Source organism: Streptococcus halitosis, assembly GCF_003143695.2.
In the GTDB taxonomy this organism is placed as follows: Bacteria; Bacillota; Bacilli; order Lactobacillales; family Streptococcaceae; genus Streptococcus; species Streptococcus halitosis.
In genome coordinates this window covers 57,672-115,342 of the sequence record NZ_QEMY02000004.1, presented here as the reverse complement: position 1 = coordinate 115,342, position 57,671 = coordinate 57,672, and the positions used below count along the sequence as shown (strand labels likewise).

Annotated in this window: 54 protein-coding genes and 2 pseudogenes (2 of these 56 cut by a window edge); 16 read left to right on the top strand and 40 right to left on the bottom strand. The window is 41.1% G+C overall.

Features of this window, described 5'->3' with window-relative positions; genetic code table 11:
• The 4 genes from DB729_RS08605 to DB729_RS08590 all read right to left on the bottom strand — a co-directional run.
• On the bottom strand, nucleotides 1–1,004 hold the 5' portion of the coding sequence (locus tag DB729_RS08605) for a glucose-6-phosphate isomerase (RefSeq protein ID WP_109290277.1). Its footprint begins 346 nt before the window's first position; 1,004 of the gene's 1,350 nt are visible here — the first part of the coding sequence; the start codon lies at nucleotides 1,002–1,004; its stop codon lies off the left edge, out of view.
• A gap of 168 nt (nucleotides 1,005–1,172) precedes the next feature.
• Nucleotides 1,173–1,862, bottom strand: a complete 690-nt coding sequence (locus tag DB729_RS08600; RefSeq protein ID WP_109290276.1) for a gamma-glutamyl-gamma-aminobutyrate hydrolase family protein — start codon at nucleotides 1,860–1,862, stop codon at nucleotides 1,173–1,175.
• 138 nt (nucleotides 1,863–2,000) lie between these two features.
• Entirely contained in the window at nucleotides 2,001–3,767 is a 1,767-nt protein-coding gene (locus tag DB729_RS08595) for an ABC transporter ATP-binding protein (RefSeq protein ID WP_109290275.1), read from the bottom strand.
• Between the two features lies 1 nt (nucleotide 3,768).
• Nucleotides 3,769–5,475 carry an ABC transporter ATP-binding protein gene (locus DB729_RS08590; RefSeq protein WP_109290274.1) on the bottom strand — a complete coding sequence of 569 codons (1,707 nt, stop codon included), beginning with the start codon at nucleotides 5,473–5,475 and terminating at the stop codon, nucleotides 3,769–3,771.
• A gap of 206 nt (nucleotides 5,476–5,681) precedes the next feature.
• On the opposite strand from DB729_RS08590, the gene DB729_RS08585 reads away from it, so the two are divergent.
• The 3 genes from DB729_RS08585 (at nucleotide 5,682) to DB729_RS08575 (ending at nucleotide 8,126) form a co-directional block, all read left to right on the top strand.
• Nucleotides 5,682–6,698: an NAD(P)H-dependent glycerol-3-phosphate dehydrogenase gene (locus DB729_RS08585; RefSeq protein WP_109290273.1), complete on the top strand. Its 1,017-nt coding sequence runs from the start codon at nucleotides 5,682–5,684 to the stop codon at nucleotides 6,696–6,698.
• A 22-nt stretch (nucleotides 6,699–6,720) separates the two neighbouring features.
• Complete coding sequence (gene galU / locus DB729_RS08580) at nucleotides 6,721–7,620, top strand: UTP--glucose-1-phosphate uridylyltransferase GalU (RefSeq protein WP_109290272.1); 900 nt, start codon at nucleotides 6,721–6,723, stop codon at nucleotides 7,618–7,620.
• Between the two features lie 218 nt (nucleotides 7,621–7,838).
• Nucleotides 7,839–8,126: a hypothetical protein gene (locus DB729_RS08575; RefSeq protein WP_244201078.1), complete on the top strand. Its 288-nt coding sequence runs from the start codon at nucleotides 7,839–7,841 to the stop codon at nucleotides 8,124–8,126.
• A 159-nt stretch (nucleotides 8,127–8,285) separates the two neighbouring features.
• On the opposite strand, the gene DB729_RS08570 is transcribed toward DB729_RS08575, so the two are convergent.
• The 6 genes from DB729_RS08570 to pbp1b form a co-directional block, all read right to left on the bottom strand.
• Nucleotides 8,286–8,966, bottom strand: coding sequence for a rhomboid family intramembrane serine protease (locus DB729_RS08570; RefSeq protein WP_109290270.1), 681 nt, complete (start codon nucleotides 8,964–8,966; stop codon nucleotides 8,286–8,288).
• Nucleotides 8,950–9,489 (bottom strand): 5-formyltetrahydrofolate cyclo-ligase, encoded by a 540-nt coding sequence (locus tag DB729_RS08565; protein ID WP_109290269.1) that lies wholly within the window; start codon nucleotides 9,487–9,489, stop codon nucleotides 8,950–8,952. Before DB729_RS08565 ends, DB729_RS08570 begins: the two co-directional genes overlap by 17 nt.
• Nucleotides 9,490–9,500: 11 nt before the next feature.
• Complete coding sequence (locus DB729_RS08560; RefSeq protein WP_109290268.1) at nucleotides 9,501–10,631, bottom strand: N-acetyldiaminopimelate deacetylase; 1,131 nt, start codon at nucleotides 10,629–10,631, stop codon at nucleotides 9,501–9,503.
• A gap of 61 nt (nucleotides 10,632–10,692) precedes the next feature.
• Nucleotides 10,693–11,391 (bottom strand): 2,3,4,5-tetrahydropyridine-2,6-dicarboxylate N-acetyltransferase, encoded by a 699-nt coding sequence (gene dapD / locus DB729_RS08555; protein ID WP_109290267.1) that lies wholly within the window; start codon nucleotides 11,389–11,391, stop codon nucleotides 10,693–10,695.
• Nucleotides 11,392–11,475: 84 nt separating this feature from the next.
• A complete protein-coding gene (locus DB729_RS08550; protein ID WP_109290266.1) occupies nucleotides 11,476–12,387 on the bottom strand; it encodes a DMT family transporter in 912 nt (303 codons plus the stop codon).
• A gap of 77 nt (nucleotides 12,388–12,464) precedes the next feature.
• Nucleotides 12,465–14,945, bottom strand: coding sequence for a penicillin-binding protein PBP1B (gene pbp1b / locus DB729_RS08545; RefSeq protein ID WP_109290265.1), 2,481 nt, complete (start codon nucleotides 14,943–14,945; stop codon nucleotides 12,465–12,467).
• A 140-nt stretch (nucleotides 14,946–15,085) separates the two neighbouring features.
• On the opposite strand from pbp1b, the gene tyrS reads away from it, so the two are divergent.
• Both tyrS and DB729_RS08535 read left to right on the top strand, forming a co-directional pair.
• Entirely contained in the window at nucleotides 15,086–16,342 is a 1,257-nt protein-coding gene (tyrS, locus tag DB729_RS08540; protein WP_000546907.1) for a tyrosine--tRNA ligase, read from the top strand.
• 55 nt (nucleotides 16,343–16,397) lie between these two features.
• Nucleotides 16,398–17,246, top strand: coding sequence for a putative RNA methyltransferase (locus DB729_RS08535; RefSeq protein WP_109290264.1), 849 nt, complete (start codon nucleotides 16,398–16,400; stop codon nucleotides 17,244–17,246).
• A gap of 114 nt (nucleotides 17,247–17,360) precedes the next feature.
• On the opposite strand, the gene DB729_RS09500 is transcribed toward DB729_RS08535, so the two are convergent.
• The 3 genes from DB729_RS09500 to malQ all read right to left on the bottom strand — a co-directional run bounded on the left by DB729_RS09500 (nucleotide 17,361) and on the right by malQ (nucleotide 21,608).
• Nucleotides 17,361–17,561 (bottom strand): hypothetical protein, encoded by a 201-nt coding sequence (locus tag DB729_RS09500; RefSeq protein ID WP_045618041.1) that lies wholly within the window; start codon nucleotides 17,559–17,561, stop codon nucleotides 17,361–17,363.
• Nucleotides 17,562–17,807: 246 nt separating this feature from the next.
• On the bottom strand, nucleotides 17,808–20,066 hold the full coding sequence (gene glgP / locus DB729_RS08525) for a glycogen/starch/alpha-glucan family phosphorylase (RefSeq protein ID WP_109290263.1): 2,259 nt from the start codon (nucleotides 20,064–20,066) through the stop codon (nucleotides 17,808–17,810).
• A 24-nt stretch (nucleotides 20,067–20,090) separates the two neighbouring features.
• Nucleotides 20,091–21,608: a 4-alpha-glucanotransferase gene (gene malQ / locus DB729_RS08520; protein ID WP_109290262.1), complete on the bottom strand. Its 1,518-nt coding sequence runs from the start codon at nucleotides 21,606–21,608 to the stop codon at nucleotides 20,091–20,093.
• Nucleotides 21,609–22,083: 475 nt separating this feature from the next.
• On the opposite strand from malQ, the gene DB729_RS08515 reads away from it, so the two are divergent.
• The 5 genes from DB729_RS08515 (at nucleotide 22,084) to DB729_RS08495 (ending at nucleotide 27,595) form a co-directional block, all read left to right on the top strand.
• Nucleotides 22,084–23,355 (top strand): extracellular solute-binding protein, encoded by a 1,272-nt coding sequence (locus tag DB729_RS08515; protein ID WP_109290261.1) that lies wholly within the window; start codon nucleotides 22,084–22,086, stop codon nucleotides 23,353–23,355.
• A 126-nt stretch (nucleotides 23,356–23,481) separates the two neighbouring features.
• Nucleotides 23,482–24,774: a carbohydrate ABC transporter permease gene (locus tag DB729_RS08510; RefSeq protein WP_162279193.1), complete on the top strand. Its 1,293-nt coding sequence runs from the start codon at nucleotides 23,482–23,484 to the stop codon at nucleotides 24,772–24,774.
• Between the two features lies 1 nt (nucleotide 24,775).
• A complete protein-coding gene (locus tag DB729_RS08505) occupies nucleotides 24,776–25,618 on the top strand; it encodes a sugar ABC transporter permease (protein WP_109290260.1) in 843 nt (280 codons plus the stop codon).
• 180 nt (nucleotides 25,619–25,798) lie between these two features.
• The gene (locus DB729_RS08500) at nucleotides 25,799–26,599 is read left to right on the top strand and encodes a DUF1189 domain-containing protein (protein WP_109290259.1); all 801 of its coding nucleotides are present in this window, start codon (nucleotides 25,799–25,801) and stop codon (nucleotides 26,597–26,599) included.
• A 9-nt stretch (nucleotides 26,600–26,608) separates the two neighbouring features.
• A complete protein-coding gene (locus DB729_RS08495; RefSeq protein WP_109290258.1) occupies nucleotides 26,609–27,595 on the top strand; it encodes a LacI family DNA-binding transcriptional regulator in 987 nt (328 codons plus the stop codon).
• 33 nt (nucleotides 27,596–27,628) lie between these two features.
• Here DB729_RS08495 and DB729_RS08490 read toward each other — a convergent pair whose 3' ends face one another.
• From DB729_RS08490 to hisS, 9 genes are all read right to left on the bottom strand, one after another.
• Complete coding sequence (locus DB729_RS08490) at nucleotides 27,629–28,570, bottom strand: YitT family protein (protein WP_109290257.1); 942 nt, start codon at nucleotides 28,568–28,570, stop codon at nucleotides 27,629–27,631.
• A complete protein-coding gene (aspS, locus tag DB729_RS08485) occupies nucleotides 28,548–30,311 on the bottom strand; it encodes an aspartate--tRNA ligase (protein WP_109290256.1) in 1,764 nt (587 codons plus the stop codon). Before aspS ends, DB729_RS08490 begins: the two co-directional genes overlap by 23 nt.
• 151 nt (nucleotides 30,312–30,462) lie before the next feature.
• Entirely contained in the window at nucleotides 30,463–30,681 is a 219-nt protein-coding gene (locus DB729_RS08480; protein WP_000832176.1) for a hypothetical protein, read from the bottom strand.
• A gap of 17 nt (nucleotides 30,682–30,698) precedes the next feature.
• Nucleotides 30,699–31,340: a CPBP family intramembrane glutamic endopeptidase gene (locus DB729_RS08475; protein WP_109290255.1), complete on the bottom strand. Its 642-nt coding sequence runs from the start codon at nucleotides 31,338–31,340 to the stop codon at nucleotides 30,699–30,701.
• A gap of 9 nt (nucleotides 31,341–31,349) precedes the next feature.
• On the bottom strand, nucleotides 31,350–32,048 hold the full coding sequence (locus tag DB729_RS08470; RefSeq protein WP_109290254.1) for an ABC transporter permease: 699 nt from the start codon (nucleotides 32,046–32,048) through the stop codon (nucleotides 31,350–31,352).
• Complete coding sequence (locus tag DB729_RS08465) at nucleotides 32,041–32,865, bottom strand: ABC transporter ATP-binding protein (protein WP_109290253.1); 825 nt, start codon at nucleotides 32,863–32,865, stop codon at nucleotides 32,041–32,043. The genes DB729_RS08470 and DB729_RS08465 overlap by 8 nt, the downstream gene beginning before the upstream one ends.
• 11 nt (nucleotides 32,866–32,876) lie before the next feature.
• On the bottom strand, nucleotides 32,877–33,590 hold the full coding sequence (locus DB729_RS08460; protein ID WP_084868539.1) for a DUF3169 family protein: 714 nt from the start codon (nucleotides 33,588–33,590) through the stop codon (nucleotides 32,877–32,879).
• Nucleotides 33,587–33,793 (bottom strand): helix-turn-helix transcriptional regulator, encoded by a 207-nt coding sequence (locus DB729_RS08455; protein WP_000916948.1) that lies wholly within the window; start codon nucleotides 33,791–33,793, stop codon nucleotides 33,587–33,589. Before DB729_RS08455 ends, DB729_RS08460 begins: the two co-directional genes overlap by 4 nt.
• Before the next feature lie 143 nt (nucleotides 33,794–33,936).
• On the bottom strand, nucleotides 33,937–35,217 hold the full coding sequence (hisS, locus tag DB729_RS08450; RefSeq protein ID WP_109290252.1) for a histidine--tRNA ligase: 1,281 nt from the start codon (nucleotides 35,215–35,217) through the stop codon (nucleotides 33,937–33,939).
• Between the two features lie 167 nt (nucleotides 35,218–35,384).
• Here hisS and DB729_RS08445 point away from each other — a divergent pair, with 167 nt between their 5' ends.
• Complete coding sequence (locus tag DB729_RS08445; RefSeq protein ID WP_001204052.1) at nucleotides 35,385–35,726, top strand: metal-sulfur cluster assembly factor; 342 nt, start codon at nucleotides 35,385–35,387, stop codon at nucleotides 35,724–35,726.
• A gap of 174 nt (nucleotides 35,727–35,900) precedes the next feature.
• Here DB729_RS08445 and ilvD read toward each other — a convergent pair whose 3' ends face one another.
• Nucleotides 35,901–37,604, bottom strand: a complete 1,704-nt coding sequence (ilvD, locus tag DB729_RS08440) for a dihydroxy-acid dehydratase (protein ID WP_109290251.1) — start codon at nucleotides 37,602–37,604, stop codon at nucleotides 35,901–35,903.
• Between the two features lie 217 nt (nucleotides 37,605–37,821).
• On the opposite strand from ilvD, the gene rpmF reads away from it, so the two are divergent.
• Both rpmF and rpmG read left to right on the top strand, forming a co-directional pair.
• On the top strand, nucleotides 37,822–38,004 hold the full coding sequence (gene rpmF / locus DB729_RS08435; protein ID WP_000290417.1) for a 50S ribosomal protein L32: 183 nt from the start codon (nucleotides 37,822–37,824) through the stop codon (nucleotides 38,002–38,004).
• Between the two features lie 15 nt (nucleotides 38,005–38,019).
• Nucleotides 38,020–38,169: a 50S ribosomal protein L33 gene (rpmG, locus tag DB729_RS08430; protein ID WP_001265622.1), complete on the top strand. Its 150-nt coding sequence runs from the start codon at nucleotides 38,020–38,022 to the stop codon at nucleotides 38,167–38,169.
• Nucleotides 38,170–38,857: 688 nt separating this feature from the next.
• On the opposite strand, the gene DB729_RS08425 is transcribed toward rpmG, so the two are convergent.
• The 16 genes from DB729_RS08425 to DB729_RS08340 form a co-directional block, all read right to left on the bottom strand.
• Nucleotides 38,858–41,725 (bottom strand): NACHT domain-containing protein, encoded by a 2,868-nt coding sequence (locus tag DB729_RS08425; RefSeq protein WP_109290250.1) that lies wholly within the window; start codon nucleotides 41,723–41,725, stop codon nucleotides 38,858–38,860.
• A 787-nt stretch (nucleotides 41,726–42,512) separates the two neighbouring features.
• Nucleotides 42,513–42,725: a hypothetical protein gene (locus tag DB729_RS08420; protein ID WP_000710706.1), complete on the bottom strand. Its 213-nt coding sequence runs from the start codon at nucleotides 42,723–42,725 to the stop codon at nucleotides 42,513–42,515.
• 66 nt (nucleotides 42,726–42,791) lie between these two features.
• Nucleotides 42,792–42,983 carry a hypothetical protein gene (locus DB729_RS08415; protein WP_109290249.1) on the bottom strand — a complete coding sequence of 64 codons (192 nt, stop codon included), beginning with the start codon at nucleotides 42,981–42,983 and terminating at the stop codon, nucleotides 42,792–42,794.
• A 399-nt stretch (nucleotides 42,984–43,382) separates the two neighbouring features.
• The gene (locus DB729_RS08405; RefSeq protein WP_109290281.1) at nucleotides 43,383–43,610 is read right to left on the bottom strand and encodes a 16S rRNA processing protein RimM; all 228 of its coding nucleotides are present in this window, start codon (nucleotides 43,608–43,610) and stop codon (nucleotides 43,383–43,385) included.
• Nucleotides 43,611–43,682: 72 nt separating this feature from the next.
• On the bottom strand, nucleotides 43,683–43,898 hold the full coding sequence (locus DB729_RS08400; RefSeq protein ID WP_109290248.1) for a hypothetical protein: 216 nt from the start codon (nucleotides 43,896–43,898) through the stop codon (nucleotides 43,683–43,685).
• 80 nt (nucleotides 43,899–43,978) lie between these two features.
• Nucleotides 43,979–44,161 (bottom strand): 4-hydroxy-3-methylbut-2-enyl diphosphate reductase, encoded by a 183-nt coding sequence (locus DB729_RS08395; protein WP_109290247.1) that lies wholly within the window; start codon nucleotides 44,159–44,161, stop codon nucleotides 43,979–43,981.
• A gap of 756 nt (nucleotides 44,162–44,917) precedes the next feature.
• Complete coding sequence (rpsD, locus tag DB729_RS08390; protein ID WP_000092756.1) at nucleotides 44,918–45,529, bottom strand: 30S ribosomal protein S4; 612 nt, start codon at nucleotides 45,527–45,529, stop codon at nucleotides 44,918–44,920.
• A 202-nt stretch (nucleotides 45,530–45,731) separates the two neighbouring features.
• Complete coding sequence (locus DB729_RS08385) at nucleotides 45,732–46,766, bottom strand: sensor histidine kinase (RefSeq protein ID WP_042768210.1); 1,035 nt, start codon at nucleotides 46,764–46,766, stop codon at nucleotides 45,732–45,734.
• Nucleotides 46,763–47,461, bottom strand: a complete 699-nt coding sequence (locus tag DB729_RS08380; RefSeq protein ID WP_109290246.1) for a response regulator transcription factor — start codon at nucleotides 47,459–47,461, stop codon at nucleotides 46,763–46,765. Before DB729_RS08380 ends, DB729_RS08385 begins: the two co-directional genes overlap by 4 nt.
• 80 nt (nucleotides 47,462–47,541) lie before the next feature.
• Complete coding sequence (locus DB729_RS08375; RefSeq protein WP_109290245.1) at nucleotides 47,542–50,076, bottom strand: SSURE domain-containing protein; 2,535 nt, start codon at nucleotides 50,074–50,076, stop codon at nucleotides 47,542–47,544.
• A gap of 154 nt (nucleotides 50,077–50,230) precedes the next feature.
• On the bottom strand, nucleotides 50,231–50,896 hold the full coding sequence (locus tag DB729_RS08370) for a potassium channel family protein (protein WP_001283891.1): 666 nt from the start codon (nucleotides 50,894–50,896) through the stop codon (nucleotides 50,231–50,233).
• 13 nt (nucleotides 50,897–50,909) lie between these two features.
• The gene (locus DB729_RS08365; RefSeq protein ID WP_033583597.1) at nucleotides 50,910–52,289 is read right to left on the bottom strand and encodes a TrkH family potassium uptake protein; all 1,380 of its coding nucleotides are present in this window, start codon (nucleotides 52,287–52,289) and stop codon (nucleotides 50,910–50,912) included.
• Between the two features lie 33 nt (nucleotides 52,290–52,322).
• Nucleotides 52,323–53,087 (bottom strand): nucleoside phosphorylase, encoded by a 765-nt coding sequence (locus DB729_RS08360; RefSeq protein WP_033583595.1) that lies wholly within the window; start codon nucleotides 53,085–53,087, stop codon nucleotides 52,323–52,325.
• A 272-nt stretch (nucleotides 53,088–53,359) separates the two neighbouring features.
• Nucleotides 53,360–53,983 carry a TetR/AcrR family transcriptional regulator gene (locus tag DB729_RS08350; protein WP_033583593.1) on the bottom strand — a complete coding sequence of 208 codons (624 nt, stop codon included), beginning with the start codon at nucleotides 53,981–53,983 and terminating at the stop codon, nucleotides 53,360–53,362.
• 39 nt (nucleotides 53,984–54,022) lie between these two features.
• A complete protein-coding gene (locus tag DB729_RS08345; protein WP_109290244.1) occupies nucleotides 54,023–55,105 on the bottom strand; it encodes an ABC transporter permease in 1,083 nt (360 codons plus the stop codon).
• 1 nt (nucleotide 55,106) lies between these two features.
• Nucleotides 55,107–55,823, bottom strand: a complete 717-nt coding sequence (locus tag DB729_RS08340; protein WP_033583589.1) for an ABC transporter ATP-binding protein — start codon at nucleotides 55,821–55,823, stop codon at nucleotides 55,107–55,109.
• Nucleotides 55,824–56,051: 228 nt separating this feature from the next.
• Here DB729_RS08340 and DB729_RS09550 point away from each other — a divergent pair.
• From DB729_RS09550 to DB729_RS08325, 3 genes and pseudogenes are all read left to right on the top strand, one after another.
• Nucleotides 56,052–56,186, top strand: a pseudogene (locus DB729_RS09550) (low temperature requirement protein A); the annotation flags it as partial.
• Nucleotides 56,187–56,267: 81 nt separating this feature from the next.
• Nucleotides 56,268–56,510 (top strand): annotated as a pseudogene (locus DB729_RS08330) (TetR/AcrR family transcriptional regulator); the annotation flags it as partial.
• A gap of 107 nt (nucleotides 56,511–56,617) precedes the next feature.
• The gene (locus DB729_RS08325; RefSeq protein ID WP_243830660.1) at nucleotides 56,618–56,857 is read left to right on the top strand and encodes a hypothetical protein; all 240 of its coding nucleotides are present in this window, start codon (nucleotides 56,618–56,620) and stop codon (nucleotides 56,855–56,857) included.
• 241 nt (nucleotides 56,858–57,098) lie between these two features.
• Here DB729_RS08325 and DB729_RS08320 read toward each other — a convergent pair whose 3' ends face one another.
• A protein-coding gene (locus tag DB729_RS08320) for a carbohydrate-binding domain-containing protein (RefSeq protein ID WP_109290243.1) crosses the window boundary here: on the bottom strand, nucleotides 57,099–57,671 show its final stretch. The gene runs 675 nt beyond the window's last position; 573 of the gene's 1,248 nt are visible here — the last part of the coding sequence; its start codon lies off the right edge, out of view — the gene reads right to left on this strand; the stop codon is at nucleotides 57,099–57,101.

The following is a 57,671-nucleotide window of genomic DNA, read 5'->3' as shown; positions in this document are numbered from 1 at the left end:
GGTTTGTCAACGCGGACAACTGTTTCAAACATGATACGAGTTCCTTCTTGGATAAATTGACCCAATGAGTGCAAGTCAGTTGAGAAGTTTGCTGAAGTTGGGTAGATCCCTTTTTGGTCTTTCCCTTCTGACTCACCAGCCAATTGTTTCCACCATTCTGAGAAGTATTGAAGTGATGGCTCGTAGTTTACCAAGATTTCAGTAGCGTAGCCTTTACGGTAAAGGATGTTACGAACGGCTGCGTATTGGTAAGCTTCGTTTTCTGAAAGTTTGTCTGAAGTGTAGTCTTTACGAGCTGCGTTAGCACCTTCCATAAGGGCTTTGATGTCAGCTCCTGATGCAGCGATTGGAAGCAAACCAACTGCGGTCAAGACTGAGAAACGTCCACCGATGTCGTCTGGAACCACAAATGTTTCCCAACCGTTGGCATCTGCTTCAACCTTAACAGCACCTTTTTGGCGGTCAGTTGTAGCGTAGATACGTTTGTTAGCTTCTTCTTGACCGTATTTCTTAACCAAGAGTTCTTTGAAGACGCGGAAAGCGATAGCTGGTTCTGTTGTTGTACCTGATTTAGAAATCACGTTTACTGAGAAGTCTTTGTCAGCTACGTACTCTACCAAGTCAGCGAGGTAAGTAGATGAGATTGAGTTCCCAGCGTGAAGGATTTGTGGCGCTTTGCGTTCTTCTTTTGTTTGCAAGTTCGCAAAGTGGTGGTTCAAGAAGTCAATGGCTGCTTTGGCACCAAGGTAAGATCCACCGATACCGATTACAACCAAAACATCGCTATCTGACTTGATTTGCTCAGCAGCTTTCAAGATGCGGTCGAATTCTTCGCGGTCGTAGTTTTCAGGTAGGTCCAACCAACCCAAAAAGTCGCTACCAGCACCAGTTCCTTTACGAATCAATTCGTCTGCAGCTGTTACTTGTTCTTGCATGTATTCCACTTCATGTGGGGCAACAAATTTGTCTAAAACTTTTGAATAATCAAATTTAATATGTGACATGATAATCCTCCAAAATTTCTTCTTTTCTATCATAACGCTTACCTTCGATTTTTTCAAGCTTTTTTATTGAATTTGCCCAATTTTTATCAGAATTCAAACGTTTGCGTAAATTTGCTAAAATATAAAAAATCTGAAAGGGCGAATAAAAACGGCTAGAGATTCTAACCGTTACAATTCATTTAATAAATACTCAAATAATTCTAAATTGCCGTCTTCTTCATTGACCAGAAACTCTGGATGCCACTGCAAACCGATGATACGGTGCTCATCGATAGACTCAATTGCTTCGATAGTCTGGTCTCTTGGATCAATAGCAGTTACACGGAAATTAGGCGCCAGATTTTTAATACTTTGACGATGGACTGAGTTGACCTGACTTTCTTTGCCAAATAACTTAGCCACCACGCTTCCTTCTACCGTCTCAATAGAATGAGAGGTCCCAAAAGGCAAGCCTTGCCAGTGGCCTTCAATTTCTTGGTGGAGAGTGCCGCCAAAAGCAACATTGACAAGCTGAACCCCTCGACAGATTGCCATAATTGGTTTATTCTGACGGAGCGCTTCTTTCAAGAGAGCTAGTTCAAACTCATCGCGTACAAGGTTGTAATCATCGCTCTCAATAGTCTTCTTCTCTCCATAAAACTGGGGATGGACATTTTGTCCACCTGTCAAAATGAGTTTGTCAATCATTTCTACATAATCGCGCACAATAGACTCATCTCCTACAGGAATCACTAAAGGGAGACCACCGACTTGACGAATGCTCTCTGCAAATTTACAGGATACAGATGAGTGAATGTTTTTCCCTTCTGCATCTACAGGACATAGGTTTGCAGCAACTCCTACAACCGTTCTAGCCATGATGTGTCTCCTTTCGATTTTCTTGCGACAGTCTTATCTTATCACTCCAACCCTTTCCTGTCTAATATGTTTTTTTAAAGACCGTGATAAGTATTTTTTATGGGCAAGAAAAAGCTGCCCACAAGGACAACTTTTTTCTTATTCAAATACAAATTGATTGTGATAAAGTTCTGAGTAGAATCCACCTAATTTTAGGAGCTCATGGTGGTTACCACGTTCAATAACCTCTCCATCTTTGAGGACAATAATCTGATCGGCATTGAGGATGGTCTTGAGACGATGGGCAATGACAAAACTGGTTCGTCCTGCTACTACTGCCTCCATAGCATGTTGAATCTTGCTTTCAGTTACGGTATCGACATTGGAAGTCGCCTCATCTAAGATTAGGACTTGAGGATCTGTCATCAGGGTTCGAGCGATGGAAATCAATTGTTTCTGCCCAGTTGAGAAGATATTTTGCTCATCATCAATAAGGGTATCATACTTATCAGGCAAGCTTTCGATGTAGTCATGAATATGAGTTGCCTTGGCAGCTGCTTCAACCATTTCCTGACTGGCATCTGGCACACCAAAGCGGATATTGTCTCGGATTGTTCCGCTAAACAAGACCGAATCCTGCAGGACAATCCCGACCTTGCTCCGCAGGCTATCCAAGTCATAGTCACGGATGTCTTTTCCATCAAAGCAAATGCTACCTGCATCCACATCGTAGAAACGATTGATGAGGTTCATGATAGTCGTTTTCCCTGAACCAGTTGGACCGACAACTGCTATCATCTGCCCCTTAGGAGCTGAAATGCTGACATCTTTCAAAATCGGCTTGTCTGGCACATAAGAGAAATCAATGTGACTGATTTCAACACCTTCTCGCAATTCCGAAAAGGCTGGTGCATTTTGCGGACGAATCTCTTCTTCTGCATCAAACATTTCTTGGATACGATCCGCTCCAGTAAAGGCCAACTGGAGGCTCCCCCAACTCGCAGCCACCTGGATAATCGGCTGGTAGTACTGCTGAGAAAATTGGGTAAACATGACAATCAAACCTAGGGCCGTCGTTGTTTCGATACTTGGATCGTTCAGCAAGACCGCAGAACCTGCAAAAATAACGATGGCCGTATTGACCAAGCTCATCCCATTCATGACAGGAAAGAGGATGCCTGAGAACATTCTCCCTTTAAAGGTTGCCTTGCGCACGCGCTCATTTTGCTCCACAAAGCCTGCTACGATGTCGTCTTGAATTCCTTGTACGATAACAGCTTTCTGTCCAGAAATACTCTCGTCCATGTAGGCGTTGAGTTTCCCAACCTCTTTTTGCTGGAGATTAGTGTACTTGCGGGCCATTTTCACGATGAAGACCAGCATGAGAAAAGCCACTGGAGTGCTGGCTACTGTTATCAGGGCTAGCGTCACATTTCTTGAAAACATGACAAAAATCAAACCGATGTAAAGAGCAATATTACTCATAACCTGAACTAGACTTTCATTGAAGGCTTGAAGGATGTTATCTAAGTCACTAGTGAAGCGAGAAAGGATATCTCCATCCTGATGGCGGTCAAAGAAAGAAACCGTCAAACGGGAAAGTTTGCCAAAAAGGCCCTTACGCATCTCATTTGTCGACTCGGCAATCACACGGGTCATCAAGGTCATGTAAATCAAACTGGATACCACTAAGGCGAGGACAACCAGAGCTAGATTCAGCATCAGAGCTGACAAACTTTGCCAGGCTAGTTCTGAAGTCCCATTTTGATAAGCCAAAACCAGATTAGCGAGCTCCGTGACTGCTTGACCTGAAAAAACAGGAAAGAGGGCTTGGGCAATTGTCGCAATCGCAACCATCAGGATCACAATGACAAAGGAGAGCTTGTAAACTTTAAAATAATTCCAGAAAAATCGAACTGTTTTCATTTTATTCCTCCTTTCCCTTTTGTGTTTCGTAGATTTCACGGTAAACGGCATTGTTAGCTACCAAGTCTGCATGCCGTCCTTCTCCAATCAAACGTCCTTGGTCCAAGACCAAAATCTTGTCTGCATGGACGACTGAACTAATCTTTTGAGCGATGATAATGGTTGTCGTCCCTTTCAGGTCTTTGTTCAAAGCTTCCTGCACGAGTCTCTCTGACTTGGCATCCAAGGCCGAAGTCGAATCGTCAAAAATCAGGATACGGGGATTGCTGACAATCCCACGGGCAATCGACATGCGTTGTTTTTGCCCACCAGAAAAGTTGGTGCCTCGTTCTTCGACCGGACTCTCAAATTTGTTTTCCATGCGTCCGATAAATTCGCTGGCTTGGGCGATTCGTGCTGCACGTTCCAGTTCGGATACGCTAGCATTGCCTTTCCCTTGACGGAGGTTGTCTGCAATGGTCCCGCTAAAGAGAATAGCACGTTGCAAGACGATGGAAACTGTTTTACGCAAGGTTCCCTCGCTGACGTCTCGAATATCCTTGCCACCAATCTTAATAGATCCCTCTTGTGGATCAAATAGTCGTGGAATTAACTGAGCTAGAGTGGACTTCCCTGCTCCAGTAGCCCCAACCACACCGACCATCTGACCAGGCGCAACATCAAAGGTTACATTCTTCAGCATAGGTTCGTCATCATTAGGATAGGTAAAGGTCACATTTTCAAAAGAGAGACTTCCTTCTAACTCTTCATCTGGGAGATCTTTAAAGGTCATCGCTGGCTCGGTATCTAGAATCTCACGGATACGACGCAAGGAAATCATGGCACGACTGACAGAATTTCCTAAAAATCCAACCATAATAATAGTAAAGATAATCTGGCTGAGATAATTGATAAAGGAAGCAATCGAACCCACTACAGATGGATCTGACTGAGCCATGCCTGCCACCAACCAGATAGAGAGGAAGACCGCTCCATAGCCCACTAGCATCATAACGGGTTCTATAACTGAGAAGGCGTAGCCGATATAAAGATTTTGACCGAGAAGTTCATCTGAAACCTCGGTAAATTTGTTAAATTGTGCTTTTTCCTGTACAAAGGATTTGACCACGCGCACACCACGTAGATTTTCTTTGGCGATAGCATTGATCCGTTCAAGAAGAGTTTGAAACTTAGCAAATCGTGGCCCCATCATCCCCATCATGATGGCTGTTAGTGCAAAGATTAGGAGCACCATGAGGACAATCACCCACCAAAGTGATGGAAGAGTATGAACCGCCAAGATAAAGGAACCGATAAAGAGAAGAGGGAGACGGAAGAGGATTTGAAAAGCCATCATCACCACATTCTGAATTTGGTTGATATCATTGGTCATACGGACGACAAGATTACCCGCATTAAACTGCTCGATATTGGCATAAGAAAAGGTCTGAATCTTGCGAAAGGCGTCTTCCCGAAGATCCGAAGACACTCCTTGAGCAATGTAGGCTGCAAGCGTCACATTGACCCCACCTGCAACCAGACCGACTAGGGCTACTCCTATCAGCCAAGCGCCAATACTATAAATAGCCTCATTTTGCCCGGCCAACAAAGCCTCTAACACCTCTTGCAAATAGCGCGGTTGCAAGAGTGAACTCGCAACCATCAAGCCTGTCATCACTAGGGATGCCAAGGCCTGCCATCTATAGGTTTTTATTTTTTTAATGAGCATATTTCCTCCTAATAAAATAGATAAAGGGAGCGACATCCTGCGTCAGCTCCTTCTCATTCGGTCATATTGATGCTATTCTAGCAAAAAAGAGGCATCTTGTCAAAGAAGTCTCCTTGTTATAAATTAGTGCGCTTTCATCCACAGGTGATGCATGAAAAGGCTTTTTATGGTAAAATGAAAGGAAGAACTCTTATAAGGAGGAAAAGATGAAGAAACAAACCATCGCTGTCTTGGGTCCTGGTTCTTGGGGAACTGCCCTTTCGCAGGTCCTAAACGACAATGGACACGAAGTTCGAATTTGGGGAAATATTTCTGACCAAATTGATGAAATCAATAACCAACACACAAACAAACGCTACTTTAAAGATATTCTACTCGACGAAAAAATTAAAGCCTATCATGACTTGGAAGAAACACTAAAGGATGTGGATGCTGTTTTATTTGTGGTCCCAACAAAAGTAACGAGACTGGTTGCCCAACAAGTAGCAAAGGTGCTCGATCACAAGGTTATCATCATGCATGCCTCCAAAGGATTGGAACCAGATAGCCACAAACGTCTATCAACCATTCTTGAAGAGGAAATCCCAGCTGACCTTCGCAGTGATATCGTCGTTGTTTCAGGACCGAGCCATGCTGAGGAAACTATTGTACGGGATATTACCTTGATCACAGCAGCCTCTAAAGACCTCGAAACTGCTCAGTACGTCCAAAATCTCTTTAGCAATCACTACTTCCGCCTCTATACAAATACGGACGTTATCGGGGTTGAAACCGCTGGTGCTCTTAAAAACATCATCGCAGTTGGTGCTGGTGCATTACATGGACTAGGGTTTGGCGACAATGCCAAGGCGGCTATCATTGCCCGTGGCTTGGCAGAAATCACCCGTCTAGGAGTCGCTCTTGGGGCAAATCCTCTAACTTATAGCGGGCTTTCTGGAGTTGGGGATTTGATTGTAACGGGGACATCTGTCCACTCTCGTAACTGGAGAGCCGGTGACGCTCTCGGCCGTGGAGAATCCCTAGCAGACATCGAAGCCAACATGGGTATGGTCATTGAAGGAATTTCAACAACTCGAGCAGCTTACGAACTGGCTCAGGAATTGGGCGTCTACATGCCGATCACACAGGCTATTTACCGAGTTATCTACGAAGGTGTCAATATCAAAGAAGCCATCAGTGACATCATGAACAATGAATTTAAAGCAGAAAACGAATGGTCTTAGACCCTTATAGAAAGGAACATTTATGAAACAACAAGTCAGAAAAGCAGTCATCCCTGCCGCTGGATTGGGAACTCGCTTCCTCCCAGCAACTAAGGCCTTGGCCAAGGAAATGTTGCCAATCGTAGACAAGCCAACTATCCAGTTTATCGTTGAAGAAGCTCTCAAATCTGGTATCGAAGACATTTTGGTTGTTACGGGTAAGTCAAAACGTTCTATTGAGGACCATTTCGACTCAAACTTCGAATTGGAATACAACCTCAAAGAAAAAGGGAAAACAGATCTTTTAAAGCTAGTTGATGAAACAACTGGCATGCGCCTGCATTTTATCCGCCAAACTCATCCACGCGGTCTCGGAGATGCTGTTTTACAAGCCAAGGCTTTCGTCGGAAATGAACCTTTTGTCGTTATGCTTGGTGATGACTTGATGGATATCACCAACGAAAAGGCTGTTCCGCTTACCAAACAACTCATGGATGACTACGAGCGTACCCATGCGTCTACTATCGCTGTCATGCCAGTTCCTCATGACGAAGTATCTGCCTATGGGGTGATTGCTCCACAGGGCGAAGGAAAAGACGGCCTTTACAGCGTTGAAACCTTCGTTGAAAAACCAGCTCCAGAGGACGCTCCTAGCGACCTTGCTATTATTGGCCGCTACCTCCTCACACCTGAAATTTTCCAAATCCTCGAAAACCAAGCTCCAGGTGCAGGAAATGAAATTCAGCTGACAGATGCAATCGATACCCTCAATAAAACACAACGTGTATTTGCTCGTGAGTTCAAAGGGGCTCGTTACGATGTCGGGGACAAGTTTGGCTTTATGAAAACCTCCATCGACTACGCTCTCAAACACCCACAAGTCAAAGACGACTTGAAAGACTACCTCATCCAACTTGGAAAAGAACTGGCTGGGGGGGAATAGAAGAAAAACAAAGCTCTTAAATAAGGGCTTTGTTGTTTTGTTGAAGCTTGCAATAAAAAAGCCATCTTTACAGATGACTTATTAGCAACTGAATCGGCACTCGCTTTTTCAAGTTGTGCACGGACAAAGTCTTATTTTAACTTGCTGTGTTGTTTCGAATGGTTCCAAAACTTTTTTGTATGATATAACAGAATATTTTAAAAATGAAGGGGGTTTCTATGGAGATTGATGTGTTTTTTGATTATTATTTAAAATCACTTAGGTTTTATTTTGGTGATAGGTGTAAGGATATTGGATTTATAAAGTTTTTCAAAGATGAAAACAATAGTTTCATTACCATAGAGGATTATGTTTTAGAAGCATTAGTAATATTGTCAAATATTTTGAGTAAGGAGAGGATTGTGTTTTCTTGTGGATTTATTCATAGCAAGGGGGTAGTTACTGGAGTAGAAGTATGTATGAATGTATTAGAGTTAGAAAAGTTAAATAATTTGTATAAGATATAGTTTTGAAGAATATTAAAAAACGTTAGGTAAACTGTCTATGTAGGATGTGCGGAGTTGATAGTATCAATATTTCCTAGTTATAGAGCTGTGTTGTTTCGAATGGTTACAATCTACATAAAAAGCTACTCATTTTTTGAGTAGCTTTTTAACTATTCCCCCTTACACATAACTCATTCCTTTGTAGAAAAGGAAAATGGCAAGTGCGACAAAAAGTAGGGTTGCTCCGATTCGCTGGCTGGTACTAAACATCCTTTTTTCCCATTTGACTGGAAAAATGACTGCTAAAAAGGCACCGCCTACTGCGCCTCCAATATGCCCTGCTAGGCTGATTCCTGGAATTAGAACACTTCCAATGATATTTATCACGAAAAGCGTCAGGTAGGATTGCCCTAACTGCTGGATATAGGGGCTGCGAGTCGCGTAGCGCAAAACGATAATCGCAGCAAATAGTCCATAGAGGGAGGTGGATGCTCCTGCTGCTAGGACTTTCGGTGTGAAAGCAAACACAAAGAGATTGCCCATCATTCCTGATAAGAGATAGAGAAAAAAGAACTGCTTGGAGCCGAAAATCTCCTCCACCTGTCCTCCAAGAAAGTAGAGAGAAAGCATATTGACGATAAAATGCTCCCAACCTATATGCACAAATATAGCCGAAAAAAGGCGCCATAGCTGCTCAGGGAACAGGCGAATGATCGGTCCGTACATAGCTCCAAACTGAAACAGAGTTTTTGTCTGATCAAAGTTGATACCCGTAGTAATCAGCATCAGTAAAAATACAAAGCCAGTCACTAGGAGGAAAAAACTAGTCACAGGGTGACGTTTATCAAAGATTTCCTTCATAGATCAATACCTCCTGAACGGGAATATCGTGGCTATCTGGATTAAATGTCTGGATTTGACAAGGATAGATTGTACTCATGGTCTGACCAGCAAAATTCTCCAGATAGCGGTCGTAATAGCCTCCGCCATATCCAATTCGATACCCCTCTCTTGTAAAAGCCAAGCCAGGAACATGAATCAAATCAATCTGAGAGGCATCCACCACTTTTAAGTCCCCTTGGGGCTCCAGTAAACCAAAGGAAGTTTTTTTCAACTGCTGCGGATCGTAGACCACAAACTCCATACGCCCCTTGGGATAGGTTTTGGGTATCAAAACTTTTTTGCCGTCCTTCAGCGCCTGCTCAATCAGTTCTTGTGTTTGAAACTCATGCGGAAAAGAGAGGTAGGTTGCGACGACCTTGGCCTCGTGGTAAACAGGATGATTCAAAAATCGTTCGGTTAAAGCTTGATCCATAGCCTGTTTTTTCTCCTGAGATAAAGCCTTCATTTCTTGCAAGACTTGCTTGCGTAATTTCGATTTCATAGATAAGCCCTCTACTCTGCTGCCTTCTTTTTAAGAAAGCTAGAGACCGCATCCACTCCAATAGCTAAGGCTTCTTCCTTGGGGCTCATCTGAGGATGGTGCAGGGCGTAAGGACTATCGATACCTAACCAAAACATAACGCCGTCTACCTTCGAAAGGAGATAACCAAAATCTTCACCTGTCATAGCAGGCTCGATATCAATCAACTCGATTCCGTCTTTTTCTCCAAAGAAGTCCATCAGTTCACGCGCCAAGGCTGGATTGTTCTCAACAGGTAGGTAGCCCCCTTGTTTAAGTTCGATTTCGACTTCCATATCAAAGGCTGCTGCAACACCTTCTGCTACTGTCTTGACTCTCTTTTGTACCAAGAGGCTCATGTCCTGAGTCAAAGCGCGAATGGTTCCATGTAAAAAGGCTGTGTCTGTGATGACATTATTCGCAACACCAGCTTGGAAAACACCAAAGGTCACCACTGCTCCCTCGATGGGGTTAACATTGCGGCTAACCACTGACTGCACCTGAGTGATAAAATAGCTAGCAGCCACCAAGGCATCATTGGCCTCATGCGGGAAAGCTGCGTGTCCACCTTTTCCTTTGAAACGGATCTTCACTTCACAAGTCCCTGCAAAGAGAGTGTGTGTATTGGTCGCAATCTGACCAACTTTCAAATCTGGACGAACATGGAGTCCATAAAACTGGTCTGGTAGCCAGTCCCCAAAAGCACCGTCCTCATACATGAGCATGCCACCAGCTTCATTTTCTTCAGCAGGTTGAAACAGAAAAAGCAGATTATTCTTGGGCTGCTCCTCAAGAGCACGCTCGAGACAGCCCAAGGCAATGGTCATGTGGAAATCATGTCCGCAAGCATGCATACGACCTTGATGTTGGGAAGAAAAAGGAAGGCCTGTTTGTTCGACGATAGGCAGGCCATCAATGTCTGTTCGCCAACCAATAGTCCGCTTCGGCTGGCTTCCCTGCAGGTAGACCAAAATCCCTGTCCGCCAGGTACGGACTTGAACAAAGTTCTTGTCCGAAGTCAATTTCTCAATCACAGCCAACAAATAAGCTTGAGTTTTAAACTCTTCTAAGCCAATCTCTGGAATCTGGTGCAAATCTCGTCGAGTCTGAATCAAATCTAACATCTATCGATCCTCCTTTTGATAGAAGAAAGAGGCTGGAAGAAATATCCGCCTCTTTTTATTTTTACAAGGTACGAAGCGCATCTTCTAGCGCTGTTTTTTGTTGGGTTTGGGCATCAATTTCTTTGATAATACGAGCCGGAACACCTGCCACTACCACGTTTTCTGGAACATCTTGGGTAACGATAGCTCCTGCTGCAACAACTGAACCACTGCCGATTTGAACTCCTTCGATCAACACTGCATTAGCACCGATAAGAACATTATCTCCGACACGGACTGGATCTGCGCTAGCTGGCTCAATTACACCTGCCAAAACTGCACCTGCACCAACGTGGCTGTTTTTCCCAACGATAGCACGGCCACCAAGGATGGCACCCATGTCAATCATGGTTCCAGCACCAATTTCAGCACCGATATTGATAACAGCTCCCATCATGATAACAGCATTGTCACCAATTTCAACCTGGTCACGGATAATAGCACCTGGCTCGATACGAGCGTTGATCGCACGTTTATCTAGCAAAGGAACTGCAGAATTACGAGCATCTTGCTCGACAACGTAATCTTGATTTTCTACCAAACCTTCAAGAAGCGGAGCGACATCCTTCCAGTCTCCGAATAAAACATTTCCTAGTTTGACAACAGAGCTAGGCACAGCAGATGCGAGTTGCCCCTCAAAGGTTACTTTGACACTGGTTTTCTTTTCAGCATTGGCGATAAATTGGATGATTTCTTGGGCAGTCATTTTTGTGGCAGTCATAGGCGCCTCCTGGTTCGTTATAATGATACCTATTCTACCAAAAAAGGCCTCAAATTTGAAGCCTCAACTATCAAATAAGCATCTTTACTTGGCTTGTTTTGCTTCTTCTACAGATAAGAAAATCATCGGAACGATAATCAACACCATAGCTAAAGCCAAAAAACCATCCATGACCAATCCCAGAAAAAGAACACTTAATAAAGCTGAAGAAAGCGGTTCGCTAGCACTCACCACCGATACGACCAGCGGGGAAACGAGGGACACAGCCTTCATAGATAGGAAGAAGGCAAAAGCAGTCCCAAACACGGCAATCATCAGACAAATCAGCACACTTACCAGATCCACTTGAAAACTTATCTGATAAATAGGGTAAAGGAAATTACTAAAGAGTCCTGCCAGAATCATCCCCCAACCAACAGTCGGAACAAATCCGTAGCGCCGTGCAAAACGCTGAGGCAGGATAACATTAAACATGACCCCTACTGCACTGAGCAAACCTGTTACTAGAGCCAAAGGTGTCATGGATAACTGGGACAAGTCCCCTTTTGTAGCCATCAAAAAAACACCTAGCATGGCAATCAAAACATAGAAAACTGCTGTAGTCGAAGCCTTCTTCTGATAGATGATTCGATTGTAAAACAGGATAAAAACTGGGCTGATAAATTGCAAAATGGTCGCCGTCGTCGCATTCGAATACTCAACGCAGAGATAAAAGAAAAACTGCACAGAAAAAATACCTAGAATAGCATAGGCTAAAAAAGGTAGATAATTTTTCTTATCACGCCAGATGTCCAACAAGCGGCTACGCAACTGAAAGGCAGATAGACCTAAAACCAAACTCCCCGCCACTAGTAAACGCATAGAAGTAATCCATCCAGAAGACACTGGATAATGAGTGAAAAAATACTCTCCTAAAATCCCACAGATCCCCCAGATTAGGCCTGAGAGTAGCGAGTATAGTGTTCCCTTAACAATCTTTTTCTGATAATGATTCATACTCCTATTGTAACACGAAACCAACAAAGAAAAAAGTAGCAACAAGGAGAAATTACTAACCTTGCTGCTACTCTATCTTAGCGATTAAACAGACGTGAACGTCCTGAAGAGCCACTCTGAGTATTTCCACTCGAACTTGTTGTTCCCGAACTGCTACTTGAGCTTGGAGGAGTTACTGCAGGGATGCTTCCTAGAATATTCTTCCAAGCATTCTGATAATCTGCATCGCTTCCTCCAATAGCAAAGCGGTAGGTGGTTACTGGTGCCCCTTCTTTAGTAGCCCAGTAACTTGTTACGGTAGAACCGGAAACGTTGACTTCTTTGCCATTAATTGAAACCTTGCCCGGTTTCTCCCCTGTAGACTTGAGAACTTGTGACTTGGTCACACTTGAGTCAAGATTAAAGCGCTCATTCCCCCAAATTCCAGGTTTTGCTTGTTGAATGGCATTAACCAAGTGGGCCATATAGTTGGCATTGCGGTAGTGGCCCGCCCCTTTGGCTAGTGGGCGGTTGTCATCGTGACCTAGCCAGCCACCCAAGGTCAAGCGAGGCGTAGAAAGCATAAGCCACATATTTTCATCTTCATTGGTTGTACCAGTTTTTCCAATCCAGTCGGCACTAGCGAGGCTTGGATTGATGGTAGCCAAGTCTGTTTGGAAACTTGAGGTAATCCGAGATGAGATAACATCGCGAAGCAAGCTTTGCATGATGGTCGCTGTCGCTTTTGAGTAAACTTGGACAGGTTTATCTTTATGTTCATAAACCACTCGACCATCTGTTGATTCGATCTTCGCAATCATATGTTTCTTATGGTAAACTCCGTTGTTGGCCAAAGTCTGATATCCGTTAGTATGCTGAGCAACTGTAACGTCAATTCCTCCGCCCATCGGTAAACTCTCAATACCATATTCTGGGATTTCGTAACCCATTTTTTCCATATAGCCTTTAACATCAACACCCTTCTCTCGAAGTGTACGATAAGTCCAGTAGGCTGGGATATTCCATGAGTAGTTAAGGGCCTCCCCTAACGTCATCATCCCTGTACCAGGACTATTGACATACATGATAGGATTGCCGTTTGAAAAGTTGGTCGGATAGTTTGATAAGATACTTGCACTTCCCATCAGACCTTGGTCGATGGCAATACTGTAAGCCAATATCGGCTTAGTAGTCGAAGCAGGAGAACGTTTTGTGTCGATAGCGTGGTTATTCTGATTTTTTTGATAATTGCGACCACCGACAAACCCAAGAATAGCTCCTGTTTGGTTATCCATGAGGACATTCCCCACCTCAGGCTGGCCTGTCGAATCATCTAGCAGATAGCCGTAGGTCGCCACTGCATTTTGCATCGCAGCATGAACATTTTTATTGATAGTCGTCGTAATCTTATATCCACCATTTTCAATTTCCTTAGTCGCTAAATCACGATAAGCTTTCTGGATGGATTCATTCTTTTGCTCTTGTACAGAGACATTATCTCTCTGAATCAGGTAGTCATACATCCGATCAGTAGCTTCTGCCAAGGTTGCAAAGTAGAGATAGTCACGCGAAGTACCACTGACACTACCAGATGGTAAGAAGTCTTTCTTAAAATCATAATCCTTGTACTTGTCGTAATCTTCCTGACTTAGAGCCCCTGTCCGGTACATATTATAGAGAACATCTCTAGCCCGTTTGACCCCCAGAGCCAAATCCTCCTCGCTCTTCATACTACCGTCAGATTCATAAGGGGAGTAACTAATTGGACTCTGTGGCAATCCTGCGATAAAGGCTGCTTGAGGGACCGTTAGATCCGAAGCCTTAACCCCAAAGATCCCTTCTGCAGCCTGCTGGGCACCTGCAATATTCTGACCTTTGTGATTGCGACCAAAAGGAGCTATGTTGAGGTAGGTTGTTAAAATCTCATCCTTACCCATAGCCCGCTCTAAAGCTAGAGCATCAATGATCTCTTTAGCCTTACGAGCTAGAGTGGGAGCATCCCCCACCACTTGCTGCTTGATAACCTGCTGAGTCAAGGTCGAACCACCACTGGATGACCCCAGACCAACAAAAGTTCCCAAGGTCGCACGAATAACGGCCTTAGGCACAACTCCCTTGTGCTCGTTGAAATTCTCGTCCTCTGTCGCAATGATAGCCTTTTTAAGATTATCCGAAATAGCAGCAGAAGCGACTGAAGTGCGCAACAAATCGCCCTCGATCGAGGCAATGGTACTGCCGTCAGAATAAGTGATTTCTGAGATAGAGGCAATATCCTTCACTTGCTTGACCAACTCTTCTGCTTGAGGGACTTGGGCCTTGTCAAATAGGGCAACTCCATAACCCATAGCCACCCCAGCACCAAACAGTCCACCGATAAAACCTAAGATAAAGAGAGTATTAAAGACTATTTTAAACCCACTCAAAACCCTAGCAAAATTAGATCCTGCCCTTCTAACTTTATCAGAAGAGGTCGCCTTTTTATCGATTTTCTTATCTGCTTGTTTTTGTTTCCATTTAGCAGCTAGCTGCTGAAAAAAATGCAGCATTTTTGTTTTTAATTCATTAATTCTTTCTTTCATGAATGTCCTCGCTTTCTCTATTATACCATAAAAGGGAAACTTTCAATAAAATAGCCACTTTCTTCCCTATTCCACTAGGCTATTGTCCGAGTTTGTGATACAATAGGTAGAAACAATATTTTATAAAGGAGAAAAGACACATGCACATTTTTGATGAGCTAAAAGAGCGTGGTTTGATTTTTCAAACGACTGATGAAGAAGCTTTGCGTAAAGCCCTAGAAGAAGGTCAAGTTTCTTATTATACTGGCTACGATCCAACTGCTGACAGCCTTCACCTAGGTCACCTTGTCGCAATCTTGACAAGTCGTCGTTTGCAACTAGCAGGTCACAAACCTTATGCGCTCGTTGGCGGTGCCACAGGTCTCATCGGAGATCCGTCCTTCAAAGATGCTGAACGTAGTCTCCAAACAAAAGATACAGTAGAGGGCTGGGTCAAGTCTATCCAAGGACAACTTTCTCGTTTTCTTGACTTTGAAAATGGCGAAAACAAGGCTGTCATGGTCAACAACTACGACTGGTTTGGCAGCATCAGCTTCATTGACTTCCTCCGTGATGTCGGAAAATACTTCACTGTCAACTACATGATGAGCAAGGAGTCTGTGAAGAAACGGATTGAAACAGGGATTTCTTACACTGAGTTTGCCTACCAAATCATGCAAGGGTATGACTTCTACGTCCTTAACCAAGAGCACAACGTAACGCTACAAATCGGTGGTTCTGACCAGTGGGGAAATATGACCGCAGGTACCGAATTGCTTCGTCGTAAGGCTGATAAGACTGGTCACGTGATTACTGTTCCACTCATCACAGACGCAACTGGTAAGAAATTTGGTAAATCTGAAGGAAACGCTGTTTGGCTCAACCCTGAAAAGACTTCTCCATACGAAATGTACCAATTCTGGATGAACGTCATGGACGCTGACGCTGTTCGCTTCTTGAAGATCTTTACCTTCTTGTCACTGGATGAGATTGAAGACATCCGTAAACAGTTTGAAGCGGCTCCACACGAACGCTTGGCTCAGAAAGTCTTGGCTCGTGAAGTCGTTACACTTGTTCACGGCGAAGAAGCCTACAAGGAGGCCCTCAATATCACAGAGCAACTCTTTGCTGGAAACATCAAAAATCTTTCTGTTAAAGAACTCAAACAAGGACTTCGTGGCGTGCCAAACTACCAAGTACAAGCAGACGAAAACCACAATATCGTGGAACTCCTCGTGTCATCTGGTGTGGTGAATTCAAAACGCCAAGCCCGTGAAGATGTTCAAAATGGAGCCATCTACGTCAACGGCGACCGTATCCAAGACCTTGACTATGTCTTGAGTGATGCAGATAAGTTAGAAAATGAACTAACTGTTATCCGCCGCGGTAAGAAAAAATACTTCGTTCTTACATACTAAAAAAGCAGACTGGGGGGCATTTGCCATCCAGTCCTTTTTTTGCTAGACTAAAACTATGAATACAAATCTCAAACCAAAACTTCAACGTTTTGCTACTGCTAGCGCCTTTTCCTGCCCCATCTGTCAAGAAAATCTGACCTTGATCGAAACTAGTCTCAAGTGTAGTAAACGCCATTCTTTTGACTTGGCAAAATTTGGCTATGTCAACTTGGCTCCGCAAATCAAGCAATCTGCCAACTACGACAAGGAAAACTTTCAAAACCGCCAACAAATCCTAGAAGCTGGCTTTTATCAAGCTATTCTAGAGGCCGTTTCTGATTTACTTTCAAACTCAAAAAATGCCAAAACAATTTTAGATATCGGATGTGGTGAAGGTTTCTACTCTCGCAAACTCCAAGAAAGTCACTCTGACAAAATCTTCTACGCCTTTGACATCTCCAAAAATTCCGTCCAAATCGCTGCCAAGAGCGAACCCAACTGGTCAGTCAACTGGTTTGTTGGTGACCTGGCTCGTCTCCCTATGAAAGACGCCAGCATGGATATCCTGCTTGATATCTTTTCGCCTGCCAACTATGGGGAATTCCGTCGCGTTCTATTCAAAGATGGGATCTTGATAAAGGTCATCCCGACGGAAAATCACCTCAAAGAAATCCGTCAAATGGTGCAGGACCAGCTGACAAAGAAGGGCTATTCCAACCAAGATATCAAAGAACATTTCCAGGAACATTTCAGCATCCAATCTAGTCAGATTGCTTCCTTAACAAAACCTATCTCGGCTGAGCAACGCCAAGCCCTGCTTGCCATGACGCCTCTCCTCTTTCACGTTGACCAAACCAAGATTGACTGGAGTCAGTTGACTGAGATTACCATCGAAGCAGAGATTTTAGTTGGGAAAGCAGTGTAAATAAATCTTTCAATAAGACAAAACCCACACCTCCTCTTGAGGTGTGGGTATAAATCGCGATTTTTCAACTGTCTATCCGAAAAGTGGAAAAAATTTTAACCTCTCCATTTATTTTCAATTCGAAATAACAAATTTATCAATGAATAATAAGTGAAATGAGGCAAGTGTAATCCCCAAATAGCACCCATGATAAGAGATTTCTTGATGAGTCAGTGGAAAGGAACTACTATTACCCATATAAAGGCATGACCAAATTACAAAAAGAATCCAAAATAAATCAGTCCATTTATATTTTGAAAAATATTTTTTCCACATAAGAACACCCTCTTTCCCGCAATCATATTATAATACTCTATGTAAGCGAATACAAGGAATACGAGGTCATCAACTACGAAGAAGCATGATACTGAAATACAGTGAAAAGTAGAATTTCTAAAACTTCAACGTATCTAGGATTTATCTCTTTTTAGACAAGATTGACCCAAATCCACATCATTCAAAAAAAGCGAATTTCAATCGAAACTCGCTTTTTTACAAAATGTATTAGTATAAATTTGTATCTTAGTTCAAGTGCCAGATATCTTCGTTGTACTGAGCGATTGTACGGTCAGATGAGAAGAATCCTGCTTTAGAAATGTTAACGATGACTTTATCCAACCATGCGTCACGGTCTTCGTAGTCAGCAAGCATTTGCTCTTTGACTTTGATGTAGTCTTCCAAGTCAAGGAGAGTCATGAACCAGTCTTTGTTGATCAATTCGTTGTAAAGACGTTCCAAGCGTTCTTTCTTACCTACTGCAAGAACAGCATCGCTGACGATGAAGTCAACCAAAGGTTTGATAGCTTTACGAGCATAGAATTCGCTTGATTTGTAAGCTGCTTTTGCGTAAAGGTCGATAACAGTTTCTGAATCTTCACCAAAGATGTAGATGTTTTCGTCGCCAACCAACTCAGCGATTTCCACATTAGCTCCGTCCATAGTACCAAGAGTCAAAGCTCCGTTCAACATGAATTTCATGTTACCAGTACCTGAAGCTTCTTTAGAAGCAAGTGAGATTTGTTCTGAAATATCACATGCTGGGATAAGGAAGCTTGCTGCAGTAACGTTGTAGTTTTCAACCATAACCACTTGCAAGTGTGGAGCTACTTCTGGATCATTTGCAATCACTTCTGACAAGCAAAGGATCAAGTGAATGATGTCTTGGGCAATTGTGTAGGCAGGAGCTGCTTTACCACCAAAGAAGACTGTGATTGGACGAGCAGGGATGTTACCAGCCTTGATGTCAAGATATTTGTGAATCACATACAAAGCGTTCATTTGTTGGCGCTTGTATTCGTGAAGACGTTTGATTTGGATATCAAAGATAGAGTTTGTATTGATTTCCACACCTTGGTGTTCTTTCAAATGACGAGCCAGTTTACGTTTGTTGTGAGCTTTGATGCTTTCCAATTTTTCTTTGACAGCAGCTTTGTCTTCGTATGACAAGAGTTTTTCAAGCTCATCTGCTTCATGGTGCCATCCCTCTCCAATAATCTCATCCAAGTAGTGAGACAGTCTTGGGTTGGCATGCATGAGCCAACGGCGGAATGTGATACCGTTTGTTTTGTTGTTGAATTTTTCTGGGTAGATGTCGTAGAATGCTTTCAACTCAGAGTTCTTCAAGATTTCAGTGTGGAGGGCTGCTACCCCGTTAACACTGTATCCGTAGTGGATATCCATGTGAGCCATGTGTACACGGTCGTTTTCATCAATGATTTGAACAGCTGGGTCTTTGTATTCTGCTTTCACACGGCGATCCAATTCTTTGATGATTGGTACCAAGTGAGGAACCACTTCTTCCAAGAATTCAAGAGGCCATTTTTCAAGGGCTTCAGCAAGGATGGTGTGGTTAGTGTAGGCAGTCATGCTACGAACGATAGAGATTGCTTCATCAAGTTCGATACCACGTGCAGTCAAAAGACGGATCAATTCAGGGATCACCATTGATGGGTGAGTATCGTTGATTTGTACAACTGCGTAGTCCGCAAGGTCATGCAAGTTGCTTCCTTTTTCGATTGCTTCGTCGATGATTAATTGTGCACCGTTTGAAACCATGAAGTATTGTTGGAAGATACGGAGCAATTCACCCTGCTTGTCGCTATCGTCTGGGTAAAGGAAGAGAGTCAAGTTGCGAGCGATATCTGTCTTGTCAAAGTTGATACCATCTTCGATGATAGAAGAATCAACTGAATCCAAGTCAAACAAACGCAAGCGGTTTTTAGTAGCTGTCTTGTAACCAGGTACATCGATATCGTAAAGAGTAGATGTCAATGTGAAGTGTGCAAATGGTACTTGGTAGCTACGGCTTGAACGAACCAACCAGTTTTGGTCAGTCAACCAAGCATTAGGAATAGTTTCTTGTTGGTTGTTTTTAAGAACTTGTTGAAAAAGACCGAAGTGGTAGTTCAAACCAACACCGTCACCATTCAAACCAAGTGTAGCGATTGAGTCGATAAAGCAGGCTGCCAAACGTCCCAAACCACCGTTACCAAGTGATGGTTCCAACTCAACTTCTTCGACTTCGATCAAGTCTTTACCTGCAGCTGCAAGTTCTTTTTTCACATCGTCGTAAAGGCCAAGGTTAATCAAGTTGTTTGACAAGAGTTTACCGATCAAGAACTCAGCTGAGATGTAGTAAACTTTTTTCTTACCAGTGTTGACTGGCTTTTGGCTACTAGCAAGTTTGCTGTAGTTGAGAAGAGCAAGGTAAAGCTCTTCATTGCTACATTCTGCAATGGTTTTATTGTAACGCTTTTGTACAAATTCGTTTAATGGTAACATGTTTATGTGTCTCCTGATAATGTCTTATTTCTTTAATTCTACCAAATTTTCATTGATTCGGCGATAAATTGTAGTCAAGTCAAGCAAAGTTTCTTCAACAGCTGGTGTGAGTTGGTCTGCTGTCATACGCCATGACCAGTTTCCACCAAGAGTAGACGGGAAGTTCATACGAGCTGACTCATCTAGTTCTAGCAAGTCTTGCATGGTTGCAATAGCCATGAAGCTAACAGATGAAAAGACTGTGCGAAGCATTGCGTGTGGCACTGTTTCGTACTCTTTACGGTTCGTGTAACGAGCCATGTATTCACGAGTTGGATCGTCGATCTCATTACGGTACCAACCAAGGACTGTATTGTTATCGTGTGTTCCTGTGTACATAACAGAATTAGCTGGCGCCAAGTGTGGGCTATCGATACTTTCGTCTTCTGGGTTGAAGGCGAATTGAAGAATCTTCATTCCTGGGAAGCCAGTGCGTTCACGCAACTCGATAACTTCATCTGTCATGAAACCAAGGTCTTCTGCGATGATGTTTAGCTCACCAAGCTCTTCCTTAACAGCTGCAAAAAGCTTATAGCCTGGGCCTTTCACCCATTTACCAGGTGCTGCTGTATCGGAACCAGCAGGAATTTCCCAGTAAGATTCGAAACCGCGGAAGTGGTCGATACGAACGATATCGTAGATCTTGAAGCTTTCGCGCAAGCGTTCAATCCACCATTTGTAACCGTCTTTGTCCATTGCTTCCCAGTCATAGATTGGGTTCCCCCAAAGCTGGCCAGTGGCAGAAAACTCATCTGGTGGGCATCCTGCGATGCAAGTTGCTTTACCATTGGCATCTGTCTTGAAGAGATGTGGATTTGCCCACATGTCGCTTGAATCTTCCGCTACATAGATAGGCATGTCCCCGACGATTTCGATGTGGTTATCGTTAGCGTAAGCTTTCAATTTCAACCATTGTTGGAAGAAGAAGTATTGAGTCACACGGTGGTAAACCAACTTATCTGCCAATTTCTCACGGTAGCTTTCAAGTGCTGAAGCTTTACGAGCACGAGCATCTGCATCTGGCCATTCTGTCCAAGCGAGATTGTCAAAATGCTCTTTGATCGCCATATACTCAGCGAAGAGTTCAAGCCATGATTGGTTGTCTTTAGCAAACTTCTCAAAATCTTTGACATCTCCCACTTCCAAGAAGCGTTTAACTGCTTTTTCTAAAAGCGGACGACGTGCATAATAAACCTTCGCATAATCAACTTCAGATGCATCGCTACCAAAGTCAACACCTTCAAGGTCACTAGCTTCGAGCAAGCCTTGCTCTACTAAGATATCAAGGTCGATAAAATGCGTATTTCCAGCAAAGGCCGAGAATGATTGGTATGGAGAATCTCCATAGCTTGTTGTCCCAAGAGGGAGGATTTCCCAGTAACGTTGCTTCGTACGAACCAAGAAATCAACGAAATCATAGGCAGTCTGACCAAATGATCCAATCCCGTATGCTCCTGGTAGAGAAGAGATGTGCATCAACACACCACTTTGACGTTTTTTCATAATAGCACCTCATGTGTTTGTTATAAAACGTTGCGCAATCAAGGCGCAAACGTTTGCGTTGAATTAAGTATAGCGCATTTCAAAGACAAATGCAAGCGTTTTTAAAAATTTTTTTGAATTATTTTTATCTGACTAAAACTTATTCCCACTGATATTTTACGAAATAAGCGAAAAAATTTTTAAAGATTTTCTGATTTAAGATAATTCATTCCGAACGTCTGCTATATTTTCTGAAAATTGGGCTAAATTAACGCAATCGTTTCCCTTGGTTTTCACAAAATAAGAAAATCAGCGTTTAGGATATTTTCTTCCTATTAAAGGTAATCATATCCACTTCCAAACCTTAAAAATTTTTTAAAATTTTTTCAAAAAAACCTTGCAACCGTTTTCTATTTGTGCTATACTAAGCTCATAGAGGAAAACGTTTGCGTTTCCCGAATAAATTATAACTGTTATTCTTTAGGAGGAATACACTATGTCATCTAAATTCATGAAGAGCGCTGCTGTGCTCGGAACTGCTACTCTAGCTAGCTTACTTTTGGTAGCTTGCGGAAGCAAAACTGCTGATAAAGCAGCTGATACTAGCTCATCTGAAGCAAAAGAACTTACTTTCTACGTTGAAGACCAATACAAAGCCTACGCTGAAAAAGTTGCTGCAGCTTATGAAAAAGAATCAGGTACAAAAGTTAACATCAAATCAGGTGACCAACTTGGTGGACTTGACAAACTTTCTCTTGACAACCAATCAGGTCAAGCTGCTGACGTTATGATGGCACCATACGACCGCGTAGGTAGCCTTGGTACTGACGGACAACTTTCAGAAGTTAAATTGAGCGACGGCGCTAAAACAGATGATAAGACTAAATCTCTTGTAACAGCTGCTGACGGTAAAGTTTACGGTGCTCCTGCCGTTATCGAGTCACTTGTTATGTACTATAACAAAGATTTGCTTAAAGAAGCTCCTAAAACATTTGCTGATTTGGAAAACCTTGCTAAAGACAGCAAATACGCTTTCGCTGGTGAAGATGGCAAAACTACTGCATTCCTAGCCGACTGGACAAACTTCTACTACGCATACGGACTCCTTGCTGGTAACGGTGGTTACGTATTCGGACAAAACGGTAAAGATCCTAAAGACATCGGTCTTGCAAACGACGGTTCTATCACAGGTATCAACTACGCTAAATCTTGGTACGAAAAATGGCCTAAAGGGATGCAAGATACTGAAGGTGCTGCAAACTTGATCCAAACTCAATTCCAAGAAGGTAAAACAGCTGCTATCATCGACGGTCCTTGGAAAGCTCAAGCATTCAAAGATGCTAAAGTAAACTACGGTGTTGCTACTATTCCAACTCTTCCAAATGGTAAAGACTACACACCATTCGGTGGTGGTAAAGCTTGGATCATCCCATCAAGCACTAAGAACCTTGAAGCTGCACAAAAATTTGTAGACTTCCTTGTTTCAACTGAACAACAAAAAGCATTCTACGATGCAACTAACGAAATCCCAGCTAACACTGAAGCTCGTTCATACGCTGAAGGCAAAAAAGATGAGTTGACAACAGCCGTGATTGAACAGTTCAAGAACGCTCAACCAATGCCAAACATTTCTCAAATGTCAGCTGTTTGGGATCCAGCTAAAACAATGCTCTTTGACGCTGTAAGTGGTAAAAAAGATGCTAAGACAGCTGCTAACGATGCTGTTACATTGATCAAAGAAACAATCAAACAAAAATTTGGTGAATAATTGAATTCGTTACAAGGGGGGAGAATACAAATCCCCCTTTGATTTTATAAATTTACGAATGATTGCAGTTGCCTATCTAGTGATTGGAGACAAACTTCAATCTCGTATCCTATGAAAGGAGTATTCATGGAAAACCAACAACCTAGCAAAGCAGCCTTGCTTTCAGTGATTCCTGGGTTAGGACAGATTTACAATAAACAAAAGGCCAAAGGTTTTATCTTCCTTGGTGTCACTATCGTGTTTGTTCTTTATTTCCTAGCACTTGCAGCCCCTGAATTGCACAATTTGATCACTCTTGGTGACAAGCCAGGTCGTGATAATTCCCTCTTTATGCTGATTCGTGGTGCCTTCCATTTAATCTTTGTAGTCGTTTATGTGCTCTTTTATTTCTCAAATATTAAAGATGCACATACAATCGCAAAACGTATTAACAATGGAATTCCTGTCCCACGTACTTTTAAAGATATGATCAAAGGTATTTATGAGAATGGTTTCCCTTACCTCTTGATCATCCCATCTTACGTCGCTATGACATTTGCGATTATCTTCCCAGTTATCGTAACCTTGATGATTGCCTTTACCAACTATGACTTCCAACACTTGCCACCAAACAAATTGTTGGACTGGGTTGGTTTGACTAACTTTACAAACATCTGGAGCTTAAGTACCTTCCGTTCAGCCTTCGGTGCGGTTCTTTCTTGGACCATCATCTGGGCCTTGGCTGCTTCTACCTTGCAGATTGTCATTGGTATATTTACAGCAATCGTTGCCAACCAACCATTTATCAAAGGAAAACGTATCTTTGGTGTTATTTTCCTTCTTCCTTGGGCTGTTCCAGCCTTCATCACTATCTTGACATTCTCAAACATGTTTAACGATAGTGTCGGAGCGATCAACACTCAAGTATTGCCTATCTTGGCTAAGGTTCTTCCTTTCCTTGACGGTGCTCTTATCCCTTGGAAAACAGACCCAACTTGGACGAAGATTGCCTTGATTATGATGCAAGGTTGGCTAGGATTCCCATACATCTACGTTTTGACTTTGGGTATCTTGCAGTCGATTCCTAACGACCTCTACGAAGCGGCTTACATCGATGGTGCCAATGCTTGGCAAAAATTCCGCAACATCACTTTCCCTATGATTTTGGCTGTTGCAGCACCAACATTGATCAGCCAATACACCTTCAACTTTAACAACTTCTCTATCATATACCTCTTCAACGGCGGAGGTCCTGGTAGCGTTGGTGGTGGAGCCGGTTCAACTGATATCTTGATCTCATGGATTTATCGTTTGACAACAGGTACATCTCCTCAATACTCTATGGCGGCAGCTGTTACCTTGATCATCTCTATCATTGTCATCTCTATCTCTATGATCGCATTCAAGAAACTACACGCATTTGATATGGAGGATGTCTAAGATGAATAACTCAATCAAACTCAAACGTAGACTGACTCAAACCCTCACTTACCTCTACTTGATTGGTCTTTCAATCGTGATTATCTATCCACTTTTGATTACTATTATGTCAGCCTTTAAAGCAGGTAACGTCGCAGCCTTTAAACTAGATACTAACATCGACTTCAATTTTGATAACTTTAAAGGACTCTTTACTGAAACCTTATACGGTACTTGGTATCTCAATACCTTGATTATCGCCTTGATTACCATGGTTGTTCAAACAAGTATCATCGTACTTGCTGGTTATGCCTACAGCCGTTACAACTTCTTGGCTCGTAAACAAAGTTTGGTCTTCTTCTTGATCATCCAAATGGTACCAACAATGGCCGCTTTGACAGCCTTCTTCGTTATGGCCCTTATGTTGAATGCCCTTAACCATAGCTGGTTCCTCATCTTCCTATATGTCGGTGGTGGTATCCCAATGAACGCTTGGTTGATGAAAGGTTACTTTGACACCGTACCAATGTCTCTTGATGAATCAGCAAAACTAGATGGTGCAGGACACTTCCGTCGCTTCTGGCAAATTGTTCTCCCACTCGTTCGCCCAATGGTTGCAGTACAAGCGCTCTGGGCCTTCATGGGACCTTTCGGAGACTACATCCTCTCTAGTTTCTTGCTTCGTGAGAAAGAATACTTTACAGTTGCCGTTGGTCTACAGCCCTTTGTCAGCAATGTGAAAAACTTGAAGATTGCCTACTTCTCAGCAGGTGCTATCCTCATCGCGCTTCCAATCTGTATTCTCTTCTTCTTCTTACAAAAGAACTTTGTTTCAGGACTTACAAGTGGTGGCGACAAGGGATAATCTATCCCCGCCACCCTTTTTTCATTTTGGAGCTTGTTGCTAAAGCTACAAGATTGGACACCCTTCTACAAATCTTATTGAAACCCTCTTTCAATACATAATTGATTTCCTAGACTTGAAATAAAGTACATTTCTCTATATAATATTACTCATATAGAAAACACTTTTAGAAAGATGCCTATGCTTCCATATCCATTCTCGTATTTTACTAGTATCTGGGGATTTCGTAAGCCCCTGTCAAAACGTTTCGGACTCAACTGGTTTCAACTCCTCTTTACTAGCATTTTCCTCATCAGCTTGTCTATGATTCCAATTGCTATTCAAAACAGCTCACAGGAAACGTATCCATTGGATACGTTTATCGATAATGTCTACACGCCCCTGACAGATGAAGCCATCATGGACTTGTCAGAGAATGCACAAATCGTTGATGGAAAACTGAACTACTCAGGCACTAAGAATCAGCAGCCTTCTCTTTTGATTGGTCCAAGCCAAAGTAAAGAACTGCCAAAGGACTTACAACTTCATTTTGATACGGAAGAACTCGTTATCAGCAAGGAAAGTAAAGAGCTGACTCGTATTCGCTACCACGCCATTCAAACGGAGAGTTTCCAGAGTAAGGAAAGTTTGACCCAGGCTATTTCTAAAGACTGGTACCAACAGAACCGTGTCTATATCAGTCTCTTTCTCGTCCTTGGTGCAAGCTTCCTCTTTGGATTGAATTTCTTCATTGTGTCTCTTGGGGCTAGCTTTCTCCTTTATATCACCAAAAAATCACGCCTCTTTTCATTTAGGAGCTTTAAAGAGTGCTACCATTTTATCTTGAACTGTTTAGGATTACCAACTTTGATTACACTTGTTTTGGGACTTTTCGGCCAAAATATGACAACCCTTATCACTGTACAGAACATTCTTTTTGTTCTTTATCTGGTCACTATTTTTTACAAGACACATTTCCGTGATCCAGATTATCATAAATAGGAGATTTTTATGCCCGTGACGATTAAAGATGTGGCTAAGGCTGCAGGTGTCTCACCTTCAACTGTTACCCGCGTCATTCAAAACAAATCAACGATTAGTGATGAAACCAAAAAACGAGTTCGCAAGACGATGAAGGAGCTCAACTACCATCCCAATCTCAATGCTCGTAGCTTGGTAAGTAGCTATACTCAAGTTATCGGTCTGGTGCTCCCTGACGACTCGGATGCCTTTTACCAAAATCCTTTCTTCCCATCAGTCCTACGGGGGATTGCCCAAGTCGCATCTGAGAACCACTATGCTATTCAGATCGCAACTGGTAAAGATGAGAAGGAGCGTCTCAATGCCATTTCTCAAATGGTCTATGGGAAACGTGTCGATGGTCTAATCTTCCTCTACGCTGAAGAAGAAGATCCTCTGGTCAAGCTAGTAGCCGATGAGCAGTTCCCTTTCCTCATTCTCGGAAAATCTACTTCACCCTTTATCCCTCTTGTTGATAATGACAATGTACAAGCTGGCTTTGATGCGACAGAGTATTTCATCAAAAAAGGATGCAAACGAATTGCCTTCATCGGGGGTACAAAGCGACTCTTCGTAACGCAAGATCGTCTAACTGGCTATGAGTCCGCACTCAAACAACACCAGCTTCCGATTGATACCAACTTAACCTACTTTGCGACCGAATTTCTAGAAGAAAAAGGTTATCAATTCAGCGAACTCCTGTTCAATCACGATCCACAGATTGACGCTATCATCACAACCGATAGTCTCCTCGCAGAAGGGGTTTGTGACTACATCAGTAAGCATCAGCTAAAGGTTCCTGTCTTGAGTTTCGACTCTGTCAATCCTCGACTTGACCTTGTAGCTTATGTGGATATCAATAGCCTGGAACTTGGGCGCGTTTCCTTTGAAACTATTCTTCAGATCATCAACGATGCTAAAAACAATAAACAGATTTGTTACCGCCAGTTGATTGGACACAAAATTATCGAAAAATAAAGACCAGCCCCAAGGCTGGTCTTTTGAGTATTATTAATTGTCTGTTTCTACGAATCGTCCTAGGATGTGGACATTCTCAGATACAGAGACAAAGGCTGTCGGATCGACCTGTTTCATGATGTGTTTAAAATCATTAAACTCTGCTCGCGTGATAACCGTAATCAAGACTGCTTTTCTCTCATGATTATAGGTTCCTTCTGCATCGTGGATCATGGTTGCTCCGCGGTGCAATTTTTTATGGATTTTTGCGATTACCTTGTCAGGATTATTGGTCACAATCATGGCCTGCATGCGTTTTTGCTTGGTAAAGACCGCATCTGTCACACGGCTCGATACAAAGATGGTAATCATAGAGTAGAGGGCGTATTTCCAACCAAAGGTTAGACCTGCTATCAGCATGATGGTTCCATTTACCAGGAAAGAAATGCTACCGACATTCTTACCTGTCTTCTTACGAATGGTCAGACTGACGATATCTGTACCTCCGCTAGAAATATTGTTACGGAGTGCAAAACCAATCCCTAAGCCCATGACAACACCCCCAAAAAGGGCATTGATAATGGGATCCTCTGTCAAAGTCACAACTGGTACAAGCTGGATAAAGAGGGAACTCATGGATACTGTAATAAAAGTAAAGACCGTAAATTTATGTCCAATCTGATACCAAGCTAAAATCATCAACGGAAAATTGATAGCATAAAAGGTTAGCGATATTGGAATGTAAAAGCCAAACCAGTGATGACTCAAGGCAGAGATAATCTGTGCCAGACCTGTCGTACCACTGGAGTAAACGTGTCCTGGTTGAAAAAAGAAATTGACTGCTACTGCTGACAAAAAGCCATAAACCAGAGAAGCCGATACTTTCTCATCGTATTTTTCCCGAGAGATACTTTGTAAAACTCGTAAGATTTTTATCTGATAAGCAAAGCGGCGCAGATAATAGCGCCACCGCTTAATTCGTTTTGCTTGTTTCATCTTCTTCTACTTGTAAGCTGAGTTCCTCTAGTTGTTTGAGAGCGACTGTTGATGGAGCTTGAGTCATTGGGTCTGTTGCCTTATTGTTCTTAGGAAAGGCAATGACTTCACGGATATTCTCTTCTCCTGCAAGCAACATGACAAAACGGTCAAGTCCAATAGCCAAACCACCGTGTGGTGGGAAACCATAGTCCATGGCTTCAAGAAGGAAGCCAAACTGGTCATTGGCTTCTTCAGCTGAGAAACCAAGAGCCTTGAACATGCGTTCTTGAAGGTCTTTTTGATTGATACGAAGACTACCACCACCAAGCTCATAACCATTCAAGACGATATCGTAAGCAATGGCACGAACCTTAGCCAAATCACCTTCTAATTCGTGAGCTGTTTCTTCCTGTGGAAGGGTAAATGGATGGTGGGCGCTCATGTAGCGACCTTCTTCTTCAGACCATTCAAACATTGGCCAATCAACCACCCAAAGGAAATTGAATTTATCGTTATCAATCAAGTCAAGCTCTTTGGCGATACGGCCACGAAGGGCACCAAGGGTTGCATTGGCTACTTCAAGCGTATCCGCCACAAAGAGAACCAAGTCCTTATCTTCAAGACCAAGTACTGCAGTCAATTCTGCTTGAATGCCAGTCAAGAACTTGGCAACTGGTCCGTTTAATTCTCCATCAACCACCTTGACCCAAGCAAGACCTTTGGCACCATATTGTTTGGCTACTTCAGTCATCTTGTCAATGTCTTTACGTGAGTAGTTATCTGCTGCTCCTTTGACCACAATGGCTTTAACGGCAGGTGCTTCTGAAAAGACTTTGAAATCAACACCCTTGACAACTTCTGTCAAGTCCTGAAGCAACATATCAAAACGAGTATCTGGCTTATCAGAACCATAGAGAGACATCGCGTCATCATACTTCATACGAGGGAATGGAAGCGTCACGTCAATGCCTTTGGTTTCTTTCATCACGCGCGCAATCAATCCTTCTGTAATATCTTGGATTTCTTGCTCCGTAAGGAAGGATGTTTCCAAGTCGACCTGGGTAAACTCAGGCTGACGGTCACCACGCAAGTCCTCATCACGGAAGCATTTGACGATTTGGTAATAGCGGTCGAAACCAGCATTCATCAAAAGTTGCTTGGTAATCTGTGGACTTTGAGGAAGAGCGTAGAAATGCCCTTTATTAACACGAGACGGCACCAAATAGTCACGCGCCCCTTCTGGCGTTGACTTCGAAAGGAATGGCGTCTCCACATCGATAAATTCCAACTCATCCAAGTAGTTACGGATAGAGTGGGTCACTTTAGCACGAAGTTTGAGATTTTCTAACATCTCTGGACGACGAAGGTCAAGGTAACGGTAACGCAAACGCGTATCGTCATTGGCCTCAATACCATCTTTAATCTCAAAAGGTGTTGTTTTGGCTGTATTCAACACTGTCAAAGCTGTCACGTTCAACTCAACCGCACCAGTCGGCAACTTATCATTGGCTTGCTCACGCGCTACGACTTGTCCAGTCACCTCAATGACAAATTCGCTACGAAGGCTTTCAGCTGTTGCCATGACCTCTGCAGATACTTTTTCAGGGTTGATAACCAACTGCATAATCCCTTCACGGTCACGAAGGTCGATAAAGATCAAACCACCCAAGTCACGACGACGGCTAACCCATCCTTTCAAGGTAATTTCTTGTCCGATATGTTCCTCAAGAACACGACCAGCATACATACTACGTTTCATTGTTTCTCTCCTCTTTTATTCTGTTACTATTTTACCATAAAAGCGTAAGCACTTCATGAAAATCAGCAGAAAAGTTTGATTGTCTTTAGAAATCAAAACAAACAGACAAAAAATCCGATGAAAACGTCATCGGATTCTCTGATTATGATTCTTAACCTTTTTTACGCTTTTCAGCAATCTCAGCTGCCTTTTTAGGTAGAACAATCTCCGTCGCATAAGCCGAAGCAAAACGCAAGACACCTGCAATAGGCGCAAAGACAACTGCTAGATAGTTGTAAAAGAAGTCGCCTTTAAAGGCATAGGCAAGTGCCCCGATGATAAAGAAGAGAACGACCGCCTGTATCACTGCTAATAAAATTACTCGTTTCATGTGACCTCCTGACTCTATTATAACATGAGTATCATCAAAAAGCCGATTAAATTATTCAAAGCGTGTAAAGAAATGCTATAAAGAAGGCCTTTTCGGCTTACATAAGCCAAACCCAAACTCAATCCCAGACTAGCATAGACTAAAAACTGTTGCAAAGTCCCTGGAAAATGAATCAAGGCAAAAAGCACACTCGATACGAGGAGAAACAGAGCTGTCTGTTTGCCGTTGTTCTGCTTAGGAAAGAGATAGCGCGCTAACATCCCTCTAAAGATGAGTTCTTCCGTCAGAGGAGCAAAGACTACCACCATAAAGAAACCAAAGACAGGCTGTGCGACTGTCAGTTGAGATACGATTTGTTGATTGACTGACGGATCTTCTGGCAAAAAGAACTGGGCTGTAATCGCCACTAGCAAAACCAGAGTAGGCAACCAGATATAACGATTAAAAGCTGTCGTCTGGATGCTAACTTTTTCTGTCTGATACCATCTGTAAACTCCATAAACATAGGCCCCTGACAGGGCGATATAAAGTGGTAAGACTCCAAAGATTGGAGCCCCTAGTCCAAGAGCTGATAACGCCATACTCTGAACCAGACCATAGCCAAAGAAAAAGGATAGAACAGCTAGAAGAAACCAGCCAAGATTTTTAAGTAAGTTCATATAGGCCTCCTACTTTCCTTTATAACTATTTTTCAATACGAAGAGACTAGCTAATCCTAGCAAAAGGACCCATGCTAGCAAAAGACCAAGACTTCTCAAAGATAACTCTCCACCACCTGCTTTTAACAGACTTACCAATGGACCAATGAAAGAATAGTCCAACAGTTTTTGCGCAGTTGCATTTTGAACAGCAAGAGTGGGCAAGAAAGAGAAGGTCAGCATAGGAAAAATACTATACACTTGCGCCTTAGACTGAGTATCTGATACTGCACCGATAAGAATGTTAAGAAAGATAATGCTGATAGTTGCCAGAAGCAGATAGAGACCATAGGTAAGAAAGTAGTTTGTCAAATCAACTTTAAGATATAGAGGGAGAACAACCATCGAAAAAAGCACCACGAGAAGAGGAAGGGCCATCATGCTCAGAGTATACTCCGTTGCTGTCACACCACTTAGTATGAGTGATTTAAGATTGCGTTTTTCCTTATCCTCAGCCATCATAATCGATACCATATAACCACTTCCCATACTCAAGACCATCGTCAAACTCGTAGAGAGGAGAAACATAGTCAGTTCTCCACCCTTGTTTAAGAATTCATTATACAGGATAGCAATACCAAAGGGCATTAATAAAGTCGCTAACAAGGTTGAATTGCTAATAAGAACTTGCAACCTTAACCAAAGAAGGGCATTTAATTTTCTAAACATCTAACTTTTCTCCTGTCAATCTAATAAAGATTTCTTCTAAAGTCGGTTCACAAGAATGAACAGCTATTAGATTTGTCGTATTCAAATGGGGCAATTCTTCAAAAGGAATCACTTGCTCGCGTCCATCTTGGTAGCGTAAACGGACCTTTTTATCCACATGGTATTTCTGGATAATCTCTTGTGGGCTACCATACTCAATCAAGTTCCCCTTATTTAAAAGAGAGAGTCGATCGCAAAGCAAGGTTGCTTCATTCATATCGTGGGTTGTTAAAAAGATCGTTGTACCAGCCTGCTTCAGTTCCTGTAAAAGAGCATGAATCGATTTTGAGGTGGTAGGATCAAGACCACTTGTTGGCTCATCCAGAAAGAGGATTTTGGGAGCATTTAGAAGAGCACGAGCCAAGAACATCCGTTGTTTCATACCTGTGGATAGTTTTTCTGCGATAAGGTTTTTGGCATCTGATAACCCAACTTGATCAAGTACTGTATCTACTCTAGAAGCTTTAAGACCATATAATTTTGCATAAATGAGCAGATTTTTATAGAGGCTCATCTTTTCATAAAAACCACTGGTATCACTAACAATCCCGATTTGTTCCAAATCATTTGAAGTCAAATTTCGAGAGGACTTCCCTAGGAGAACGGTCTCACCCTGATCTGCAGCTAACTGACCCGTCAAAACATTGATCATAGTTGTTTTACCTGAACCTGAAGGTCCTAGGAAGCCAAAAATTTCACCTTCTTGAATCTCAAAAGAAATCTGATGCAGAGCTTTCTTGCCTCCAAAACTTTTGCTTACATTTTCAACACGAATCATAGGAACTCCTTTTACTTAAAGTAACGTTTTGTTTTGCGTAGCTGGTCAATATTGATATAAAGATGGATTACAATTAGGATAAGCAAGGCAACCAGCTGGGTTTCTTGCAGGATGGTTGATAGTACAAATAGTAGAATGTAAAGCGCAGGGAGTATGATTTGATTCAACCTAAATAGGGTCAAATAAGCATTCTCCATTTCTGCCTGCTTCTCTCCTTCATCATAACTGTTTAGAAAAGACAAAACTTCTTTTGGAGTCGAGAAAATAGATAGTTTATACTGGCGAATGAGAAAAATTGTTCGCACACAATAATTTGCAACAGCAAAAGAAAAGAACATTAAAACAAGTGAAAAGATGAAAAGATAGACATTCTCAATTACTGGAGAAGTGACAATTACTAAACAGCAAAGCATCGCAATCATCAAAATGTTCGAAGCAACTGTTCCATAGTCCAAGAAGCGATAAGCACTCACATATGCCTTTTCATTAGCTTCTTCCTCTTCTACTGTTTGGTAAATCACGTAAGCTTCACGACCCTTTCGAAGGTAGTACACAGCTAAAGCGAGAGATATTACTCCAACAATTGCAATAAGACCGAAAGAAGTATATAAAACTTGTTCGATTTGAATCTGATTGAATAGTCCTCTTAGAGCGAGACTAAGCATTCCCAGAAAGAAACCTAAAACCCCTGCTCCGATTCCAATCCATTTATGTTTGTGTTTCATTCCTCATCCTCCTCTATACGAAATACCGACTCGACTGGTTCATTGAATATCTGTGAAATCTTCAGGGCGATCACAACTGACGGGGTGTATTCGTCCCGTTCTAGTAGGCTAATGGTCTGTCTGGAAACTCCTGCTAGCTTGGCCAGTTCGGTCTGATTGAGACCATCGCGAGCCCGAAGCTCTTTTAAACGATTTTTTAGCATTCCCTTCTCCTTTATTCTTAACTTGCTTACATTGTAACACATCTTTTTCTTTTTGACAAGTATACTTGTCAAAAAGTTTATGATTTTTGTCATTTTGTAAAAGAAACTGGTCGGGAGTAAGATCCCGACCAGTTTATCTGTCATTAAAAGCCTAATTTTTCAAAGATTTCTGAGAAATTTTGATTGATAGCATCAAGTGACACTTGAACTTCTTCTCGGGTTTGGTTGTTCTTGACTGTCACTTGTCCGCTTTCGACTTCACTCTCTCCTAGGGTGATGAGGGTCTTAGCCGCAAAGACATCGGCTGACTTGAACTGAGCTTTGAGTTTACGGTTGAGGTAATCACGCTCTGCTTTGAATCCTTGTTGGCGAAGAGCCTGTACCAACTCCAAGGCCTTGACATTTGCGTCTTCACCCAAGACTGCGATATAGACATCTAGAGCGTTCTCGATAGGAAGGGCCACACCTTGTTTTTCAAGGATGAGGAGCAGACGCTCTACACCAAGTCCAAAACCAAATCCAGCAGTCTCAGGGCCACCAAAGTAGGAAACCAAGCCATCGTAGCGACCTCCTGCACAGACTGTCAAGTCATTGCCCTCGATTTCAGTGATAAACTCGAAAATCGTGTGGTTGTAGTAGTCCAGACCACGCACCATATTGGTATCGATGATATAGTCTACACCCAGATTTTCCAACATCTGACGCACAGCATCAAAATGAGCTTGACTTTCTTCATCAAGGAAGTCCAAGATAGACGGCGCATTCTCCACAGCTACCTTGTCTTCTTTCTCCTTAGAGTCCAAGACACGAAGAGGATTTTCCTCCAAGCGACGTTGGCTATCCTTAGACAAGGTCTCCTTGAGCGGTGTCAAATAATCAATCAAGGCTTGACGGTAAGCCGCACGGCTCTCAGGATTTCCAAGAGTGTTGAGGTGTAGTTTGACACCTTGGATGCCGATTTCTTTCAAGAAATGAGCTGCCATAGCGATGGTTTCCACATCGGTAGCTGGATTGCTAGAGCCAAAACACTCAACACCGATCTGGTGGAACTGGCGCAAACGACCTGCTTGCGGGCGCTCATAACGAAACATAGGTCCCATGTAATAGAACTTACTTGGCTTTTGCACTTCAGGAGCAAAGAGTTTATTTTCCACATAGGAACGGACAACGGGCGCAGTTCCTTCTGGACGAAGAGTGATATGGCGGTCACCCTTGTCATAAAAATCGTACATTTCCTTGGTTACGATATCCGTTGTATCTCCGACAGAGCGACTGATGACCTCGTAATGCTCAAAAATAGGCGTACGCACTTCCGCATAGTTATAGCGCTTGAAAATTTCACGGGCAAAGCCCTCAACGTACTGCCACTTGGCAGATTCAGCAGGTAAAATATCCTGCGTTCCTTTTGGTTTTTGTAATTTCATAGGGAATCCTCTTTAAACTTAATAGTCTTATTTTACCATAAATAGAGGGATTAAAACAGTGAGAGTAGAAAATCTCAAGAGAGTCTTTTCAGAAAATTCATCAAAAACTTGCCAAATTGTCAGAATTATGAGAAAATAGGGGATATTTATCACGTGGAGGGACTGTTATGAGAGACGATATCAAAATCAATGACCGCGCTTTGGCCTTACAAGACCAAATTATCGAAAAACTAGAGAAAGTTTTTGATACAGATGTGGAATTGGATGTTTACAATCTGGGCTTGATTTATGAAATCAATCTGGACGAAACAGGTCTCTGCAAGATTGTCATGACTTTCACTGATACTGCCTGCGATTGCGCCGAAAGCCTGCCTATCGAAATCGTCGCAGGTCTGAAACAAATCGAGGGTATCGAAGATGTCAAGGTTGAAGTTACCTGGTCGCCTGCCTGGAAGATCACACGAATCAGTCGCTACGGCCGTATTGCTCTTGGACTACCGCCTCGTTAATACTCTTCAAAAATCTCTTCAAACCACGCCAGCTTTATCTCCAACCTCAAAGCTGTGCTTTGAGCAACCTGCACCTAGCTTTCTAGTTTGCTCTTTGATTTTTATTGAGTATAAGCAGGCAAATCACTTTTGAAGATGAAAAGAAGCAAGCCGAAAATGGCTTGCTTTTTGAGTTTATTTTTTACCTGACTTGTCCATATTCCAGAAGTCTGTCACGGCTCCGCGTGAAGCAGATGATACGATATGGGCGTATTTACCAAGGACTCCACGGCTATAGAGTGGTGGCAAGGTTGTTTCTGCCTTGCGTTTTTCAAGTTCTTCTTCGGATACGGCCATGGAAATTTCTTTGGTATCTTGGTCAACTGTAACGATATCACCTGTACGGAGGTAGGCAATCGGTCCACCATCCTGAGCTTCAGGAGCGATATGTCCGACAACCAGACCATAAGTACCACCAGAGAAACGGCCATCTGTCAAGAGGGCAACCTTGTCTCCTTGACCTTTACCAACGATCATGGATGAAAGGGACAGCATCTCAGGCATACCAGGGCCACCCTTGGGTCCAACAAAACGGACAACGACTACATCGCCATCAACGATTTCATCTGTCAAGACAGCCTGGATAGCATCTTCTTCTGAGTCAAAGACCTTGGCTGGACCAACGTGACGACGAACTTTCACACCAGATACCTTGGCAACTGCACCATCAGGAGCAAGATTACCGTTCAGGATGATAAGCGGACCGTCTGCACGTTTAGGATTTTCAAGTGGCATGATGACTTTTTGACCTGGTGTGAGGTCTGCAAAGTCGGCCAAGTTTTCAGCGACTGTCTTACCAGTACATGTGATGCGGTCGCCATGAAGGAAACCATTCGCCAAGAGGTATTTCATAACCGCAGGCACACCACCGACTTCGTAGAGGTCTTGGAAGACATACTGACCAGATGGTTTCAAGTCGGCCAAGTGAGGCACACGTTCTTGGATTGTATTGAAGTCCTCAAGTGACAAGTCAACATTAGCCGCATGGGCAATGGCAAGCAAGTGAAGAGTAGCATTTGTAGAACCACCGAGAGCCATGGTTACAGTGATGGCATCTTCAAAGGCTTCACGAGTCAAGATATCGGATGGTTTGAGACCAAGCTCCAGCATCTTGACAACAGCACGTCCTGCTGCTTCGATATCTTCTTTCTTGTCAGCTGATTCAGCTGGGTGAGATGAAGACCCTGGCAAACTCATCCCTAGAACTTCGATAGCGGTCGCCATGGTATTAGCAGTATACATACCACCACAGCCACCAGGCCCAGGGCAGGCATTACATTCGAGACGTTTGACGTCTTCAGCCGTCATGTCACCATGGTTCCACTTACCGATACCTTCAAATACAGAAACCAAGTCGATGTCTTTACCATCCAGTTTTCCAGGGGCGATAGTACCACCGTAGGCGAAAATAGCTGGGATATTCATATTGGCAATGGCAATCATAGAACCAGGCATGTTCTTATCACAGCCACCGATAGCTACAAAGGCATCTACGTTGTGACCACCCATGGCAGCTTCGATAGAATCCGCGATGATATCACGTGACGTTAGGGAGAAGCGCATACCAGGCGTTCCCATGGCAATCCCATCTGCTACCGTAATGGTTCCAAATTGTACAGGCCAAGCACCAGCAGATTTGACACCTTCTTTAGCCAATTTCCCAAAGTCATGTAAGTGAATATTACACGGTGTGTTTTCTGCCCAGGTTGAAATGACCCCTACAATCGGTGTTTCAAAGTCTTTATCTGTCATACCAGTCGCACGCATCATAGCACGGTTTGGTGATTTTACCATACTGTCATAAATGCTACTGCGGTGACGTTTGTCTAATTCTGTCATTTGTTCCCTCCCATTTCAGTTTGTTCCATTATAGCACAATTTTCATATGAATAACAGAAGAAAATTTTTAAATTTTCAGACAATTCAACAGTGTACGATAAAAAAATACAACTTTTTTTGTCAAGTAACTTTACTTTACAAAAAAGTTTTGATATACTATTAAAGTTGATGAAAATCAAACCTAATTGAATTTATATCTTAAAAGGAGAAAAACGAAATGGCAGTACCTGCACGTCGCACATCAAAAGCGAAGAAAAATAAACGTCGTACTCACTACAAAGTAACAGCTCCATCTGTAAACTTTGACGAAACTACTGGAGATTACTCACGTTCTCACCGCGTATCACTTAAAGGATACTACAAAGGACGTAAGATCGCTAAAGCTGCATCAGCTGAATAATAGAAGGGAGATACCATGCGCGTAAATATTACACTTGAACACAAAGAATCTGGTGAACGCTTGTACCTTACTTCTAAAAACAAACGTAACACTCCAGACCGTCTTCAATTGAAGAAATACTCACCAAAACTTCGCAAACACGTTGTGTTTACCGAAGTGAAATAAGGGTTCACTACTCGTCAGTAGACTTTAGAAACCTTGATTTAAAGCAATTCTTGAATTTCGAAATTTCACTACATTGCGATATGAATCAATCGAATCACTACCTTTTTCACTACCTTTTATGAAATAAGAAACTGATTCGTTTATTTAAAAAGAAGAGGAACTTTAGTGTCAAGCTCCTCTTTTTTATTTGTTCTTTTACTTACAAATCGTAAGACCTGGTTTTGAAAGTATGGGTTTCAGTTGGACTAAAAATGGCGTAATATCAAGGCTTTTCAGAACGATATATACTTATTCATTTCATGAAATTTGAATCAATATTTTTTTAATAGGGGAATAGTTTAGTTCTGTAAAAATTAACTTCTACACCCACAAAGATTAATCTGATGGACTTTATAACAGTCCAAGCAAAAAAAGTAGAGAAAAAGGTAGAGATTGAAATAATAGTAGAAATTCAGCGATCACAGTTTCCCTCTCTATATTTTAATCACTCTGATAACTCTGTTTCCACCTTGTATTTTCGTTATACAGTTACTTAAATCTTGAGCGTACAAAAACTTACTCAAATTGACGAATAATAAAGATTGAATATTGTTAGTCTATGAATTATCCACCTGTTTTTCTAAATGGATTATTAAAACTGTATATTAAGCTCTAACTACTCAAAAATATTATTTTGAAAACTGATTTGTTACATTTTTCCGAATATCTCTTCTAAACTCTTTTCTATTTCTTTATGAACATAATCACTTAATGGTGTATTTCCACTAGAATTTCTTGAGAATAAAAGAGTTGAAAAATCACTACTACGACTAGAAACATCTTTAGGGACTCTGTTTAATGAGTGATAGCTTTGTAGTATTTCATCATATATTTTTTCATAACACTTACTTAAATCACCTAGCGATACTTCAATTAAATTTTTATCTCCGGAATATGCCACATGATAATAACCTATCCACGGATTTCTTTCATCATCCTTATAAGTGACCAGTAGTTTGTATGGCATATCTTGAATTTTCGAAAAATATCTATAAATATTTGGAAAGTTATATTTTACCATTTCCAAATAACTCGCCTCAGCGAAATTTAAAAATGTCTCAACTATTTTTATTTTTCTTTTTGTAGAATATAAGTTCATTACTAAGCCATTTGACTCTGAATATTCTCTATCACGATCAGGTATGACAAAACTTCTATAATCTACATCAGACTGCAGCAAAATAGTTATCAGTTTATTTAAACTAAACAGCTCTACTCCTTCAGAAGTAGTATAACTTGCAACCTCAGGACAATCTTGAAGGATTTCATCTATCCTTTTTCTAACATTTTTACTCATTAAAGATATTTCATCAATATCTTTAAGCCAAGGTAATTTATTTTTTATTTCTTTCAAAAGTTCACATAAAATATAATTACTTGCAGGTAATGATTTCTTTTCTAAAATAGTTTTCAGATTATCTTTAATAATATCTATTGCTATTTTTCTACCACTATCTCCTATAAGGCCTGATAATTCTAAGTTTGTACTACGCTGAACCATTTGAGTCGTTTTAAAAAAGATAGTAGCCTGATATTCTTGAATCGCTTGACTCAACAATTCAGCGCTGATAATTTTTACATCTGGAACGCCTTTGTCCACGATATCAAACCAATAATAAAGGGTGTTTTCTTCCATACCTCCAGCAATTCCTATTTTTGATTCCAATCTACAATTTTCCATGATAAATGGTTCAAATTGCTCTGATATAGAGGAGAAATAGTTTTCTACTATAAATTTATATGTTTTGAGAATCTCTGATAATATTCTTTCTACATTATCTTCCCTAGAGAAATCTGTAATCCCATTACTCCTCAATAAATCATTTTTAGAATTAACACATTCAACATAAAGAGGCAAGTTATGTTGTAGAATAAAATCTAAAAATTTATCCTGCTCTTCAATGGTTGAAAACAATCCAGAGATAAAAATGACTACTTCTCGCCATTCTTCATTATGGATAAGTTTTTCAAGAAGTTCTGTATCTGATGAAACTGTTAGGCTATTCGTAATATAGTATGCCGCACAAAACTCCTTAAATAACTTATGAGAAAAATTAATTCTATCTGAAATACTAAAAATTCCAAAATTTAAGAAATAATCAATTGTATTTCTTTTATTTGGTGTAGACACTGGATAAGAACTTATTATTTTATCTACTTCACTGTATGTAAAACTAGACCGATCAAAATGTTCGTAAGAAAATTTGCCAAAAAGATTTAATGTTTCATGTAGGGATAATTCTGAATAACTATTTTTGTAGCGATAATTGTTTTCGAAATACTCTGTAAAAATTTGGGTTCTATTGAGCAACTCCTTATTTTGTCTATTAGCCAGAACAGTTTTACCAATCTTATAAAATAAAGGATTTCTAAACAATTCAAGATATGCTTTAGGAAGATTACTATACCATCCAAGTCTAATTAAATCACTTTGAATCATACTATCAGCAAGATTCGTTAGAAAGAAATTCTTTTCTTCCCCAAGCTCATTCTTATAGCGATTATTTCGTGTGGTAAAAAAGAAAAAATTTTGTTTATATTGTGTCATTAATTGATTGACTTCAGAAAAAAATTTAAATCTCTTTCTCTCATCAATAATATCATCAATACCATCGAAGAACAGTGCTAATTGATTATTAGCGAATAGCTGATTAATAGCCTCTTTAGAATTTCCTTCACAGAAAGGCTCCATTTTCGATTGAATAATCTCGAATAATGTTCCTAAACCATCCACGTACTGCATTAACGGAACATATACAGGAATTAATTGATAATTAGAATATTGTGCACATAATTGATTTATCAGTTTAAAGGTTTCAAATGTTTTTCCAAATCCAGCTTCTCCTTTCAATACAACTTTATGGTATTGTAAAAGAGTATCTAATGAATCTTTTTCCTTACTACCTTCGGTATCCTGAAATAAACTACGTTCAAAATAGTTGGACTGATCAAATGAATCACCTAATGTTTCTAACAAGGTTTCAATATAGGAACGTATTCTAAAATTACCATTTACAACCTGTTTTAACATCGCATTATTATCATCCACAATAGCCGTTATGTGCTGCAACTGCCTGTCTATGCCTTCAATAATCTCTCTAATAGTCCGACACAGTGCCTGCGATTCAGGAGTCCCTATTTTATTAAGTTGTCTAAATATAATTTCAAAATATTTTTGAATAATATGCTTTAACTCAATATTATATAATTTATACTTAGGGTATTTTTCAACAAACAAATTCATGTAAAAATCTACTGATTGATTTATTGTTTTCGATTGTAAAACATCTTGGTTAAGAAAATTTTTTATTATTTTTTCAAGAACGTTCTGTTCAATTAAAAATCTATCAAAATCTAGATAATATATCCTATCTCCATATTTCTCTAATATCGAGACTTCGACTTCATTTTTTAGTTTTTTACTGAAAAGCTTCAGTCTTAACTTCCCAAATACTCCTCTAAAATAATTTCCTAGTTCTTCTATCAGTAAGTTTTCTATTAAAGAAATAACAAGCATACATAATCTCCTTCTATATTCGATAGTATTCCATGTAAGCATTATCCAATGCTTTTTTAATATCTCAATTTTATCTCTGATACTAGTATTTTTAGATTTTTGATGAAGATATAAATTATCAACAGCATTTGAAACAGTAGTTACTAAGCCAAGTGCCGATTAATGTTGTCCCATTTTCAACTGAAAATATCTCTTTTAATTCAAAATTTGCTCATTATAAAATTTACAATAAATCTCTCTTTAAGTTTCTTAGTTTCTCCTTTTTCCCATCTCTCTAGTTTTTTTAAATTGTGACTCTTTAAGAGTCTTTTTCAATCCTAGTTTGATTTAAATCCATCTTAGAGAGTTTGAAAACAGCTTGATATCAAAATTTGCCAGAGATCATCTGTTTTCTTTTTTTAGAAAATTTGAATAAATTTGATCGAAATATGGAAATTTCTCAATACTTTTTAACTTGTTTGTATGTATGTAATCATAATTTAGAATAATAAAGAAACTAACAAAATGAGAAGTTTATAATTTCTGTTATAGATAAAAAGGGAGCTCAATACATATTATATCCCTTTACTATTTATAGTGTTATTATAGCAAAAAACAATGGAATTTCCATTGTTTTTATATTCAAATTCAAAAGATTTTATTAACTTTCCGAAAAATTTATATTTTCCGGAAAAATATCGAAATTAAATCAAAACTAAAAATATCTCATACATTTGAACTGAACCCCAAAAGTTAGACAGAAAAAATCTAACTTTTGGGGTGCAGTTCATCAAAGGTGCTTTTCATTTTAAAAAACTTGTGGAAAAACTTCATCCCATATATCTACTAAGCTTTTCCCGTCAAATACTTTAGCTTCCATAGCTTCATCAATTGTATCAAACTGCTGACCTTCATAATCATAACCAACTACACATATACTCGATAAAAAGCAAGCACCTCGGCTATTATAATTAAATTCAAGATCTTTGTCTAAATATTTTTTAATTTCATCCTTTTTCATATAGGACCATCTCAACTAAAACAATCTCAACAAACAAGATTTTTTCCTTAGATTCTATTCCCACTACTAGCTTTCTATGATGCTGACGATTTCATCTTCAAAATATTCATAAAGAGTTCCATCAACATCTACCATCAAGGAGTCAATCTCCTCGTCATTGTCAGAGGCGTCACAATAGTCTTCTACAAATCCTCTAACTACCGAGCCATTTTTTAACGTGATAATTACATCTGTACGGTTAAATTTCCAGAGTTTCATTTAAATATCCCTTTCAATATTGGCTAATTGCTTGGCTTTTTCGTAGTAAGGTGTTAAGAATTCGATAAATCCTTGTTAGTCGCTTGAATCATGCTCTTCTAAATGCATCATTAGATCAAAGTCATTAATAGTTTTAAAAATTTCAGGATTTTCATTATCCCAAGTCTCGGCAAACTCTTCATCTTCTCCCAAGAGAGCGTTAAACGTAAAAGAAAAATCCCCAAAATTATCAATCTACCCACTGACTGCATGCTTAAACATGTCTAATACTTTTGACTATATTTCATTACCCAAACCCTCCTAATAAGAGCATTGTAGCATATTAAACTGCGTTTTAAAAGTTTAACAGATAAAATCTAATTTTGGGGTGCGATTCATTCATCAAGCGTGATTTTTATTTTAATAATACTGCACTACAATTCCATCCATGATTTCTATTAAAGTGTTATCGCCAATTTTTAAAGAAATCAGATCAATGAATGACGATACCTGATATTCTTTATCTCCAATCACCACTCTAATGTCATGAAAAGAATTAGGAAAAATCCCACATACTTGACCATTATAATCAAAAGAGGCGTCCCAACCATTGTCATATAAGGCTTGTAAATCATCTAATATCGCCATATAAACTAAATCCTTTTCCATAGTATTTTCTTTCAAATAAGGCAGATAAAAGCACCTAGATTGTTCTAAGTCCTATGAGATGGTTTTAATCGAGACAATCTCACTCTCAAAGAGAGAAATTTCAGTATCTTCATCTGGACTAGGATTGTCAATGAGGATAGTGATTTCATCTTGCTCATCATTGTCCATTTCGTCAACAAAGTCTATGACACGTCTCTTGATTATCTTGTCGCAATTAGTGACTACCTGAACTCTTGATCGTAGGCACCTCCAAAGCTGTTTACTCATTTATTTTCCTCTCTTCGTCGCTAGTTTCTCGATAGTTCTTATACTTTTTATAGTTAGTCGATAAAATCGCCTAGGTTGAACTAAGCCCTAACAATTTTGATTTCCTTGATAATATCTTCAGGATATGAGCAATCACCTATGACTAATTCGTCAGGACCATCTAAATCATAAGCGTCAAACCAATCAACCACCCAGCCCTTGATGGAAGTCCCATCTTCTAAAATAAGGCAAACATTTTTATCAACATATTCCCATAGTTTCATTGAGTTCCTTCTCTCTAACAGCGGAACAATATGACCCAATATTAGTTATTTACTAATGGCTTTTAGTTCCTGTTAAAAGCATTATAGCACACCTTGCTTGCTAAAGTACTACAGATACTCCATTAGAATAACTTACTACTTTGTTTTCTTGTAAACATATTGTATACTTAAATAAAGGAACTGGTTTGGCTCCCAATGATCTATTCTAGGTTGGTGCCTAAGTCAGTTCCTTTTGTCATCCCGACTATCATCAAAGGGTGGGCTTTAAATATTCTTGCGTCAATTAGTTTTTTAGTCTATAATTAAATTAACGGATAGAGGTTTTCCATCTCCCCTTGAAACAGTTCATTCTGCAGTAGGAGGTGGGACACCTCTATTTTTTATAATCGCTAACCTCCGATTATACTTGTACTAGAAATTTTTTTGAGTTATAATTAGCTTAAGGTAAAGGTGGTCTAACGCCCATGAAACAGCTTACTGTGGAGGCGGTGGGTCACCTTTATTTGATTTCAAAATCAAGAAGATGTATAATTAAGTCAAGAAAGAAGCATGGTTTTCCCGCCCAAAAGCTCTATAGCTGTGGGAGAGTCATGCTTCTTTTTTTCCTCTAAAAAGAGAACACAAAAAAAGCCGTCTCATTCTTTGAAACGGCTATGAAATCAATCTAGCAAATATCTAAGCAAACCCAGAAATCAACGTTTTAAGACAAAGCAAAAAGCCCACTGTTGTAGGCTTTCTGTAAGATATTTCTTAAAATTAAAGCATTTTGTTGTAGAATTCAACGACAAGTGCTTCGTTGATTTCTGGGTTGATTTCGTCGCGTTCTGGCAAGCGTGTCAATGAACCTTCCAATTTTTCAGCGTCGAATGATACGAATGCTGGACGTCCAAGAGTAGCTTCTACTGCTTCAAGGATTGCTGGAACTTTCAATGATTTTTCACGAACTGAGATCACTTGACCTGGAGTTACGCGGTATGATGGGATATCAACGCGTTTTCCGTCAACAAGGATGTGACCGTGGTTTACGAATTGACGAGCTTGACGACGAGTAGTCGCAAGACCAAGACGGTAAACAACGTTATCCAAACGACGTTCCAAAAGAAGCATGAAGTTGAAACCTAGGATTCCGCCTTTGATTTTTGTAGCTTGTACGAACAAGTTACGGAATTGTTTTTCACCTACACCGTAAGTGAAACGAAGTTTTTGTTTTTCAGCCAATTGCAAACCGTATTCTGACAATTTAGAACGGTTGTTTGGTCCGTGTTGTCCTGGTACGTAGTTACGACGTGCCAATTCTTTACCTGTACCTGTAAGTGAAAGGCCAAGGCGACGAGCTTGTTTCCAAGATGGTCCTGTATAACGTGACATATGTATGTCCTCCTGATATAAATAATATTTCGGTGGAAATAGTCACTTAGAAAGCCCTGATTCGTGCAGATGCCCTTCGCCTAAACAGCCAAGGTTACTTGTCATAAGACACCTGTTGACGAGCTTCATGCTTTCCTGCTGCTATTTCACACAAAGGCTATTGTACCATGAAAAGCTAGATTTGTAAAGGGATTTTACGCCTTTATTTCAAATTGAGGCTGAATGTAAACTTGCTTCCTAAGCCATACTGACTTTCTGCTGTGATTTCGCCACCAAGCTGATGAGCTAATTCTCTTGCAATCGCAAGTCCTAATCCATGTCCACCTGTCTTCATATTGCGCGAAGTTTCTACACGATAAAGTCGTTTGAAGATCTTTTCCAAATCTTCAGGAAGGATCCCCTGACCCTCGTCTTTCACACTGATTGTCAATTCTTGTTCTGTTAATTGGGCAAGAACCTCGATTCTGGTTCCTGGTTCTGAATATTTAAAGGCATTGTTTAACAAATTGACCAGAATGCGAGAGAGTTTGTCAGAATGGCTCTTGATTTTCGCCGACTCAGGTGATACTTGAATGTAAACATCCCGCTCCTCTTGTTCAATCTGGAGTTGAAATTCACTCATTGACTCAATCAGCAATTGATCTAAAAAGACCTCTTCGACTTCTTCATCAGCAGTATCTTGAGGTTGTGTATTGAGAGTCAAAACATCCAACTCCTCCACTAGCTTGTTTAGACGCTCAGTTTGTCGACCAATCGTGGTTAAGTAGTGGAGCCGCTCCTCTTCCTTGATCACTCCATCTAGAATTCCCTCCACAGTAACCTGAATGGAGGTAATGGGAGTTTTAATATCGTGAGAGAGCTGCGCAATCATCATTCTCTTTTCTTGCTCGCTCTCATCAAGTGATTGAAAGGTAGCCTGCAAATTGTGGGACATGTCATTAAAAGCCTGGCCCAGCTCTTGAAATTCTAATGGTCCCTTGGTTTCAATTTCTGTGCTGAAATCCTTGCTTGCTATATCCTGAGCTTGTTTTTTCAAATGTTTCAGAGAAGAGAACACAGGCGACAAAAGAAAGATGCTCACTGCAGCGCCAATGAAACTAGCAATCAAGGTCATTCCAACTAGAAAGTAAACTTCACTTTTCTCAATCAACATTCGTTGGACTGCCCAGAAAACGACCAAAATCGTTAGTAGAGTCGACACTAGATACCCCACTAAAATATAGTTTTTTAATTTCATTTTCTACCTCTTGGTCTTTCCATCTTATAGCCCAAACCCCAGACAGTTTTGATAGCAGGAGCATTTGAATTTGTATACTTGGTCAACTCTTGCCTCAAAGCATGGATATGAACATTGAGTGTATTGGTATCATCCACATAGTCCTCTTGCCATACCTTCTCGTAAAGTTCCGTCTTTGAAAAGACTCTCTCGGGATTGCTGGCTAATATCCATAGAAGTTCAAAGGATTTTACTGTCAATTCCAAAGGTTGATCCCCAATGCGAACCTCATGAGTCACATGGTTGATCACTAAGTCACCAAACTCGATCTGTTCTGTCTCTCCTCCACGGCTAAGGCGACGCAAGATATTATTCACTCTTAAAACCAATTCGCGTGGGCTAAAGGGTTTGACTATAAAATCATCTGCCCCCAAACTTAATCCATAAATCTTATCCTGTTCGCTTGTCTTAGCAGTTGTAAAGAGGAAGGGTTGATCCGGAGCGATATACTGAACTTCACTGATAAAATCATAACCATCCATATTGGGCATCATAATATCTGTGATAATGAGGTTGATAGATTTTTTTCTGAAAAGCTCTAATCCCTCCTTACCATCATGGGCGACCAAAACATCGTAACCTGCCTGTATAAGATAGCGGTTTTGAATATCTAGAATATCTATCTCATCATCAACCAGCAAAATTGTCTTTTTCATCTGACACTCCTTCGATAAAAACAGTGTTATACTTGCTTTAGTATAACACTATTTTCTCTAATGTTTAAATGATTTGAATCTTAATCTTCTCGTTTGGTTGTCAAACCCAAAAGTCCAACAAGACCTGCCAAGGCTAGACCAAAGATACCAAGGCCAGCTGTAGCCGTTTTAGCTTCCCCAGTATTTGGTAACATCGCTTTATCATCTTTTTTCATCATATTAGCCATTGGGCTAGAAGCTGGTTGATCTACTTTCATATCTGACATATGGTGATTTGTACCCATCATACCCTCAGTCGTACCTGTAGAGCCTGTTTCAGAAGGCTTCGTATTCATCTGACCTTGTTGAGATGGTGTTGACGCCATTTCTTTTCCACGAAGCTGAATCGTTACTTGACGAGTTGCGATAAGATTGGTCAAATCAGGTTTACCATCTTTAGAACCATACACTTTGACAGTAGCTTGGTAAGTGTGAGTGCCATTGGCACGAAGTTGGTCTAGAAGGGCTTGTCCTTCTTTGCCTGTCGTGTTGCCATTCAAATCCACTTCGTAGAAATATTGGCCTTTAGCCAAGCCTTCAAGTGGCAATAGCGCTGGGTTCTTCGCTGTTCCATTGTCAGACCATGGGGCTTTGTCGGAAGCTTTTAACAAGAGGCGAGTCAACATACCATCTCCACCAAAAGCTTCGTATGGAATAACTTGGTTGACACCGGCCAAGAAAGGTCCAGGAACCTTAGCCTTATCAAGGTAGCTAGCTGGAACATCAATCATGTCTTTGATATTGTTAACAACAGACTTTTTAACCTGATTTGGTGTGGTCAAGCCATTCAAATTAACAGTCAAATCTTTAGTCGCTACCAGATTAGTTAAGTCAGGCTTGCCATCTTTCGCACCGTACACCTTGATGGTAGCTTTATAGCTTTGCGTACCATTTTGTTTCAAGAGGTCAAGCAACTCTTTATCTGATTTTCCTTGGGTGCCTGCCAAGTCTACTTCGTAGAAGTAAAGGCCTTTGCCCAATTTCTCTACTGGTGGGAGAGCAGGATTTTTAGCTGAACCGTTGTCTGACCATGGGGCTTTATCTGAGGCTTTTAACAAGAGGCGAGTCAACATACCATCTCCACCAAAAGCTTCGTATGGAATGACTTGGTTGACACCAGCTGTAAATGGACCTGGGAAATTAGCTCTATCCAAGTAAGAAGCTGGGACATCTACTGTATCTTTGGTGTTGTCGGCCACACCTTTTTGCACTTCAGCTGGTGTGGTCAAGCCATTCAAATTAACAGTCAAATCTTTAGTCGCTACCAGATTAGTTAAGTCAGGCTTGCCGTCTTTTGCACCGTACACCTTGATAGTAGCTTTATAGCTTTGCGTACCATTTTGTTTCAAGAGGTCAAGCAGCTCTTTATCTGATTTTCCTTGGGTGCCTGCCAAGTCTACTTCGTAGAAGTAAAGACCTTTGCCCAATTTCTCTACTGGTGGGAGAGCAGAATTTTTAGCTGATCCGTTGTCTGACCATGGGGCCTTATCAGAGGCTTTCAAGATAAGGCGAGTCAACATGCCGTCACCAGCGAAGAATTCATATGGAATAACTTGGTTGACACCAGCTGTAAATGGTCCTGGGAAATTAGCTCTATCCAAGTAAGTAGCTGGGACGTCTACTGTGTCTTTAGTATTGTCGGCTACGCCTTTTTGGACTTCAGCTGGGGTAGTCAAGCCATTCAAATTGACAGTCAAATCTTTAGTCGCTACAAGATTAGTCAAGTCAGGTTTGCCGTCTTTTGCACCGTACACTTTAATTGTAGCTTTATAGCTTTGAGTGCCATTTTGTTTCAACAAGTCTAACAAATCTTTATCAGATTTACCTTGAGTACCTGCCAAATCTACTTCGTAGAAGTAGAGGCCTTTGCCCAATTTTTCTACTGGTGGAAGGGCAGGATTTTTAGCTGAACCGTTGTCTGACCATGGAGCCTTATCAGATGCTTTCAAGATAAGGCGAGTCAACATACCATCTCCACCAAAAGCTTCGTATGGAATGACTTGGTTGACACCAGCTGTAAATGGACCTGGGAAATTGGCTCTATCCAAGTAAGAAGCTGGGACATCTACTGTATCTTTGGTGTTGTCGGCCACACCTTTTTGCACTTCAGCTGGGGTGGTCGCTGGTTGCGCTTCACTGGCTTCACGGTCTTGTCCAGAAACTGTAGACTCAGGACTTTCCACAGGTTTAACTGCATCTTCTGTTTGTTTCTTAGAGTCAGGTTGTGCTTGCACTTCTTCTTTTGGTGCTACTACCGGCTCTTTAGCAGTTGCGTCCGCTTTTTCTGAAGAGCTTGTCGTATCCACACTTGCTTTAGGTGTTGGAATAGACCGTTCTGAAGGAAGAGCTACATCGACTGCTTTTTTGAGAACCTCTGCTGGTAAGTCGCTCTTTTCACTCACCGAAGTTGCGTCTGGCACGACTTGGGCAGGAGTTGGATTGACGACATCAGCACGCGCAGAACTTGGTTGACCAACTAGGACAAAGAAGCCACTGGCTACAACAACTGAAGCAACACCGACACTGAGACGGCGAATAGACCAACGAGTATATCTCTGATTTGGATTGAATTTCATAGGATTCTCCTTAGAGCTTTTTATTTGATGGCTCTAGTATAATCTCCTAAAATTAAAAAGGATTAAGAAAAAGTTAAAATTTTTCTTAAATCCCTCTTATAAAATACTTATATTGATTCATTAATCATTGAGGAAGAAAACAACCCTTCCTCTCCTACTCACTAAGCTCTGTTAGAGTATCCAAATGTTGGTTATTAATCACCGCCATGATATAGGCGCCTGACCGTAAAAGGTCATCGGGACCGAATTGAACATCTAGAGGAGAATTTTCATAGTCACGAAATCCAAGTACATTGAGATTGTATCGCCCACGTAAATCTAGCTGGCTAAGGCTTTTCCCCCCCCAAGATTGGGGGATTCTCATCTCGACAATTGAAACATTCTTGTCCAACTGAAAGACATCTACGCTGTTATGAAAGAGAATTCTCTGCGCTAACGAACGTCCCATTTCAAATTCCGGTGAGATGACCGAGTCCGCACCAATTTTCTCCAGTACCTTTTTGGCCATGTGACTTTTTACCTTGGCAATGACGGTCGGCACCCCTAGACTTTTACAGTGCATGACTGCAAGAACACTGGATTCTAGATTTTCCCCCGTTGCGACAACCACGGTATCGCAGGTGTCAATTCCAGCTGATAGAAGGAGTTCTTCATCCGTGATATCTCCAACAACCCCACGCGCCAGCACGGGTTCAAATTGATTAATGCGCTCCTCGTGGTCATCAATAGCAATGATATTCATATGATGCTTGGCAAGAGCAGCCAAAACACTACTCCCAAAAATTCCCAAACCTAAAATTCCAATTGTCCGATCTGACATCGTTTTTCCTTTCTTATCCGATAGTGATATCTGCTTTCATATAGTGAATCAAATCTTTCTTGTCTGGCTTATATTCTGCTAAGCTGACCAGTAGTGTCAAGGGGCCAATACGGCCAATAAACATCAGCAACATAACGATACTAAGGGCTAACTTACCTAACTCTGGTGTTAAATTTGCCGTTACCCCAACAGTAGCAAGTGCTGAAATGGTCTCAAACATGAGATAGATAAAGCGCGGATTTCCTTCTGCTGTTATCCCTAGTAAAATCAAGCCCAGTAAGAAAGTCAGCAAGAAGATAATAAAGACACTGAAAGATTTTTGCACGGTTCGAGGTTCAATAGTTCTCCGAGCCACATTGGCATGAGGCAAGCCCAATAGTTCACTACGAGCAAAGACCAACAAGACAAAGAAGGTCGTAATCTTGAGTCCCCCTGCTGTCCCTCCAGGTGCCCCGCCCAGAAACATCTGCAAAATGTAGATCAGTAAGGTAACTGGTCGAGCCTGGGTGTAGTCAATAGAGGCAAAACCTGCCGTTCTCATGCTGACAGTCTGAAAGAAACTGACCAGCAGTTTCTCTGGAGCGCTGAGATTTCCAATCGTCCCAGGATTACTCCACTCAATTAAGAGAGTCGATACTGTTCCAAAGAGCAAAATCCCCGCTGTTAAAAAGAGAACCAACTTGGTATGGAAACGTAGGCGCCGTTTTTTCTTTTTCCCAAACTGGGTCGCTAGGTCAAACCAGACCATAAATCCTAGCCCCCCCGTGATAATCAAACCTGCAATCACTAGATTGATCAAGGGATCCGTTTGAAAGGCTACCAAACTCGTACTTCCAAAATTATCAAATCCAGCATTACAGAAAGCGGAAACAGCCAAAAAGATAGAGGTTAACATCCCTCGACCCCAGCCAAATTCAGGAATGAAGCGGAAACTCAGGAGAAAGGCACCGAGCCCTTCTACCAGAAAAGTCGTCAAAAAGATCGAGCGGATGAAGTCCCTTAAGGACTGGGTTTCCCCATAACTAAAACTTTCTTGAATAGTCTCACGGCTACGAAGACTGAGCTTTTGTTTCCCTTGGATATAAAAGATTCCAATAAAGGTCATAAGCCCCAATCCACCGATCTGGATCAACAGCATGCAAATCAACTGGCCCCAGATATTGTAAGTAGAGGCCACCGGCTGGGTGAAGAGCCCTGTCACACAGACCATGGACACAGTCGTAAAGAGATGGTCAAAGTAGGTCGCTTGTGATGTTGCTGCTTGAACCAAGGGTAGGCTTAAAAGGAGAGAACCCAAGAAGATTACTAGGGCAAAACTTAAAAAGATGCGACGAGCTGGTGATAATCGAACTAGCGTCGTCTTTATTTTTTCAAAAAATGATTTGAATACCATAGCTACATTGTACCATAAAAACAGTAAGAGTACTCACATGTGGTGCACAATAGCAAGACAGAGTTCAAGCGCCTTATCAAAAGCTTCTGAACCCCAGTCACGACTGTCGTAGTTATCTAGATCCGCCAAGGAATCTGCAGTAAAGAGCAGTTCTCCCCAGACAACCCTACGTAACTGAGCTACTGCCGCAAGAGCAGAGCACTCCATCTCCACAACATCACAGCCTTCTTCCTTGCGATAGGCAACCTTTTCAGTCGTCTCTCGGTAAAAACCATCTGTCGTCCAGGTCATAACTTCCTCATAAGGAATGCCTCTTTGTTCCAAGACTTGCTCAATGGCAGAGATAGCCTCAATCTGTATCTCCATATAACGAGAAGATGCTACATAATGGTAGCTAGTCCCCTCATCTCGCAGAGCGCAAATAGGGATGAGAAAGGCATTCTCCTCTATATCGGCTAGGACGCCACAGGTACCAGTAGAGATGATTTGCTCCACACCATAGCCAATTAACCAATCCATAAACTGGGCCGCTGGGGCAGAGCCCACGGGCGCCTGGGCCAGACAGATCTCCTCGCCCTTGTAGTTGAGGACATAGACTGGATAAGTCTTGGTGGCCGAAACGAACTCACCAACACAGTCCGCCCCTACTTCCTTAGCATAGCGGTCAACCTCCTCCTCCAAAAACGCATAGATACACTTCTTTGGTAACTTTAAATCTAGCCCCTCATGTGTTGGCATAAGGACCGCCTGGGGATTGTCATCAAACTCTAAAATGGGAATCGCATGCTTCTGAATCATAGCTCACCTCCTCTAATTTTGTACTATTGTATCAAAAGCTGACGGAGTGTCAAGGAGTCGACTTTAGCAATCCAGAAATCTCCTCTTCTATACACTTGAGAAATCGTTGCACCGCTGGAGAAGTCGGCTTCTGTTTTGGCAAAGTGATTGAGGACTTATAAAAACATATCAAATCCAATAACAAAAAGACATGAATCTGAAATAAGCAGAACATGTCTTTTTTAGCTTGTTTGAAAGTTAAGTAAATAAACCTTAGTTCTTCTAGAACTCCCTTATTTCCACAAACCACCTAAAATCTGTTTTTCTAATAAGTCTAAGTCTTCCTCTTTTATTTCTCCATTGTCGCTAACGATATAAAGCTGAGCGAAGTAAGCCAACAATGGACCAACACCAATACGAACCATTTGAGGAATCGTTAACTCTGGATTTACACGTGGATCTGCTAGCAATTCCTTATGAAGCACTCGAAGTTTATCTTGAATAGCATTCCAGATAAAAATCTGTTCATTTTTTAGTTTTTTATTTGAAAAACTCTCTTGCAGAATGATTTTCATCAAAGCACGATTTTTTTTGAGATAGCTCATACGATTGTGGACGAGATAACGAACCCTCTCTTCTGTCGTTTCAAAAGCTAAGAGTTCCTCAAAAAAACTACCGAAAATGCCTGGGACTACAGGATGTAAAATAGCCGTCAGTAGATCATCCTTCGTCTTAAAATACTTAAACAAAGTTGCCTGGCTTAGTCCAGCACGCTCAGCTATGTGAAGAGTTGAGGTCCCATGGTAACTCCTGGTTGATATGAGATCCACTGCTGCCTGCATGATTTTTTTCTTTCCTTGAGGGTAATTCGCTTCTTCTAAGTAATCTTCAAACGATTCAAAAACAGTCTTATCCATCTAATCTTCACACCTTTTTAGCATTATTTATGTTGATTTCTAAACTTTACGATAACGACGTAATCCAACAATATTGAGAATTGTTAAAATGATCAAGAAAATCATTAAAACACCAAGATTTGGCAAAATATCACCAAGATTGTGTCCGTAAAGAATAATCTGGCTTATTGCATCACCAGAATAGGTTAATGGCAAAAATTTCCCCACAGTTAGAGCCCATTCTCCCATGGATGACAATGGAATAATTCCTGAGAAAAAAAGTTGGGGCATAATCACGAGAGGAATAAATTGCATCATTTGGAATTCTGATTTTGCTAGAGTAGACAAGAGAATTCCAAAAGCTAGTGCTACAAGAGCCAGTACCACATTAACTATTATAACATTTAAAATACTTCCTACAACTTCTACATCTAGTAGCCAAATTGCTGCTAAAACGACAACTGCCGTTTGAAAAATCGCAATAATACCGTAAGACAACATATAGCCATAGACGATTTCAGATCGTTTCACTGGTGTTGCTAACAAACGTTCTAGTGTTCCACTGGTGCGCTCTTTCAAAAGCGCCATACCTGAAATCAAAAAGACAAAGAAGAAAACTACAAAACCTATCAAAACCGGAATCATACTGGTAAAGAAGCTTGTATTTTCATCTCCATACTGGTAAGACTCCTTGATTTCTGGTGTTTTTGCGTCCGAGTCCAATTGTGGAAGAGCTTGTTTAACACGAGATACTAACTGATCGGTGCCTTCACTGGCGATACTTGTCCGTAACACTTGTCGTATCATAGATGTTTTGGAGGCGTCTGTGTTTGCGTAGTCGACCTGGTACTCACCGTTTTTATAAGAAATCACAGCATCGACTTTTTCATTTGCTAGCGCTTCTTTGGCTTGATCTAAGTCTTGATAAGTCTCGACGTCCACATGATCGAGCTCATCCATTTTCGTTACCAAACCAGTTGGTAGATCCTGTGTTGCTAACTTGACATTCACGGTTGTACTAGCTGAAAACATGAGGTTCATCAACCACATGATAAAAACAGGTGCTATAAACATCAGGGCTAGAGTTCGTTTGTCACGAAGCAATTCTTTGATAACTTTTTTAGCAATAGCAATGGTTCTCATTTTACTCACCTTCTGCTTTTAAAAATACTTCTTCAATACTTGAAACTTGATAACTTTCTTTTAAGTGTTGCGGTGTATCAAAAGCAATGATTTTTCCGCCTAATAATAAGCCGACCTTATCCGTCAACTCTGCTTCATCCATAACATGGGTAGTAACTAATATCCCAACCCCATTGTCTCTAAACGCGAATAATTCTTTCCAGATTTTCTTTCGAAGAGAAGGGTCGATTCCAACTGTCGGTTCGTCCAAAATCAAGAGCTGAGGATTCCCCAGAAGCGCGATGGCTAAAGACAAGCGTCGCTTCATTCCTCCAGAATAACCGGATACCGTTTTATTCAAATGCTCTGTCAGATCTACAACTTGAGCCACATGGGCAATTTCAGCTGTCAGATCTCTTTTGGATAGCCCTTTTAGCTGACCAAAAAATTCTAGATTTTCTTGACCTGACAAAGCCTCATATAAGGCATCTGACTGGGCCATATAACCAATATCTCCTAAAATATGGCGATTGGGCATAGTGTGATTTAACACTAAAGCTACGCCTCCATCAGCCTTTTCCATTCCTAACGTAGTCTTAATCATAGTTGATTTACCAGCACCAGACGGACCAATTAATCCTATAATTTCTCCTGTCTGCAATTCAAAGCTGACATGATTCAGAACTATTTGATGGTCAAAAGATTTTACTAAATCTTGTAAATGTAGTAATGTTTTCATTTACTTTCTCCTTGGTGAGTGATTGATCACTTACTAAATATAAACCCATTATAGTGAGTGGTCACTCACTTGTCAAGAAAAAATCTGAATTTTTTTAAAAATAAAGCACCAGATATTATTATCTGATGCTTATAATGGATAGCTATTGCTTTTAGAGCTGTTTCTAAATCTCTTCTCGATACTCTGAAATGGTCTTTCCTGTCCACTTTTCAAAGGCCTATTCTTCCCCTGCTTTTCTCAGCCAATCCTACCATCGTCATTGCTATCGCAACTCTAATGACCTTGGCGATGGAAATTCATTTTACTCATTTTTATATGAAACAGACTAAGAAATTTTCAAGACCTAATTGGGAGTTGTTCTAAACAGACTAAAACTCCTACACTTGTACATGAATAGATACTTTTATGGTAAAATGAGCATAAATCTTATGATATAGTATTTCTATGAAAGAAAACAAGACCGATGCCCGTGTCATCAAAACCAAACAACGAATCGAAGCTACTTTTTTAAGAATGTTAGCTGAGATGCCATTTGAAAAGCTGACCACAACTCTCCTTATAAAGGAGTGCCTCATCAGCAAAGGGACCTTTTATGCACACTACCTAGACAAGTATGACTTGGCAGAGCAACTGATTGACCGAGAATTGCAACTCTTTGAGACACTTCTGACGCAGCGTTTTGAAAACAAGCAAACAAGTCTAGAACAACTCTCTCAAATGGCGACGAAGCGCTCCCTTCTAAAGTTCACCCTGAACATTTTGTATTTGCTGGGGTGCACGGTGGACAGGAAGTGATGAAGTTGATTGGAGAGTACGGACAACCAACTTATCAAAAAATCTTTATCAGTCTAGATGCTGAAAAACCAGTCATTCCTGATGCTGATACAAAAATTTCTATGGCAGGTGATACTGCTACTCTCATGCCCGATCCAAGCCTTGATATCAAGATGTATGGTATGCATCAGTTCAAGATGAAAAAAGGTGGACTCCGCATCAAATTAGGCGTCTTTTCCCCAGAAGCAATCTCAAGCTAGATGGAGTTCGGTCACCAGGAACACCTAGCAGTTGAATTTTTTAATTCCCTCACAATCGCCTATCAAAACAAAACATTTAAGGGGAAACTACTCAACACCCTCTTAAAATTCAAGTAAACAAAAACGGGGGACTGAACAATTTAGCCTTTGAAAGCTAGGATTATAAAACCACTCGTAACATATCAATCTATCACCCATATAAAAAGATAGCCATTCTAATTGAATGCTATCCTTTTTTTGTTTATCCCTGTCCACCAGAGACTGGACCGCCAGGACCTCCATTTCCTTGAGGACCTCCATTTGGGCCGCCGCCTCCAGGCATAGAGTTGACGATTTCCGTTTGTTTTTCGCCGTTGAGATAGATATCCCCGCCTGTGTAGGTCGCTGTTCCATCAAAGTCAAAACCTGTTTGACCAATCATTTTAATGGTTCCACCTGTAACCGTGATATCCCCGTTTGAGTCGATTGGGTCTGTATCCCCTTGACCAACTTCTACTGTCAGATTCCCACCGTTCATAGTGAAGAAGATTTCACTCTGTTGGGCATTTTTGTTAGCTGCATTGACTCCATCATCTGTCGCATAGACATTGATATCGCCGTCGTTTATGGTGATGGATTTTCCTTCTATCCCTTCTGTTGAATTCTTAACGGTATAGGTACCGCTATCAATCACTAGGTTACCAGAAGCGTGAATTCCATCATCTCCTGCTGTGACTGTTATGGTATTGTTAGCCAAATACATATTGCCGACAGTCATATCGTCATCATTGTCAACCTTGACCCCATCCTCTTTGGCATCGATGGTCATGGTCGT

Bases quoted from the DNA above. Each gene is read 5' to 3' on its own strand.
- DB729_RS08600 (WP_109290276.1), bottom strand. From the start codon at position 1,862: ATGGCTAGAACGGTTGTAGGAGTTGCTGCAAACCTATGTCCTGTAGAT.
- DB729_RS08595 (WP_109290275.1), bottom strand. From the start codon at position 3,767: ATGAAAACAGTTCGATTTTTCTGGAATTATTTTAAAGTTTACAAGCTC.
- DB729_RS08590 (WP_109290274.1), bottom strand. From the start codon at position 5,475: ATGCTCATTAAAAAAATAAAAACCTATAGATGGCAGGCCTTGGCATCC.
- DB729_RS08585 (WP_109290273.1), top strand. From the start codon at position 5,682: ATGAAGAAACAAACCATCGCTGTCTTGGGTCCTGGTTCTTGGGGAACT.
- galU (WP_109290272.1), top strand. From the start codon at position 6,721: ATGAAACAACAAGTCAGAAAAGCAGTCATCCCTGCCGCTGGATTGGGA.
- DB729_RS08575 (WP_244201078.1), top strand. From the start codon at position 7,839: ATGGAGATTGATGTGTTTTTTGATTATTATTTAAAATCACTTAGGTTT.
- DB729_RS08570 (WP_109290270.1), bottom strand. From the start codon at position 8,966: ATGAAGGAAATCTTTGATAAACGTCACCCTGTGACTAGTTTTTTCCTC.
- DB729_RS08565 (WP_109290269.1), bottom strand. From the start codon at position 9,489: ATGAAATCGAAATTACGCAAGCAAGTCTTGCAAGAAATGAAGGCTTTA.
- DB729_RS08560 (WP_109290268.1), bottom strand. From the start codon at position 10,631: ATGTTAGATTTGATTCAGACTCGACGAGATTTGCACCAGATTCCAGAG.
- dapD (WP_109290267.1), bottom strand. From the start codon at position 11,391: ATGACTGCCACAAAAATGACTGCCCAAGAAATCATCCAATTTATCGCC.
- DB729_RS08550 (WP_109290266.1), bottom strand. From the start codon at position 12,387: ATGAATCATTATCAGAAAAAGATTGTTAAGGGAACACTATACTCGCTA.
- pbp1b (WP_109290265.1), bottom strand. From the start codon at position 14,945: ATGAAAGAAAGAATTAATGAATTAAAAACAAAAATGCTGCATTTTTTT.
- tyrS (WP_000546907.1), top strand. From the start codon at position 15,086: ATGCACATTTTTGATGAGCTAAAAGAGCGTGGTTTGATTTTTCAAACG.
- DB729_RS08535 (WP_109290264.1), top strand. From the start codon at position 16,398: ATGAATACAAATCTCAAACCAAAACTTCAACGTTTTGCTACTGCTAGC.
- DB729_RS09500 (WP_045618041.1), bottom strand. From the start codon at position 17,561: ATGTGGAAAAAATATTTTTCAAAATATAAATGGACTGATTTATTTTGG.
- glgP (WP_109290263.1), bottom strand. From the start codon at position 20,066: ATGTTACCATTAAACGAATTTGTACAAAAGCGTTACAATAAAACCATT.
- malQ (WP_109290262.1), bottom strand. From the start codon at position 21,608: ATGAAAAAACGTCAAAGTGGTGTGTTGATGCACATCTCTTCTCTACCA.
- DB729_RS08515 (WP_109290261.1), top strand. From the start codon at position 22,084: ATGTCATCTAAATTCATGAAGAGCGCTGCTGTGCTCGGAACTGCTACT.
- DB729_RS08510 (WP_162279193.1), top strand. From the start codon at position 23,482: ATGGAAAACCAACAACCTAGCAAAGCAGCCTTGCTTTCAGTGATTCCT.
- DB729_RS08505 (WP_109290260.1), top strand. From the start codon at position 24,776: ATGAATAACTCAATCAAACTCAAACGTAGACTGACTCAAACCCTCACT.
- DB729_RS08500 (WP_109290259.1), top strand. From the start codon at position 25,799: ATGCTTCCATATCCATTCTCGTATTTTACTAGTATCTGGGGATTTCGT.
- DB729_RS08495 (WP_109290258.1), top strand. From the start codon at position 26,609: ATGCCCGTGACGATTAAAGATGTGGCTAAGGCTGCAGGTGTCTCACCT.
- DB729_RS08490 (WP_109290257.1), bottom strand. From the start codon at position 28,570: ATGAAACAAGCAAAACGAATTAAGCGGTGGCGCTATTATCTGCGCCGC.
- aspS (WP_109290256.1), bottom strand. From the start codon at position 30,311: ATGAAACGTAGTATGTATGCTGGTCGTGTTCTTGAGGAACATATCGGA.
- DB729_RS08480 (WP_000832176.1), bottom strand. From the start codon at position 30,681: ATGAAACGAGTAATTTTATTAGCAGTGATACAGGCGGTCGTTCTCTTC.
- DB729_RS08475 (WP_109290255.1), bottom strand. From the start codon at position 31,340: ATGAACTTACTTAAAAATCTTGGCTGGTTTCTTCTAGCTGTTCTATCC.
- DB729_RS08470 (WP_109290254.1), bottom strand. From the start codon at position 32,048: ATGTTTAGAAAATTAAATGCCCTTCTTTGGTTAAGGTTGCAAGTTCTT.
- DB729_RS08465 (WP_109290253.1), bottom strand. From the start codon at position 32,865: ATGATTCGTGTTGAAAATGTAAGCAAAAGTTTTGGAGGCAAGAAAGCT.
- DB729_RS08460 (WP_084868539.1), bottom strand. From the start codon at position 33,590: ATGAAACACAAACATAAATGGATTGGAATCGGAGCAGGGGTTTTAGGT.
- DB729_RS08455 (WP_000916948.1), bottom strand. From the start codon at position 33,793: ATGCTAAAAAATCGTTTAAAAGAGCTTCGGGCTCGCGATGGTCTCAAT.
- hisS (WP_109290252.1), bottom strand. From the start codon at position 35,217: ATGAAATTACAAAAACCAAAAGGAACGCAGGATATTTTACCTGCTGAA.
- DB729_RS08445 (WP_001204052.1), top strand. From the start codon at position 35,385: ATGAGAGACGATATCAAAATCAATGACCGCGCTTTGGCCTTACAAGAC.
- ilvD (WP_109290251.1), bottom strand. From the start codon at position 37,604: ATGACAGAATTAGACAAACGTCACCGCAGTAGCATTTATGACAGTATG.
- rpmF (WP_000290417.1), top strand. From the start codon at position 37,822: ATGGCAGTACCTGCACGTCGCACATCAAAAGCGAAGAAAAATAAACGT.
- rpmG (WP_001265622.1), top strand. From the start codon at position 38,020: ATGCGCGTAAATATTACACTTGAACACAAAGAATCTGGTGAACGCTTG.
- DB729_RS08425 (WP_109290250.1), bottom strand. From the start codon at position 41,725: ATGCTTGTTATTTCTTTAATAGAAAACTTACTGATAGAAGAACTAGGA.
- DB729_RS08420 (WP_000710706.1), bottom strand. From the start codon at position 42,725: ATGAAAAAGGATGAAATTAAAAAATATTTAGACAAAGATCTTGAATTT.
- DB729_RS08415 (WP_109290249.1), bottom strand. From the start codon at position 42,983: ATGAAACTCTGGAAATTTAACCGTACAGATGTAATTATCACGTTAAAA.
- DB729_RS08405 (WP_109290281.1), bottom strand. From the start codon at position 43,610: ATGGCGATATTAGATGATTTACAAGCCTTATATGACAATGGTTGGGAC.
- DB729_RS08400 (WP_109290248.1), bottom strand. From the start codon at position 43,898: ATGAGTAAACAGCTTTGGAGGTGCCTACGATCAAGAGTTCAGGTAGTC.
- DB729_RS08395 (WP_109290247.1), bottom strand. From the start codon at position 44,161: ATGAAACTATGGGAATATGTTGATAAAAATGTTTGCCTTATTTTAGAA.
- rpsD (WP_000092756.1), bottom strand. From the start codon at position 45,529: ATGTCACGTTATACAGGACCATCTTGGAAACAAGCTCGTCGCCTTGGC.
- DB729_RS08385 (WP_042768210.1), bottom strand. From the start codon at position 46,766: ATGAAATTAAAAAACTATATTTTAGTGGGGTATCTAGTGTCGACTCTA.
- DB729_RS08380 (WP_109290246.1), bottom strand. From the start codon at position 47,461: ATGAAAAAGACAATTTTGCTGGTTGATGATGAGATAGATATTCTAGAT.
- DB729_RS08375 (WP_109290245.1), bottom strand. From the start codon at position 50,076: ATGAAATTCAATCCAAATCAGAGATATACTCGTTGGTCTATTCGCCGT.
- DB729_RS08370 (WP_001283891.1), bottom strand. From the start codon at position 50,896: ATGTCAGATCGGACAATTGGAATTTTAGGTTTGGGAATTTTTGGGAGT.
- DB729_RS08365 (WP_033583597.1), bottom strand. From the start codon at position 52,289: ATGGTATTCAAATCATTTTTTGAAAAAATAAAGACGACGCTAGTTCGA.
- DB729_RS08360 (WP_033583595.1), bottom strand. From the start codon at position 53,087: ATGATTCAGAAGCATGCGATTCCCATTTTAGAGTTTGATGACAATCCC.
- DB729_RS08350 (WP_033583593.1), bottom strand. From the start codon at position 53,983: ATGGATAAGACTGTTTTTGAATCGTTTGAAGATTACTTAGAAGAAGCG.
- DB729_RS08345 (WP_109290244.1), bottom strand. From the start codon at position 55,105: ATGAGAACCATTGCTATTGCTAAAAAAGTTATCAAAGAATTGCTTCGT.
- DB729_RS08340 (WP_033583589.1), bottom strand. From the start codon at position 55,823: ATGAAAACATTACTACATTTACAAGATTTAGTAAAATCTTTTGACCAT.
- DB729_RS08325 (WP_243830660.1), top strand. From the start codon at position 56,618: ATGAAGTTGATTGGAGAGTACGGACAACCAACTTATCAAAAAATCTTT.